Below are 55439 nucleotides of genomic sequence, written 5' to 3'. Positions count from 1 at the left end.
AACTTGCATGGCGTCGTGCCCAGCGAGCCCTGGGTGGGCGGGCCGGCGGGCGGCCGTCAGGGATACCCTCGGCCAATGTCGAATCGGGCGGTAGCAGTTGGAGTAGGTCTCGCGCAGGTGATGGGGCACTGCGGCGGTAGTCCAGCAGCAGCCGTGCACTACCTGGCGGGTGCCATCGCCTCCGCACCTGAGAACCCCGAGCCCTATACGGTCCTTGCCGAGTTGTGGAGGGACAAGCCGTCCGAACTGGCCGAGGTTGTTCAGGGCGCCGACTCCTTGAGGACGCTGCTGGCGCGGTCGTACATCAGCTTCCTTGAAGGTGACATGGACGATGCGGCGCTGGCGATCGGGTCGGTCACGGGTGTGAAACCCGACATCGCTTGGGCCCAAGCCCCCTGGTTCGGCAATGTGCGTTTTCTCGGCGTGGTGAGTGCCGATGCGTTGGCCGAGGCCGCAATGCGAACGATGGACCGTGGCCGTGTTCTGGACACGGAAAGCATGCGGGATGGGTTCCGGCCCTGGTTCCGGGCCATCGACGCGGTTGCTGCCCGCCGGCCGTCGGCGGACGCGTTGGCCAAGATGGCAATCCTGCTGCGGACGTGTGGTCTCACCGATGCGTCATTGGCCCTCTGCGACCGGGCGGACTCCGTGGAGCGGATCATGCTGACGGAAGTCATGCGAGCGGGGACATGGCGCAAGCTGGGTGATCCTGAACGGACGGTGGCGGCGTTCGAGCGCGCTATCGCCCCGGACCCGACCAACTGGTCGCTTCATCTCGACCTGGCCGACGTACACGCCGAGCAGGGCGACTTCACCGCCGCGGTCCGGCTGATCGATCAGGGAATGAAGTACGAGTCGACCGAGCTCACACTGCGCGCTGCCGGAGCCGCCTACCGGGCACGGCTGACCGGCTCGCCCGCCGAGCTGAGCGAACTCATCGAACTGGCGCCGAACCTGCCGAACGACTCCTACCGGGACCTGCAGATCGATCACGCGTGTGCCGGTCCCGCGCTGCCTGCCGAGCTCGTGGCTGCGGCCCGCCGCATCCAGAACGGCTCGAAGATCACTGACGGGACAGGTCTTGGTGACTGATGCCAAATGGCAATTCCAAGTAGACGACGAGTGGCGGAGCGCCTCCACCTGTCTCCGTAACTTCATGGAAGGCCTCATCGAATTCCTGCAAGGGGTTGAGGCGAACCGGCTGAGGCCAGGAGGTCAGACGACCGATACTCGGTAGGGATCGGTGGGGATGATCTGTGCCTCGTCGAAGAGCCGTTCCAGCGCCTCGTGTCCGTGATGTCTGCGGAACTCGATCTCGGCCGCGGTCACCGGCAGGGTCCACAGGATGCGTGCGTGTCCTCCAGGCAGTGGACAGTGTTCGAGGTCGGGGCCGTGGAGGTACGGCAGGCTGATCAGCAGGTGGTCGCAGGTCGAGCCCGGTACCCACGGTTCGCCGATCGGCATGCTGTGTTCCAGGGCGAGTTGATGCCCTCCACAGTGGTAGTAGGCGACCATCGCCATGAGTTCGATGAACCGTTGGTCGCGGACGTGCGCGGTCATGACGAACTCAAGCCCGTGGCCGTGCTCCTGCATCGAGGCCCAGCATCCGGCGGTCACATAGGCCCAGTTGTCGCTGCGGGGGCCGGGCGTTACGACGAGAACTCGTAGATCGGGTGATCGACTGACCCCGGCCGCTCGTGGGGCGTTGCGGAGCTGTGGATCCTGATCGTGTCAGACCCGCAACAGGGCATCCCTAGGCTCCAGTTGGTTGAGGCGTGGAAGTGTGACACTCGACGGAGAGGTGTCACGCTTTCGCGGACGGGTCTCCGTTGGCGGCACCTCAATGCCTCGGTGAGATCCCCCAACTCAGAGCCTTCCGTTCTCAGTTCTGCTCGAAGGGCCACGCTGCGCGGACCTGCGCGAGTTGCATACGGTGGGCGTCGACCCAATCGGCGGGCAGGCGCACCAGGACGCACACCGAGGTGAGAGACACCGTGGTGTCCCTCACCACCACCTCGATCGCGTTGAGGACCTCACCGTGGGAGATGTACGGCCCCTTCGGCGTGATCTGGATCTCCGGGTTTCGACCGTCGTCCATCCAGTGAACGGGCCGGCCCTCGGCGAGCAGTTCGAGCGCCTCTGCCCAATCGTCCAGGTCCTCGGGCAGGAGACACACCTCTGTGAGGTTGCCCTTGGCGAATTCGCTGGCCACCACGATGTCGATGTCAAGGCAGCCGTCCCAAGGGAGCACCTCGGTTGTTCGCCCCGTCACCTGAACGACCACTCTGTTCTCTTCATCGGCAAGGCGGATGAGGTCTACCGGAGCGTGCCTGGTCATGTCGTGTCCCCTGGGTCGTGGGCGACGAGGGCAGTCGGCATCACCAAAGCCACCGGTCGAGGAACGCCGGCCAGGTGAAGGCCTCGTAGCCCTCGAATGCCGCAGGATCGATCTCCTTGAGATCGTCGGCCAGAGCCTTCAGCTCATTGAGTGCGGCGTCTTCGTCCTCGAACGGATCCTCAAGTACCTGGGACTGGCTGAGGTGACGTCCGAAGTGGTGGAGAGACTGGAGCCACCGCTCGACCGAACCGTTGGTGAACCGGGCTTCACCGGTCCAGCCGATGTGGTGGACCTCGCCTGTGACCGGCTGGACACCGAAGGCCTGCCAGAGGTCCAAGCCCGTTACCTGCGAGATCGTGAGCTTGTAGAACCGTCGACCGTCGGAGGCCACCAGCTGCGGAGACGGCTCGCTCTGGTAGGGGACGTGGGTGACGATCTGCTCGGTGATCGGGATACCGACACTGGTCAGCATGTGCTTCGCCTCGATTGGGATGTCCCACTCGGCGACGGTCTGCCGCGTAGCGCGGTGGACATTGCCCGGACCGGCCCAAGCTGCAAGGTCTGCGTGGGTGACCATGACGTCCCTTCCCGGGCGTGCGACTGCGGTGACCCTGCTCGCGGCCCCTGACGGTTTCGCCGGGGTTGCCGGCGGCTACGGACGGTGCCGGGTGGAACAGACCCGGTTCTGGCTCGGTGCGGACGCCGAGCTCACCACGGTCGTAGCCGCGGGGCCGTTCCGGCCACTCGGGATCATCGAGTTCCCGCAACAAGGTCACCAGGTCCACTCTGTGCTCCGTCACGCGCAGATCCTGGCGGCTCGGCAGCACTCGTTCAAGTTCAAAGGTCCCACTCGACTCGGCGGCCATCGAGTCGGAACGACTCCTCCACGCCTGCCCAGTCCTCCACCCATTCGCCGACACAGTTGATCTGCATGCCGGGGTCGTCGGCGACGCGAATCATCACTCCCGCCGATTCCGTGTGCTCCGCAGCGGGGTCGTCGAGAGCGGCCGTTCCGTCGACCCGGATGCAGCGGCCTGTGTCTTTGCCGGAGGCGATGCGTCCTACGACCCCGAAGTGGCGTGTGGCGTCTCTGTGCGTGGCGATGATCTGTGAGCGGTCCTGAACTGCTGTCACTCGTAGTTCGTTCGGTGTGCTGATGAAGGTGAGTTCGACCGGGGAATGGCGGCCGAACAGTTCGATCACACCCTTGGCCTTCTGCGCCCGGGTGTCGATCTCTGTGATCGTCGCCTCAAGCGTTACGAACGGGCCGTCGGTGACGGTGACGGAGGCGCCGACTGCGATGTGCGTCTGTGTGGGGGGCGCGATCTCCACGCAGTTGTTGCCGTCGTCCGGGCCCGAGTGGGACGACTTCCGCCAGTTGCCCATCGGCACCTCACGGCTTCTGGGCCAGTTCGCGGATGAAGTCACGCGATCGTTCGGGTTCGGGTGACGCGCTCCTTCACGGTGTCCGTCTTGAGGGTCTCGATGAAGGCGTGGAAGGTTCTGCCGGGGAAGGTGAGTATGGCCCGGGCCGGAGCCTTGGAGTCGCGTACCAACACGTGTGTGTGCGTGGGGGAGTTCGCGATCTCCACGCACTCGTTGCCGTCTCCCTCGCCCGAGTAGGACGACTTCCGCCAGTTGTCCATGGAGTGCCCTACAGCTCTTTCGCCAGTTTGTGGATGAACTCGCGGGACTGCGCGGGTTCGAGTGATGAGGCCTCCACCATACGGAACCTCGTTCGGTAGGTGCTGAGCTGAGCCTCGGAATCGATGAGCAACGAGCCGTGCGGGGCGTCACGCAGCACCGTGTCCAGTTTGGGCACGGCGCCGCCCAGGTACGTCATCGTGCTTGAGGCTTTGGCGAAGTCGTCCACGTCGAAGGGGATGACACGCAAGGTAATGTGGTCCGCTTCGGAGGACTGTAGAAGTCGGGTGAGTTGGGCCCTCGACACGGCTCGGTTGCTGACCTTGATCCGGAGTGCCGCCTCGTGGATCACCGCTTCGTACGGAATGGCGCTCCTCTGGCGGGCCAGGCGGTGTTGGACGCGCAACTCCAGTTCATCGCTGGTGAGTTCGGGGAGCCGGGACGAGAAGACGGCACGGGCGTAGTCCTCTGTCTGCAGGAGGCCAGGTACGTACAGGATCGTCACGTGGTGTTGAAACCGGGCGTGGTGCTCCAGCTCCGACAGGTCCAGGAACGACGAGGGCAGTAGTCCCCGGTACTCCTCCCACCATCCCCGTGTCCGATCGGTTGCCATCGCGACCAGGGCGTCGATGAACTCCTCGTCCGTGCAGGCGTAGTGAGATGCGAGGCGGCGTACTCGTTCCTCGCTCACGCCTACGATTCCGGATTCGATGTGGCTGATCTGGACGCGGCCCGCCCCGAGCAGCGCTGCGGCGTCGACGGCGGTGAGCCCCGCTGCCTCGCGGAGTCTGCGCAACTCGATGCCCAGGCGCATCTGTCGTGCCGTTGGTTCGCGCCTCAGGACCATCGATTGCTCCTCCTCGTTCGAGGGCAGATTACGCGATCCGCTTGCTTGGGATGACAGGTTATCCCTACCGTTGGTGATGCAACGCACACGCTGCGGAAGTGCACCACCCCGTCATGCCGTGACGGCCGTGGCAGAGCCACCGCGCGAACTCCCCTTTACCTGAACGGAGTTGACCCATGCCCGAAACCGAGCCCGAGATCGAACCCATCGACCCCGTCCCCGCCCCCTGGGAGTACTCCCTCTCCATCCCCAACGACCCCCGAGCCGTCACCGTAAGCCGCCGCACCCTCCGCCTGATCCTCACCGTTCACGGACTCATCGGTCACGTCGACACCGCCGAACTCCTCGCTGCCGAGCTGGTCTCCAACGCCGTACGGCATACGAAAGGGCCCGCCGACCTACGGGTCCGCTGGGAGGCGGGGGTGTTGCGGATCGGGGCGTGGGACGCCGATCCCGAACCCCCGCCCCCGTCACGGCCGTTGGAGCTGACCACGGACTCCGAGGGCGGACGAGGGCTCGCGCTGGTCCGGGCCTGCGCAGACCTCTGGGGCTGGCAGCCCTCGGCCCGCCACGGCACCCGCGGCAAATACGTCTGGTGCGAACTCCTCACCGCGTGACCGGCAACGCCCCCACAAACCGAGGCCCATCCCCCCGGTGCTGCACCGGAAACGTCACCTTCAACCCCTGCTCCTGCCCCGCCACCGACAGCCTCGTCGTGAACTGCAACCCCAGGAACGCCTTCTTCGAACCGCCCGCCGAGACGTACGGACGCGGCAGGTTCAGCATCAACTTGCCTGGTTTTCCACCCCTGTTGCCGTCGAAGAACAGGACTCTCTGGTCGGTCAGGACTATGTACAGCGGGCGTGGAGTGACCGTGGCCATCACCGTGCCCGCGCTCAACACCCCCACCACCGCCGCCGTCAGGGCCTGCCTGCGGACGGACACTGAGCCGATCGCGGCCAGGGAAGTGAACTCGACGCGTTCGCCCTGGAGGAGCAACGGGGCTGCCGCTTCGAGGAGTTGGCGGTTTCGGCGGGCGTTCAGGGACATGACGGGACTCCTGGGGGACGTAAGCGCAGATGTGAGTACAGGTGTGAGTACAGAAAGGTGCGGACGTTATGAGCCCCCGATGAACGGAAGTTGTACGGAAGGTTCGCCGAAGGTCAAGCAAAACCCACGCTCACCCCATGTCCGACCTGCGGATTCCCCGCCAACCGCGATGTCACAGGCCTCGCCTAGGATCCGCCGCATGTCATCCGCCACCGGAGCCGATCCCGGCCCCGACTTCGAACTCGCCTCCGCCTTCCCGGTGGTCACCTGGTTGCGTCAGGCCGCCGCCGCGGCGGACTGGGCCGCGATCCGGCAGTACCACGACAGCCTGCCGCCCGGTACCGACCGGGCCTTCGTCGTGGGCGTGTTGGCCGAGGACGACGGTTTCGAACACGCGCTGAGGCGGCAACTGGCCGCCGTACCGAACGACGTTCTCGCACTCACCGTGCTCGGGACCCGGCTCATCGAGGCAGGGTGGGAGATACGGACCGGCGCGCGGGCCAAGAACGTCAGCCGCGAGCAGTTCAAGGCGTTCCACGAACACCTGCGGGAGGCGGAGCAACTCCTCATCCGGGCAACGGCTTTGGACCCTTCCTACGACGCCGCCTGGGCCGCCCGTCTCAACACCGCCCTCGGGCTGTCGCTCGGGATGAACGAGAGCCGGCGCCGCTACAACCGTCTCGCCCGCTACCACCCCCACCACTTCACCGGCCAGGCCCGTCTCCTCCAGAAGCTGTGCCCCAAGTGGGGCGGAACTTGGGAGGAGGCCCACGGGTTCGCGCGCGAGTGTCTACTGACCGCCCCCGCAGGGGCGTTGAACGGCGGGCTCGTAGCCGAGGCGCACATCGAGCACTGGCTCGACCTGGGCGCCGACGACAAGCGCACCGAATACCTGCGACAGCCCCACGTGCATGCCGAGCTCGTCGAGGCCGCCCAACGCACCGTGTTCCACCCGCAGTTCGCGCGGCCGTACGGCTGGGTCACCGTCCAGGGCTGCTTCGCCGCGCTGTTCTCGATGATCGGCGACACCACGCAGGCCGCCGCGCACTTCCAGGCCCTCGGCAACCTCGCCTCCGACTATCCGTGGGACTACCTGGGCAAGCCCGCCGAGCAGTACGTCCAGCACCGCGACACCGCCCTGAGAGGCCGCAGATGAACCCCCGGGACCCCCAGTACCACCAGGCCTCCCACGACAGTCAGTCCGCCACCACCATGAACGCCATCCACCTCACCGAAGTCGACGGCATACCCACCCTCTTCGCCTACGCCCCCGGCCCCCTCCGCGCCGGACTCGTCTTCCGCGTCGGCACGGCCGACGAGACCCTCGCCAGGGCCGGCGTCACCCACCTCGTCGAACACCTCGCCCTGTACCGCCACGGCCTCGCCGACTACCACTACAACGGCGCGACCAAGGCCGCCTTCACCCACTTCCACGTGAAGGGCGCCGAACACGAGATCGTCGACTACCTCCACGGCGTCTGCGCCTCCCTCGCCGACCTCCCCATGGAGCGCCTGGAGACGGAGAAGGAGATTCTGCGGACGGAGGAGTCCCGCCGTGAGCCCGGCCAACTCCCGTTGTGGCGCTACGGTGCCCAGGGTTACGGCCTGGTCAGCTACCCCGAGTGGGGGGTCAGGAACCTGCGCCCGGAGGACGTACGGCACTGGACGGAGACCTGGTTCACCGGCGGCAACGCCGTGCTGTGGATCGCCGGCGAGCGATTCCCCGCCGGACTCACGCTCAAGCTGCCCCCGGGCGCCCGCCACCCCCTCCCCGCCGTCACCTCCGCACTCCCCACCACACCCGCCCACTTCTCCGACGGCCAGGGCGGAGTCCTCCTCGACGCCGTCGTCACGGACACCTCCGCCGCCCGCCTCTACGCCGGCGTCCTGGAACGCGAACTCTCCCGCGCCCTGCGCCAGGAGGACGGCAACTCCTACACCGCCGCCACCGACTACACCTCCCGCCGCGACGGCCACGCCGTCGTCACCGCGTTCGCGGACTCGCTCCCCGCCAAGCAGGACGCGGTGCTCGGCGGCTTCGTCGACGTCCTCGCCGCGCTCCAGGCCGGCCGTATCGCGCAGGCCGACCTGGAGGCCGTACGCACGCGCGCCGACGCGGGACTGACGGCGGCCGACGCGGCCGTACGACGGCTGCCGGGGACGGCGGAGGACCTGCTCGCCGGACGGCCGCCGCGCGGGCTCGACGAACTGCGGCACGAGCTGTGGTCGGTGACGCCCGGTCACCTGCACGCGGTGGCCCTGGAGGCCGCCGGGACCGCGCTGCTGCAGGTGCCCTCGGGGCACAGTGCGAGCTGGGCGGGGTACGCGGAGGCGCCGGTCCGTTCGACGTACGCCGTCACCGGGCGGCGCTTCGAGGCGGTGGCCAAGGACGGGTCCGCGTTGGTGGTCGGGGAGGACGGGGTCAGCGTGACCGTGCGCGGGCGCGACGGCGGGGACCTCGCGGTGACCGTGCCGTACCGATCCTGCGCCGCCGTGCTCAGCTGGCCCGACGGTGGCCGGCGGCTCATCGGCACCGACGGTCTCGCCGTCTCCGTGGAACCGGGGCTCTACGGAGTCGACGCGCACACGATGGCGGTCCTCGACGCGGCCGTACCGCCGCACGCGCGCGTGCAGTTGCCGCCGCGGCAGAGCGCCCCGCGCGCGGAGGCACCCGCAGCGGCGCCGACCGCCGAGAGCGGCGGTGCTGCCGCGCCCACCCGGCGCACCGGCGGGCAGACCGCCGCGCTGGTCGTCCTCTTCCTGCTGGGAGGGCTGTTCGCCTTCGTCGCGCTCGCGACGACGGTCTTCGGCCGCGACCCGCAAAGCGGCACCGGCGAATGGCTCGGCCTCTCGGGCTTCCTGTGGGCCGTCACCGGACTGATCGTCTGGCCCGCGGTACGGATCCTGCGGCGCACCCGGCGGGCGTGACCCACCGGACGTACGGGATCTACCGCAGGTACGGGTTCCCCTGCTGCGGCGGCACCGGCATGCCCATGTACAGCTGCTGTTTCGGGGGCGGGGTGTCGAACATCCCGAACAGCAGCAGTCCGGCGGCCATGAACATGGTCAGTACGACTGCCAAGCCGAGGAACGGGTCCCCGCTGGAGCTGCCGCCGGACGCCGCCCACGGCAGGGTGACGCACTCGTAGAGCACGAAGGACGCGAACACGCCCCAGTCCGAACCCCGCCCGCGCCGGATCGCCGCGTACAGGAAGGGTACCCACATCAGGAGGCCGCACGACCCCCAGGCGAGGAACACCCAGGCGATCCGTTGTCCCCAGCCGGCTTCCAGCCGTTTTGCCATGTCAACCCCCCAAGGTCGGGCCAAGGTTATGGCACGGGCCGCCGCCCGGGGGACGAACGGCCATCTGAACCGTCCCGCGACCCGTCCCGTGACTCGGCCCACGCCCGCCACGTCCGCGCACTGGTACGGCGTTTGTCCGGTCCGCGTTCCACGGGACGGGAGTTTTTGCCGTGTCGTGAGGGAATCTTGTGGCGATCGAGAGGATCCGTTTTCCGGACCGAAGGACAGCGTCGATTATCGTGCGATTCGCTGGGGTCCCAAGTCCCGCGCGCGCACGGACAGTTCCGTACCAGGGCCGTACGACCGTAGTCCTACGGCGTCGCCGCGCCGGACCCGCGCAGCTTCCGGGGCCCCGAGGGGCCGACTATTTTCCGGCGGACGTCGTACATGTCCGCTTGTCATGAACAGGGGTGGGGTTTTTCGTGTCCGAGCACCGGCAGTCGAAGAAGCGCAGGTACATCGCTTGGGGCGTGGCGGGTGCCGCCGTCGTCGCCGGAGGCGGTATCGCAGCGCAGACCTCGATGGCCGCCACGACGTGGCCCGCGCAGAAGACCTACACGGGCCGCGCCTTCGACACCTGCGCCGCACCCTCCCTCGCCGCGATGAAGGCCTGGCACGGCGGCCTCTACGGCGCCGCCGCCGTCTACATCGGCGGCAAGAACCGCGGCTGCAGCCAGCCCAACCTCACCGCCTCCTGGGTCAAGACCCTCAGCACGGACGGCTGGAAGTTCATCCCGCTCTACGTCGGCTCCCAGCCGTCCTGCGGCTCCGGCGGCTCGGTGAAGATCAGCGCCAGCACCGCGGCGGCCGTCGGCAAGTCCGAGGCGGACGACGCGGTCGCCAAGTCCGCGGCGCTCGGCTTCAAGGCCGGCAGCCCGGTCTACCTGGACATGGAGTCGTACGACACGACGAACACGTCCTGCAACAACGCCGTGCTGACCTATGTGCGCGCCTTCGACAAGGAACTGCACGCCAAGATCTACCGCACCGGCTTCTACGGCTTCACCAGCTCCAGCGCCAAGGCGATCGCGACCGCGACCGACAAGACGGACCTGCCGGGCAACCTCTGGTACGCGCTGTGGGACAAGGTCAACACGACGACCTCGGACTGGCCGTGGGGCTCCACCCAGTTCACCGGGCACAGCCGCGCCCACCAGTACATGGTCAACAGCAAGGAGACCCGGGGCGGTTACACGATCACCGTGGACCGCGACGCGTGGGACGCGCCGGTGGCCATCACCGGCTGAGCAGCAGCACGGAGAACCTGCTGAGCGTCGGGTGCTGAAGGCCTGATGGCCGAAGGGCGAGGGGTGAGGGCGATGAGGATGTTGAGGGTGGCCAGGGCGTCCGCCGCGCCGGTGCTGCGGACGCCGGCCGTGCGCGCCGGGTTTGCCGTGCTGCCGGTCGTCAGCCTGGGCCTGCTCTGTCCCGTCCCGTCCCTCGTCCTCGCCCTGCGCCGCCGCACCCGCGCCGACTGGCTGGCCTTCGCCGGGTTCACCGCGGTCCTCGCGGCCTGGATCACCGAACTCGCGCTGACGCCCGTCGACACGCACGGCGCGCTGTTCGGCGTGGACCTGCTGCTGGTCACGCTGTCCATGGCGGGCGCCTCGGCGCACGCGTGGCGGGCGTGGCCGCGGCGGGCGGGGGACATGGCGGACGGTGCGGTCCTCGGGGATCTTGCGGTCGGCCGGGCGGGTGTCCTGGTGGCCGACCGCGCGGAGGGCCTCGCGATCGACCGCGCGGCAGGTGACCCGGTCGTCGACCTCACAGGCGGCCCGGTCGTCGAACGGGCCGAGGAGTAGCGGTACATGGGCAAGCAGGTCCGGCAGGTCACGCAGGCGCGTCCGGTCCCGGTGGAGAGACAGCGACGGCTCACGCGCGTGGGGCATGCCGTGGTGGCCGGGCTGCGTGGGCTCGGCGGTCGCACCATCGCCATGATCGCGACGGCGCTCGCCGTCGTCCTCGCGGTGATCGTGACCGGGATCGTCCTCTCCCGGCACGACAGCCGCCCGCCGATCCCCGCCACCAGGGCCCGCCACTACACCGACACCGACGCCTGCCTGCTCACCGACCACCAGGGCATCAACGGGAGCGTCGCCGCCAAGGTCTGGCGGGGCATGCAGGACGCGTCGCTCAGGACGCACACGCGCGTGAGCTACTCCTCGGTGACCGGCGAACAGAGCACCGCGAACGCGCGCCCCTTCCTCAACGCCATGCTCCAGAGCTCCTGCGAGGTCGTCCTCGCGGTGGGCGGCGCAGAGGTGAAGGCGGCACAGGAGACGACGGGGCGGTACGCGAAGGTCGGCTTCGTGCTCGTCGGTGCCGCCAACGGGGGCAAGACCGCCACGAACGTGTCCTGGGTACCCACCGGCGACGGGCTCCGCGAGCAAGTCGCTGCGGCCGTGGAACGAGCGGTGGAAGCCCGCGGCTAGCGCACGCGCGCGTGCCGGGTGCGTGCCGGTGCCCGAAGTCCTGGTGAATCGTTGGTCGAATGGGTTGGCCACAGGCGACCCACTGCCTAACATCGATCACCGCAAGACTTTGTGCACCGTCGCACAATCTCCAACGGGAGGCTCCCTTGCACCGCCGCCGTCGCACCGCGCTCGTCCTCACCGCCGTGATCGCCGCCGCGGCCCCCGCCCTGACCGCCTGCGGAAGCGAAGCGCATCCCGGCGCGGCGGCCGTCGTCGGCGGGCAGCGCATCACCGTCGCGCAGTTGCAGAGCCGGGTCAACGAGGTGCGCGTGGCACAGCGGGCGGCCGTCCAGGACCAGGCCCAGTACACGCGGGCCATCGCCACCACCGGCGGCCTCACCCGCGAGACGCTCTACGGCATGGTCTTCGACCAGGTCGTGCACCGCGCCGCACAGGACGCCGACGTCACCGTCACCCGCAAGGACATCCAGGACATGCGGGCCGCCCTCGCCCAGCAGGCGGGCGGCTCCAAGGCCCTGGAGGCGACCTGGCTCGCACAGTACGGCGTCCCGCCGCAGCGCCTCGACGAGAACCTCCGCCTCCAGGTGGAGGGCCGCAAACTCGCCGCGAAACTCGGCACCGACACCAGCCAGCCCGCCTTCTGGAAGGCCCTGTCGGCCGCCTCCAAGGAACTCCACGTCGACCTCAACCCGCGCTACGGCACCTGGGACGTGGAGAAGAGCAGCCGCGTCGACGCGAAGACACCGTGGGTGCGTGAGGTGACGGCGGCGCAGACGCAGGAGTCGGCGTAACGGTACGGCGCCTCCTCCGGAGGGGCTGGCCACTGGCCTGTGGATAACTCTGGGGCTGTCGGCGGCGTGGGTTACGTTCGGTGTGTGAACGCAACCACGCCTGGTCCCGAGAGCACCCCCGCTCCTGGCCGTATCGTCCTGCTCACCACCAGCCACCGTGTCGCCCCCGGCCTGCTGTCCTGGCCCGCCTGGGAGGCGCTGCGCACCGCCGACCGCGTGCTGTGTGCGGACGCCGCGCATCCGCAGCTGCCGTATCTGAGCGAGGCCGGCATAACCGTCGTCGAGGCGTCCCCGACCGCCGAGGAACTGGTCGCCGCCTGCGCCGGCGGCCACACCGTGGTCGTCGTCGCCACCGGCGAGGGTGAACCCGCGCTGACCGACGGCCTGGCCCGCCTCGCCGGCTCCGGCCGCGTCCAGATGCCCGAACTGGAACTCCTCCCCGCCTCCTACGACCTCCCGGGCGCCCGCCTCCTCGACCTCGTCCAGGTCATGGACCGCATCCGCGCCGAGTGCCCGTGGTCCTCCCAGCAGACCCACAAGGGCCTGGCGAAGTACGGCATCGAGGAGGCGTACGAACTCGTCGAGGCGATCGAGGAGGGCGACCGCGACGAACTGCGCGAGGAGTTGGGCGACGTGCTCCTCCAGGTCGTCTTCCACGCCCGCATCGCGGAGGAGGACCCCGACACCCCCTTCTCCATCGACGACGTGGCCGGCGGCATCGTCACCAAGCTGATCCACCGCCACCCGCACGTCTTCGGCGACGAGACCGCGTCAACTCCCGAGGAGGTGAAGGCACATTGGCTGCGCACGAAGGCCGAGGAGAAGCGCCGCACCTCTATTACCGAGGGCGTCCCCATGGGCCAGCCTGGTCTGGCTTTGGCGGCGAAGCTGGCATCGCGGGTGCGGACGGCGGGACTTGAGGTGCCGCTGCCGGAGGCGGAAAACGACCTCGGCTACGAGTTGCTCGCGCTGGCTGTGCGTGCCGAGGCCGAGGGCGTGGATCCGGAGGCTGCGTTGCGGGCGGCGGGGCGGGCTTATCGGGATGCGATCAGAGGAGTTGAGGGGCGGATCTGAGGGGGTGGTCTCAGTACCGTTGGCTCAGGACGGTTTCGGGTGTGGGGGAGCGCGTGGACGACGGGGAGTTGGAACGGCTGGCCGATGAGGCGGTCGACGTGCTGGTGTGGGGTTTGGGAGCGCCCGGCTGGACGGAGTGGGGGGCGGTCCGGGCCGAGTTCGTCGTCTGGTTCGGCCGGCGCGGACTGGACGCGTATGCGCAGGACCTCGCCGCCGTCAACGGGGGGAGGAGCGGAGCGGCCCCCAGCATGGCGCAGATGGCGCTGTGGCGTCGTCAACTGCTTGAGGGAATCCGACGGTCGTCCAATCCCATGGCGACCGACGAACTCCGTGCCCTCATCGATCGGTTCGGCCCGAACGCGCTGGTCCCACCCAAAGACGTAGCGCTTCTCGATGCAGGCCAACCGACTAGCCCGCCCTCACTGTCCGAGCCCACCGACCGAGACCACATCGACTTCCGCGGTGCCACCTTCAACGGGCAGGTCATCGGCGTCCAGCACGTGCGCGGCGCGTATACCGGCCCGCCCCCGGACGACACCCAACACGGCCCGCTGGACTGGCCGTTGGCGAAGGACATCGAGCCGCGTACACACGGGGTGCGGCCGACCCGGAGAGTGAAGGGGCTGCCCGCGCTGCCGCCCTATGTGCGCAGGGACCAGGACGGGATGGTCAACTCGGCGTTGGAGCAGGCGAGTTCGGAGGGCGGGTTGGTGGTCGTCCTCGGGCCGGCGTATGCGGGCAAGTCGCGTACTGCGCTGGCCGCGCTGGCTCAAGTGCTCCCCGACCGCCCGGTGTTCGTGCCTACCCAGCACGAGGGACTGCGGAAGCTGCCCGCACTGTTGCGGGGTCAGGCGGAGCGGTGTGTCGTCTGGCTGGACGACCTCGATGACCATCTGGGACCCGGTGGCCTGGAGCCGCGCCTGATGGCCCAACTGACCGGTCTGGAAGCGGTCGTACTGGCGACGATGCGGGAGGAGGCGTACGAGAAGTATGTCGGGACGTCTCCGAAGGGCCGGTTGCTGAGTCTGGCGCAGCTTGTCGAACTTCCCCGCGCCTGGGGGACGGCCGAACTGGAGCGTGCGGGGGAGACGGAGGACCCCCGGCTTGCTGAGGCGGCCCGCGAGTGCGGCACGGTGGGCGTCGCCACCTACCTCGCCATCGGGCCCCGCCTCTGGAACGACTGGCAGCTCGCCCCGAACCGTGAACGGCATCCCCGCGCCTACGCGTTGGTGCGAGCGGCGGTTGATCTGGCCCGGTGCGGACTGAAGGGACCTTTGCCGCAGGACCTGTTGGAGAAGGTGCACGAGGGGTACGGCGTCGCGGGGCTGGAGCGGGAGTCTCTCGACGACGCCTGGGAGTGGGCCGGGCGGAAGCGGTACGGGGTGCTGCGCACGCTCAGATGCTGTGAAGGGGAGAAGGGGCTGTTCGGAGGCGTGCTGCCGTATTTCGTGCACACGGCGGAACAGGACGAGACGTTTCCGCCCGTCGCCGAATGGGTGTGGGGCTGCGCGCTGGAGGCGGCACAGGCGAACCCGGCGGCGTACGACGTCGACAGCGTCGTTGCCGGGGCACGGGAGGCGTATCTCCGCGAGGCCGAGACGGGGAATGGGTGGGCCATGCACTCTCTGGGCTTGCTCGAAGAGAGCCTCGGAGAAGGGGAGAGGGCCGAGTCTTGGTTCCGGCGGGCGGCGAAGGCGGGGCAGACAGAGTCCGCCAGGCACCTCGGGCGGCTGTTCGTGGAGCGCGGCGAGAGCAGGGAGGCGGAAACCTTCCTGGAGTTGGCCGCCCAGGACGGGGACGGTGACGCGGCGACGCTGCTCGGAAAACTCTTGTTGGAGCGGGCTGAACGGTGGCTGAGGGCCGGGGCCCAGGAGGGGAACCCGGAGGCCGCGCACCGCTTGGGCGATGTGCTCCTTGGAAAGGCGGACGTCGATGCCGTGGGCGAGTACTACGGCGCGGCGGCGAGGGCGGGATACACCGGGGTCGCCCTGAGCATGGGCTTGTGTCATCTCTTGTACAACCAGCGCGAAAAGGCCGAGGTATGGCTGGGGCGCGCGGCGAGGGACGGCGACGAGCGGGCACGTTACCTGCAACGATTCTTGAAGTATGAGCCGGAGTCCTTGGCAGACACCGAGACATACTTCGCGGACAACGCCGAGTGGCTCCTCGACATCGCCCACTACGGCGTCGTACTGGAGAAGCAGGGCCACCTCGACAAGGCCCGTGAACAGTACGAGAAGGCCTACAAGTCCGGCGACTCCTACGGCGCCTATCGCCTCGCCAACCTCCTCGAAAAGCAGGGCAAGCACGACGAGGCGGCGACCTGGTCCCGCAAAGCCGCCGACATGAGTCCCCCCGCCACCCCGGATACCGTCAAGGAGTGACAGACCAGCCGCACCCCCACCCCTCCGCCCCTGTACCCGCCCCCGAACTCTTCACCTGGGAGTTCGCCACCAACCCCTACCCCGCCTACGCCTGGCTCCGTGAGCACGCTCCCGTGCACAAGACACGGCTCCCCAGCGGAGTAGAAGCCTGGTTGGTCACGCGCTACGTCGACGCCAAGCTCGCGCTCGCCGACCCCCGGCTGTCCAAGAACCCCGCGCATCACGACGAACCGGCGCACGCCAAGGGCAAGACCGGTATCCCGGGTGAGCGCAAGGCCGAGTTGATGACGCATCTGCTCAACATCGACCCGCCGGACCACACCCGGCTCCGACGGCTGGTCAGCAAGGCGTTCACACCCCGCCGGGTGGCCGAATTCGCGCCCCGTGTGCAGGAGTTGACGAACGACCTCATCGACCGGTTCGCAGCGGACGGCTCCGCCGACCTCATCCACGACTTCGCCTTCCCGCTCCCCATCTACGCCATCTGCGACCTGCTCGGCGTCCCGCGCGAGGACCAGGACGACTTCCGGGACTGGGCGGGCATGATGATCCGGCACGGGGGCGGACCGAGGGGTGGAGTCGCGCGGTCCGTGAAGAAGATGCGTACCTATCTCGCCGACCTCATCCACCGCAAGCGCGCGGCCCTCTCCGACGCCCCTGCCCCGCGCCCCGGCGAGACCTCCCCGGGCACCCCGGACCCCGCCCCCACCGAAGACCTCATCTCCGCCCTCATCCGCGCCTCCGACCAGGGCGAGCACCTCACCGAGAACGAAGCCGCCGCGATGGCCTTCATCCTGCTCTTCGCCGGGTTCGAGACGACCGTCAACCTCATCGGCAACGGCACGTACGCCCTCCTCACCCACCCCGAGCAGCGCGCCCGCCTGGAGAAGTCCCTGGCCGCCGGCGAACACGGCCTCCTCGAAACCGGCGTCGAGGAACTCCTGCGCTACGACGGCCCGGTGGAGCTGGCGACCTGGCGCTTCGCCACCCGCCCCCTCACTCTCGGCGGGCAGGACATCGCGGCGGGCGACCCCGTACTCGTCGTACTGGCCGCCGCGGACCGCGATCCGGAGCGGTTCGCCGACCCGGACGTCCTCGACCTCGGGCGGCGTGACAATCAACACCTCGGATACGGCCACGGCATTCACTACTGCCTCGGCGCCCCGCTCGCCCGCCTGGAGGGACAGACCGCGATCGCCACGCTCCTCACCCGCCTGCCGGACCTTCAACTGGCCGCGGACCCGGCCGACTTGCGCTGGCGCGGCGGTCTCATCATGCGCGGACTGCGCACCCTCCCCGTGGAGTTCACGCCACGGGCGGGCACACCAACCCCGTAGACACCGCCGTAGACCCGGACCGAACAGGGCATCTCGTTCCGTAAACCCGAAGATGACAGTTCCTCAACTCTGTGATCTTCACGTGATCTACGTGGCATTAACTTGTGACGAGTGATCGACTGCGGCTACGTTCGAATACCAGCGCGACGCCCCGCATCATCCGTCGCGCGCTCCCCCCAGTCGTCACGCGAAAGGCCTCCGCATGCTCTCCGGGAACGGTCGTCACCGTCGCCCCCGTCAGGCTCCGGCAATCCTCGTCGCGGCCGGCGTGACCGGCTCCGCCATCGCCATCCCGCTCCTCGGCGCCGCCGCGGCGAACGCCGCCGACGGCACCACCTGGGACAAGGTGGCCGAGTGCGAGACCGGCGGCTCCTGGAGCCAGAACAGCGGCAACGGCCACTACGGCGGTCTCCAGCTGACCCAGGACGACTGGAGCAAGTACGGCGGTGAGGACTACGCGCCGACCGCCGACCTCGCCAGCCGCTCCCAGCAGATAGCCGTCGCCGAGAAGATCCTCGACGCCAAGGGCACCTCCGAGTGGGTCACCTGCGCGCTGGTCGCCGGCCTCACCACGACCTCGGGTTCGACGAACGTCGACACCGGCCTCGCGAGCGACTCGCCGTCCACCGGCGCCACGGACTCTTCGGGCTCCTCGGGTTCCTCGGACTCCGACGGCTCCTCCGGATCGTTCGGGCTGTCCGACTCCAGCAATACCGATCCGACCCCCTCCGATTCGGCCGGCACCTCCGACGGCGACTCGCAGAACCCCACCCCCTCCGCGACGGACAACCCCGCCAAGTCCGACAAGTCCACCACTCCGTCGACGGACGACAGCTCGGCCACCGTCTCGCCGAAACTCGACGAATCGGACAACTCGAAGCAGGCGGTGGGCAAGTGGAGCCTCGTCGACACCGGCGCGCTCGGTGACTCGGCCGATCAAGGAAGCGACCAGGGTGTCGAGCAGCAGACCACCGGCAAGCACCGCGGAGCGAGCGCCGACGAGAGTTCCGGGAAGGGTGCGGTGCCGCAGACGTACACCGTCCGCGCCGGCGACTCCCTCGCGTCGATCGCCGACTCCCTTGGCTTCGACGGCGGATGGCGCGCGCTCTACGCCGAGAACAAAAAGGTGATAGGCGCCGATCCGTCCACTGTCGTCGCCGGTCAGACCTTGGACGTCAGTGCTGAAACGGGCGGAAAGTAGCAGCAAAACAGCGGCAGTTCCCGTCATGCTTCGCGTTGAATGTCCGGTTTGATCAAAGTGTGGGATGAGTCTCAGAAGCCCTGATCGTCTTTGAAATTCCGGCGATTCCGTGTCTACGGTCAAGGCCGCTCGTCACCACGAGCCCCGGCTGCCGCACACGCCGAGTCCTGCCAGCGGCCTCCGGGAACATTCGTCGCGTCAAGCGCCGTAGGCAGGAGCGGGGGACCCAAGGTAAGTGCCGGGCCCGGGAGTTGAGAGACGACCGGAACCGGCTTGGGGTTAAGCCGCGCACCGAGAGGTGTGCGGCCGGGCAACTCACACGGCCCGAACCCGACAGCTCACCTCGTAGGCGTCGGTGAGGGGATTGGGATTTTCCATGCTGTTTTCCAGCAAGGGCAAGCACCGCCGTCCGTCCAAGGCCACCCGCGTCGCCACGCTCGCCGGCGTGACCGGCGTCGCCATCGCCGCCCCGCTCATGGCGGTCGGCAACGCCTCCGCCGCCACCGCGTCCGAGTGGGACACGGTCGCCAGCTGCGAGTCCGGCGGCAACTGGTCGATCAACACCGGCAACGGCTACTACGGCGGTCTGCAGTTCTCCGCCTCGACGTGGGCCGCGTACGGCGGCACCGCCTACGCCTCCACCGCGAACCAGGCCTCCAAGTCGCAGCAGATAGCCGTGGCCGAGAAGGTTCTCGCCTCCCAGGGCAAGGGTGCCTGGCCCGTCTGCGGCACCGGCCTCTCCGGCGCCAGCTACTCCGGCGGCAGCTCCAGCTCGTCGAGCGGCTCGAACAGCTCCTCCAAGAGCACCACCGAGCGCTCCACGTCCAACACGACCGCCTCGCGCTCCGCCGAGCGCCCGGCCGCCAAGAAGACCGTCACCACCCCGACCGGCAAGAAGGTCAAGAAGGGTGACGGCGAGTACAAGGTCGTCAAGGGCGACAGCCTCAGCGCCATCGCCGAGAAGCACAAGGTGAAGGGCGGCTGGCAGCAGCTGTTCAAGCTGAACAAGGACATCATCGACGACGCCGATGTCATCTACCCGGGTCAGCAGCTGCACCTTAAGTAGCACTCAGCTGAACCACAGCGCCCTCACATCCGTGGACTCCATCATGGAGACCTCGTGAGGGTCACCCCCGTCCCCCACGGGCTCCCCGCTCCGGTGCGTGTTCCCCCGTACGCACCGGGGCGGGGCTTTTTTGTGCCCCGCTTCTGCAAGCCGCGCGCATTTTTGCCGGACTCTTTGTTCCGTTCGGAAACAATTTACTCTCGGTTCTGTCCATCAGGCGGCCGACCGGATGGCCAATCGCCCGGAGCCGGTTAGGCTCGTCTCGCAGAGCCGCTGCGGTGTTGCCGTAGCCGCGTCAGACCCCAAGAAGGAGATGCTCGTGCCGTCCATCGACGTCGTCGTAGCCCGGGAAATCCTGGACTCCCGAGGCAACCCCACGGTCGAGGTCGAGGTCGGCCTCGACGACGGCAGCACGGGTCGTGCCGCCGTTCCGTCCGGCGCCTCCACGGGTGCCTTCGAAGCCATCGAGCTGCGTGACGGCGACCCCAACCGCTACGGCGGCAAGGGTGTCGAGAAGGCCGTCCTCGCCGTCATCGAGCAGATCGGCCCGGAGCTCGTCGGCTACGACGCCACCGAGCAGCGCCTGATCGACCAGGCCATGTTCGACCTGGACGCCACCGACAACAAGGGCTCGCTCGGCGCCAACGCCATCCTCGGCGTCTCCCTCGCCGTCGCGCACGCCGCCTCCGAGGCCTCCGACCTCCCCCTCTTCCGCTACCTGGGCGGCCCGAACGCGCACCTGCTGCCCGTTCCGATGATGAACATCCTGAACGGCGGCTCGCACGCCGACTCGAACGTGGACATCCAGGAGTTCATGATCGCCCCGATCGGCGCGGAGTCCTTCTCCGAGGCGCTGCGCTGGGGCGCCGAGGTCTACCACACCCTCAAGAAGGTGCTGAAGACCAAGGGCCTGTCCACCGGCCTCGGCGACGAGGGCGGCTTCGCCCCGAACCTGGAGTCCAACCGCGCCGCCCTCGACCTCATCCTCGAGGCCATCAAGCAGGCCGGTTACATCCCCGGCGAGCAGATCGCGCTCGCGCTCGACGTCGCCGCGTCCGAGTTCTACAAGGACGGCAAGTACGAGTTCGAGGGCAAGTCCCGCTCGGCCGCCGAGATGACCGAGTACTACGAGGAGCTCGTCTCCGCGTACCCGCTCGTCTCCATCGAGGACCCGCTGTACGAGGACGACTGGGCCGGCTGGAAGGTCATCACCGACCGCCTCGGCGACAAGGTCCAGATCGTCGGCGACGACCTCTTCGTCACCAACCCCGAGCGCCTCGCCCGCGGCATCGAGGAGGGCACCGCCAACGCCCTGCTCGTCAAGGTGAACCAGATCGGCTCGCTGACCGAGACCCTGGACGCCGTCGAGATGGCCCAGCGCAACGGCTTCAAGTGCATGATGTCCCACCGCTCCGGCGAGACCGAGGACGTCACCATCGCCGACCTCGCGGTCGCGGTGAACTGCGGCCAGATCAAGACCGGCGCCCCGGCCCGCTCGGACCGCGTCGCCAAGTACAACCAGCTGCTCCGCATCGAGGAGATCCTCGACGACGCGGCGGAGTACGCGGGCCGCTCCGCTTTCCCGCGCTTCAAGGGCTGACCCTCCCAGGGTTCCACCGGGTCAATCCTTAGCCAGTCGTACGTACGTCCCCGCACCCGGTCCCGTACCGTGTGCGGGGACGTACGCACGTGTGAAGGGGAGGCGGGACATGGCCGTGAAGGACCGGGACCGGTTCTCCACCGCGACCAGGCTCAAGCTGCTCGGCGAGCAGACGGCGGCCCGTGTCTACCGTTCCCAGACCAAACGGCAGGCCCGCCGCTCCCGGCTCACCGGCCGGGCGGCCCTCCTCGCCCTGGTGCTCTGCTCGCTGATCGTGGCGCTGGCGTACCCGATAAGGCAGTACGTCTCCCAGCGCGCCGAGATCTCCGAGCTGGAGCGGCAGCAGGAGCAGGCCCGGCAGCGCGTCGAGCAGCTCCGCGACCTCAAGGCACGCTGGCAGGACGACTCGTACGCCGAGCAGCAGATCCGGCAGCGGCTGCACTACGTGATGCCCGGTGAGACGGGCTACATCGTGATCGACCCGGACGCGGCCAAGCAGTCGCGCGCCGAGCTGGGGGCGGCCGACCGCCCCTGGTACTCGAACGTCTGGGACGGCGTCGACAAGTCCGACGCCTCCGACCAGTGAGAACCACCAGCGAGCACTGACCCATAGAAAGACGTCCTGAAGACAGTCATGGAAACGCCCCCGCCGTCCACTCCGCGCACCGAGCCCACCGACGCGGATGTCGAGGCCTTCAAGCAGCAGCTCGGGCGTCCGCCGCGCGGCCTGCGCGCGATCGCGCACCGCTGCCCGTGCGGACAGCCCGACGTGGTGGAGACGGCCCCCCGCCTCCCCGACGGCACGCCCTTCCCGACGACGTACTACCTGACGTGCCCGAAGGCCGCCTCGGCGATCGGCACGCTCGAGGCGAACGGCGTCATGAAGGAGATGACGGCCCGGCTGCAGACGGACCCCGAACTGGCCGCCGCGTACCGTGCCGCGCACGAGGACTACATCGCGCGCCGCGACGCCATCGAGGTCCTGGAGGGCTTCCCGAGCGCGGGCGGCATGCCGGACCGCGTGAAGTGCCTGCACGTCCTCGTGGGCCACTCCCTGGCCGCGGGCCCGGGCGTCAACCCGCTCGGCGACGAGGCCCTCGCGATGCTGCCGGAGTGGTGGGCGAAGGGCCCGTGCGTACAGCCGCTGGCGGCACCGGACCCGGCCGACGAGGTCTCGGACCCCACCACGATCCGCAGCACCTTTTTCTCCGAAGTCCCGTTGCTCGACGACGGCTTCAGCCGGGTCGCGGCGGTCGACTGCGGTACGAACTCCATCCGGCTGCTCGTCGCGGACGTGAACCCGGCCACGGGTGAACTGCGGGAGCTGGACCGGCGGATGACGATCGTGCGGCTAGGCCAGGGCGTGGACAAGACCGGCAGGCTGGCCCCCGAGGCGCTGGAGCGGACGTTCGCGGCCTGCCGTGAGTACGCGGAGGTGATCCGGGAGAAGGGCGCCGACAAGGTCCGCTTCGTGGCCACGTCGGCCTCCCGGGACGCCTCGAACCGCGAGGACTTCGTCCGGGGCGTCCTGGACATCCTGGGCGTCGAGCCGGAGGTGATCACCGGCGAGGAGGAGGCGGAGCTCTCCTTCACGGGCGCGACCAAGGAACTGACGGGCCGCGACGACCTGGCCCTCGCGAAGCCCTACCTGGTCGTGGACATCGGCGGTGGCTCCACGGAGTTCGTGGTCGGCGACGACCAGGTCCGTGCCGCCCGCTCCGTGGACATCGGCTGCGTCCGTATGACGGAGCGCCACCTCGTCACCGACGGCAAGGTCACGGACCCGCCGACCCCGGAGCAGGTGGCGGCGATGCGCGCCGACATCGAGGAGGCTCTCGACCTCGCCGCGAAGACGGTCCCGCTCCGCGAGGCCCGCACCCTGGTCGGCCTGGCCGGCTCGGTCACCACGGTCTCGGCGATCGCCCAGAACCTCCCCGAGTACGACACGCAGGCCATCCACCACTCCCGCGTCTCCTACGACCGCGTCCGCGAGATCACGGACTCCTTGCTGAAATCCACCCACGCCGAACGCGCCGCGATCCCGTCCATGCACCCGGGCCGCGTCGACGTCATCGGCGCGGGCGCCCTCGTACTCCTCTCGATCATGGAGCGCACGGGCGCTACGGAGGTCGTGGTCAGCGAGCACGACATCTTGGACGGGATCGCGTTCTCTACGGCGGCCGGGTCGCGGTAGGCGGCAATCCTCGACGGGGATCCTCGACGGGATCCTCGACGGGATCGGGACGGGGATCCTCGACGGGATCGGATGGGTCTTCGGCCCGACCGCCTACAGGTTGCGGTACACGTCCCGCCGGGCGCCCACCTTGACGACGAGGATGACGAGTTCGCCATCGTTGATCTGGTAGGCGACCCGGCAGCTTTCGACCCGCAGCCGGTAGAGCCCCGACGGACCGGTGAGCTTCTTGACGTCGGCGTCCTCGCGATACGGGTCGTCACCGAGCGCGGTCAGGGCGGTCAGGATGCGCATGGCGTCGAGTCGGCTGATGGCCCGGAGCTGCCGCTGCGCCGCCGTGGTGAACCGGAACGCGTACTTCACGCGGCGCCTTCACCGTGCTCGGTGAACAGATCCGCCAGCAGCTCGGCCATGGTCACGGTGGGGCCGTTCTCGGCCAGGACCGCTTCGGCCTCTCGGGCCAACATGACGTCGGCCGCCTCTTCCAGGGCTTCGAAGTCCGCGATCGGTACCACGGCAGCCACCGGAGTGCCGTTGCGGGTGATGACCGTCGGGGTGCCTTCCTCGGCCAGGTTGATGCGCTCCGCGAGATGGGCGCGGGCTTCCCGTATGGTCACGGATTCCTCGGTCATGACGTCAGTGTACGCGCATGTGTGTACACATGGTCGAAGTGAACCGGTGATCCGGTGTCGGACGCAGCTGTGGCCGCTCGGGCGGGGTCCGTCCATCCATCGCATGTTACTGTCCAGTAGTCGACGGCTGAGCAGGTCGGACAACGTATGAGCGGGTCCGAGGGGGCCTCGTGAGCCCCTCGGTGACACGCCCGCGGAAAAGTTCGTGAAGTTCTTCACAAGGAATTCGGCCCTGTTGGACGAGGAAAAGGCCCCGGTTGGCCCGTCCGGGGCCCCGGCGGGCTCGGGGGCGTGTCCAGAGGGCCGGTACGGGAGTGATTCGGGGGAGTTTCGGGAGGGTGTCGCGGAGGTGTGGTCCAGGGGGTTCGGCGGGGCAGAGGAGCAGCTCACGCAGCCTTGACAACGGGGCGAACCGCACCGTGGTTCCCCTGGCGCGAGGTGACCTGGATCATGCGAGTCGCGGAGGATAACACAGCCCCTGTGGAAGCTTGTGAAGGGGCGCACGAGCGACCCCCCTGGGGCGGGTGGATACTCGATGCCATGAGCACCACGGAGCGTCCCAGGATCCTCGTAGTAGGCGGTGGGTACGTAGGCCTGTACGCAGCTCGGCGCATTCTCAAGAAGATGCGCTACGGCGAGGCGACCGTCACGGTCGTCGACCCCCGGTCGTACATGACCTACCAGCCCTTCCTCCCCGAAGCCGCCGCCGGCAGCATCTCCCCTCGGCACGTCGTCGTCCCGTTGCGACGCGTGCTGCCGAAGGCGGAGGTCCTCACCGGCCGGGTCACCACCATCGACCAGGACCGCAAGGTCGCCACGATCGCCCCCCTCGTGGGCGAGGCGTACGAGCTGCCTTTCGACTACCTCGTCATCGCGATGGGCGCGGTCTCCCGCACCTTCCCGATCCCCGGCCTCGCCGAACAGGGCATCGGCATGAAGGGCATCGAGGAGTCCATCGGCCTGCGCAACCACGTCCTTGAGCAGCTCGACAAGGCCGACTCCACCACCGACGAGGAGATCCGCCGCAAGGCGCTCACCTTCGTCTTCATCGGCGGCGGTTTCGCCGGTGCGGAGACCATCGGTGAGGTCGAGGACATGGCCCGGGACGCGGCCAAGTACTACAGCAACGTCTCCCGCGAGGACATGCGCTTCGTCCTCGTCGACGCCGCCGACAAGATCCTCCCGGAGGTCGGCCCCAAGCTCGGCCTCTACGGCAAGGAGCACCTGGAGAGCCGCGGGATCGAGATCTACCTCTCGACCTCGATGGACTCCTGCGTCGACGGCCACGTCGTGCTGAAGAACGGCCTCGAGGTCGACTCCAACACGATCGTGTGGACGGCCGGCGTCAAGCCGAACCCCGTTCTCTCCCGCTTCGGCCTGCCGCTCGGCCCGCGCGGTCACGTCGACGCCCAGCCGACCCTCCAGGTCACCGGCACCGACTACATCTGGGCCGCCGGCGACAACGCCCAGGTGCCCGACATCGCCGCCCGCAAGGCCGGCGTCGAGAACGCCTGGTGCCCGCCGAACGCCCAGCACGCGCTGCGCCAGGCGAAGGTCCTCGGCGACAACGTGATCTCCGGTATGCGTGGCTTCCCGCAGAAGGAGTACTCGCACGCCAACAAGGGCGCCGTGGCCGGCCTCGGCCTCCACAAGGGCGTCGCCATGATCGTCATGGGCAAGGTGAAGATCAAGGTCAAGGGCCGTCTCGCCTGGTACATGCACCGTGGCTACCACGGTCTGGCCATGCCGACCTGGAACCGCAAGATCCGCGTCTTCGCCGACTGGACGCTCGCGATGTTCCTCAAGCGCGAGGTCGTCTCGCTCGGCGCCATGGAGAACCCCCGCGAGGAGTTCTACGAGGCCGCCAAGCCGGCCCCGGCCCCGGCCGCCGCCGCGAAGACGGAGGAGAAGGCCAAGGCCTCCTGACCCCCTCCGGTCACCTCCGAAGTACGCCCGAAGGGGCCGTCCGCCATCCGTGGTGCGGGCGGCCCCTTCGGCGTTCCCGGCATTCCCGGCGCCCCGCATCTACATGTCCTCTACATCTGTTTTGCCTACTCGTAATGCTCAAGCAGGACTGCGAGCGGGCCTGGCCGGTGTTTACGTAGTGATGGACAATTCCGGGATCCGCGTCACGGAGGTGTGCGCCATGGCTGATGCCGCGCTGCGGCTCAAATCCCTCTTCGAGCAGCTGCTGGGTACCCCCGTCCCGGTGCGCATCCGCGCCTGGGACGGTTCCGAGGCGGGGCCGCCCGATGCGCCGGCCCTGGTCGTACGCAATCGCCGCGCCCTGCGCCGACTCCTGTGGAAGCCAGGGGAACTCGGAATGGCGCGTGCCTGGGTCGCCGGAGACCTGGACATCGAGGGCGACCTGTACGCGGCCCTGGACGCGATGTCCACGCTGGTGTGGGAGCGCGGTGCCGACGCCCGGGGACTCGCCCAGGCCCTGCGCGACCCCGAGGTGCGCTCCGCCGCCCGCGGCCTGGTGAAGCTCGCCGGACTCCCGCTGCCGCCCGCCCCGCCCCCGGAGGAGGTCCGCCGCAGCCGCGCCCACCTCCACACCAAACGCACCGACAAGCGGGCCATCAGTCACCACTACGACGTCGGCAACGACTTCTACGAGATCGTCCTCGGCCCCTCGATGGTCTACTCGTGCGCCTACTGGGAGTCCCCTGACGGCACCCTGGAGGACGCCCAGCGCGACAAGCTCGAACTCATCTGCCGCAAGCTGGAGTTGACGTCCGGTCAGCGGTTGCTGGACGTCGGCTGCGGCTGGGGTTCGATGGCGATCCACGCGGCCCGCGAGTACGGCGTGAGCGTCGTCGGCGTGACCCTCTCGCAGGAACAGGCGGCCTACGCCCGTAAGCGTGTCGCCGAGGAGGGGCTCACCGACAAGGTCGAGATCCGCGTCCAGGACTACCGCGACGTCACCGACGGGCCCTACGACGCCATCTCCTCCGTCGGCATGGCCGAACACGTGGGCTCCGCACGGTACTTGGAGTACGCGAGGGTTCTCTACGCACTGCTCGGACCGGGCGGGCGGCTGCTCAACCACCAGATCGCCCGCCGCCCGTGGCAGGACGAATCGGCGTACGACATCGACGAGTTCATCGACGCGTACGTCTTCCCCGACGGCGAACTCGCCCCGGTCGGCACCACCGTGACCCAGCTGGAGAGCGCCGGGTTCGAGGTGCGGGACGTCGAGGCGATCCGCGAGCACTACGGGCTCACCCTGCGCCGCTGGGTCGCCAACCTGGAGGCCGAGTGGCGGCGCGCGGTCGGGCTCGTCGGCGCCGGACGGGCCCGGGTGTGGCGGCTCTACATGGCGGCCTCCGCGCTCGGCTTCGAGCGCAACCGCATAGGAGTCAACCAGGTGCTGGCCGTCAAGACCCCCGAACCGGGCGGCTCCGGAATGCCGTTGCGCGCCCGCACCTGGAACTGAGCAAACGGCAAGGGGCCCTGTTCCGCATCGGAACAGGGCCCCAAGTCGTCTACGGCTACTCGGACTTGATGGCCGACAGCATGTTCAGCTTCGCCGCCCGCCGGGCCGGCCACAGGGCCGCCAGGACGCCGACCGTGCCCGCCAGGAGCAGGAAGAGCGCCATCCGTGCCCAGGGGACGACCAGTTCGTAGGTCGCCATCTTCGAGCCGATCAACTCACCGGCCGCCCAACCGAAGAAGACGCCCAGGCCGATGCCGAGCACCCCGCCGAAGAGCGAGATGACCAGGGACTCCAGGCGGACCATCCGCTTGATGCCCTTGCGGTCCAGGCCGATCGCGCGCAGCATCCCGATCTCCTGCGAGCGCTCGAAGACCGACATGGCAAGGGTGTTGATGACCCCGAGGACCGCGACGATCACCGCCATGGCGAGCAGGCCGTAGACCATGTTGAGGATCAGGGTGAAGACCTGCGCGATGCTGTTCGAGAGGTCCTTCTTGTCCTGGACCTTGACCGCCGGGTTGGAGCCGAGGGCCTTCTCCAGCTTGTCCTTCGTCGAACTCGACGCGCCGTCCGCCGTCTTGACCAGGATCTGCATGTCGGCCGGGTCGGTCTGGTGCGGGGCGAGCGTCGCGTTGTCGAGCATGATGCCGCGGATCAGCGCGTTGCCCTCGTAGACCGCGGAGACGGTCAGCTGCTGCGCCTTGCCGTCCTCGTAGTGCGTGGTGAAGGTCGAACCGGCCTTCCAGCCATGGGACTTGGCCGTGTCGTCGTCCACGACGACCTCGGTGCCGGCGACCTTGAAGGTGCCGCTGTCGACCTTGAGATCGGTGAGCTTGCCGATCGCGGAGCCGTTGACCCCGGTGAGGAACTCGGTCTCGCCGTCGATGCGCGAAGGGGCGTTGCGCAGCGGACTGGTGGCGGTGACGCCGGAGGTGGTGGTGAGGGTCTTGTCGACGTCGGCGGAGAGTTCGTTGCCGTTGGCCATCGAGACGATGTAGTCGGCGCTGATCGCGGACGAGGCCATCCTGTCGATCGCCTGCTGGAGGCTGCCCGCCATCACCGTCATGCCGGTGATGAGGGTGAGGCCGATCATCAGCGCGGAGGCGGTGGCGGCCGTACGGCGCGGGTTGCGCACCGAGTTCTGGCGGGCCAGCTTGCCCGAGATCCCGAAGATCCGCAGGACCGGAGCCGCGGCCGCGATCAGCGGGCGGGACAGCAGCGGGGTCAGGATGAACACGCCGATGATGAGGAGTACGGCGCCGATCCCCATGGGGGCCTGGCCGTCCGAGCCGTTCATCGTCGTGGCCGCGATGACGACCGCGACGCCCGCGCCGGAGAACAGCGCGCCGAGCGTGTTGCGCAGCACCAGCGACTTGGTGGTGGCCGTCGCGTGCACGCTGCTCATCGCGGCGACCGGCGGGATCTTCGCGGCCCGGCGGCCGGGCAGCCAGGCGGCGAGCATGGTGATGAGGATGCCGACCGCGAGGGCGCTCAGGACCGTGCCCGAGGTGATGATGAGCGGCCCGTCCGGGACGGTCGCGCCGATCGTGCCCATCAGCGCGCGCAGCCCGGCGCCGATGCCGATACCGGCGACCAGACCCGCCACCGCGGCGACCGCGCCGACCACGAACGCCTCAAGCAGCACCGACCGCGTCACCTGGCGGCGGGAGGCGCCGACCGCGCGCAGCAGCGCCAGTTCCTTGGTGCGCTGGGCGACCAGCATGGTGAAGGTGTTGGCGATGATGAACGTGCCGACGAAGAGCGCGATGCCCGCGAAGACCAGCAGTCCCGACTTCAGGCCGCTCATCGAGGAGGCGATCGTCTTGGCCTGGTCGTCGGCGAGCCTCTGGGCGGTGGTGGTCTCCGTCTGACCCTTGGGCAGGGCCTGGTCCAGCGCGGACTTCAGCGCCGCCTGACTCGTCCCGGCCGCCGCCTTCACATCGATCTCGTCGTACGTCCCCGCCTTGCCGAACAGCTTCTGCGCGGTGGCCGTGTCGAAGAGGGCGAGGCTGCCGCCGGCGGCGACGTTGCCGTCGTCGGTGGTGAAGATGCCGGTGATCTTCGGGGACAGCACCGGCCCGTCGACCGACAGCCGTACGGTGTCGCCGACCTTGTACCCGGCGCGCTTCGCGGTCTCGGAGTCGATCGCGACCTCGCCCGAACCGTGCGGTGCGGTACCGGACTTGAGGGGATAGCGGGCGTCCTTGTCCCCCGAGTAGTTGCCGCCCTCGGACTGGAAGCCGCCGCCGATGAGCTTGCCCTTCTTGTCGGCGATGGCGGTGAAGCCGTTGACGACTCCGGTCGCGGACGCGGCGCCCGGCACCTTCGCGCTGGTGTCCAGCATGGCCTGGGTCAGCTCGGGCGTCTTGCCGACCGTGTCGCCCTTGCTGTCCTGGGACTTGGGCCGCACGGCGACGTCGACCTGGTCGAAGCCCTTGGCCGAGCTGTTCTGGAAGGCGTTCGAGATGGTGTTGGTGAAGACCAGGGTCCCCGACACGAACGCGACGCCGAGCATCACGGCGAGCACGGTCATGAGGAGCCGGGTCTTGTGCGCGAGTACGTTGCGCAAGGCGGTTCGGAACATGGGTCTACTCAGTCCAGGGGTACGAGGGGTGGGCCGGGCGGCGAAGTCGGTTACTGGTGCTGCGAGTTGAGAGACCGTCAAAAGACCTAACTGGTCCGGCCCTTGGCGTCGAACCGCTTCATGCGGTCGAGCACCGACTCCGCCGTCGGCTCGAAGACCTCGTCGACGATGCGGCCGTCCGCGAGGAAGACCACGCGGTCCGCGTAGGCCGCGGCCACCGGGTCGTGGGTCACCATGACGACCGTCTGCCCCAGCTCCCGTACGGAGTTGCGCAGAAAGCCCAGCACCTCGGCGCCGGAGCGCGAGTCGAGGTTTCCGGTCGGCTCGTCACCGAAGATGATGTCGGGGCGGGAGGCCAACGCCCTTGCCACGGCGACGCGTTGCTGCTGGCCGCCGGAGAGCTGGGAGGGCCGGTGCTTGAGCCGGTCGGAGAGACCGATCATCCGGATCACCGAGTCCAGCCACTCCTTGTCGGGCTTGCGGCCCGCGATGTCCATGGGGAGCGTGATGTTCTCCAGGGCCGTCAGCGTGGGCAGCAGGTTGAACGCCTGGAAGATGAAACCGATCTTGTCCCGGCGCAACTTCGTGAGCTGCTTGTCCTTCAGGGAGCCCAGCTCCGTGTCGCCGATCCGGACGGAACCGGACGAGAACGAGTCCAGGCCGGCCACGCAGTGCATGAGGGTGGACTTGCCGGACCCCGAGGGGCCCATGATCGCCGTGAACTCGGCCTGCCGGAAGGAGATCGAGACCTGGTCGAGGGCGACCACCTGGGTCTCGCCCTGTCCGTAGATCTTGGAAAGATCCGTGGCGCGCGCGGCCACTGAGGTGGTCCGGTCGGCGATGGGGGTGGTGGTCACGGAGGGCACTCCTGTCGGGACGACGGTGTTGCTGGGGACGTGTCCCATCCTTCCGGCCGTATCCCGCCGTGTAGTCACCCGCTGTTCCGGTTCCGGAGGCAGCCTTCAGTCGGACTGCACGCGGCGCTGTCATACCTGGGGATGAGAGTCACCCCCGAGCCGGCCCCTGAGTCAGTACCAGGTCAAGAACCGGTGGAGCACCCTCGTTCGGGCGGTGAAATTCCGTCATTCCGCATACAGGCCCCCACAGCGCACGCAAGGCTATTGGCAAGTGCTGATGGCTCTTTCCACGGTCTGATGAACCCTCAGACATCAATAAAATAAGACAACATCGGTACGCCCGCCCGCTGTTGGGGAGACGCGCCCCGATAGGCTCGGGACCTCGATGCGGAGCCCACGGCCTGCCCGGATGGTGGAATGCAGACACGGCGAGCTTAAACCTCGCTGCCCCTTCGCGGGCGTGCCGGTTCAAGTCCGGCTCCGGGCACTATCGTGGTCACTGACTGTGACCTGCGGGAACTTCCTGTTATCGCCGTCGCTCGTTCGTGGCGCGAGAACACGGCGAGAACACGGGCACCTACGTTGCGGTCATGGTGTCAGTGCGTCCACGCGAAGCAAGGCCGGCGAAGTCGCTGTCCGGCTGGTGAAGTGGCGTACGGGCATTGGCGGGGCTGCCTCGCAGCAGACGGAGCGGTTCGACCCCGACGAGGCGCACCGCACTACGACGCCCCCGGCAATCTGGACGTGGCCTGCGGCACCGGCCGTCACACCGCCCACCTGCACGGACTCGGCCACCGGGTCACCGGCGTCGACGCCTCCCCGGACATGCTCGCCCGGCCCCGCGAGCGCCTCCCGGACGTCGACTTCCGCGAGGCCGACCTGCACCGGCTCCCGCTTCCCGGCGACGCGGTCGACACCGTCGTATGCGCGCTCGCCCTGACCCATGTCCCCGAACTGTCCCCGGTATCAAGGGAGTTCGCGCGCGTCCTGCGCCCCGGCGGACACCTCGTCATCTCGGACGCCCATCTGCTGTCGTCCTGTCTCCGGCCGACCCTGCCCCGCCGCCCCGGCCCGGACGGCCGCGCGCCCCTCCTCGCCGGGTACCACCGTCCACTCAGCGACTACCTCAGCGCGGCCCTCCCGCTGGGCTTGCAGGTCCACGGCTGCGTGGAGCCCTGGCGTCCCCGCGGCTTCCTCGCCCCTGCCGCCCCGGACCCGCTCCCGACGCACCCGTCCTGGGACCTGCACCACTGGTGCCCGGAGGCGTCGGTCGCGGCCCTGGAGGACTCCCCGCTCGTGGTCGTCTGGCACTTCCGGCTCGCCGCCACCTGAAACGGCTCGCCCTCGGACCGTTGACAGTCCGGCCCGGCCGGTCGGAGACTGAGGCGGAGCAGATAGGTGAAGGAAATTTCACCTCACGAACAAAACTCGAACGAACACACTGAACGGCCCGCACTCGAAGGGACCCCCCGATGCGTACCACCGTCGGCATCATCGGAGCCGGCCCCGCCGGACTCCTCCTCGCCCGGCTGCTGCACAACGCCGGTATCGACTCGGTCGTCCTGGAGAGCCGGGACCGCGAGTACGTCGAGCACCGGCAGCGGGCCGGGATCCTGGAGCAGGGGACCGTCGACGTACTGCGCGAGGCCGGGGCCGGGGAGCGGATGGACCGCGAGGGACTCCGGCACGACGGCATCGAGCTGCGGTTCGACAGGCGGCGGCACCGGGTGGACTTCCCGGCCCTCACCGGCGGCCGCAGCGTGATGGTCTACGCGCAGACCGAGGTGTGCAAGGACCTGATCGCCCTTCAACTCGCGGACGGCGGGCCGCTGTTGTTCGAGGCGGAGGCGCTCGCGGTGGAGGGCGCGGACACCGACAGCCCGCGCGTCCGCTTCCGGCAGCACGGCCGCGAGGACGTCCTCGACTGCGACTACGTCGTCGGCTGCGACGGCTTCTGGGGCGTCGCCCGCAACGCGATCCCCGCCGAACTCACCCGCGTCTTCGAACGGACGTACCCGTACGCCTGGCTCGGCATCCTCGCCGACGTCGCGCCCTCGCACGACGAACTCGTCTACGCCCGCCACGACCGCGGCTTCGCCCTCCTCTCCATGCGCTCCCCCTCCGTCTCCCGTCTCTACCTCCAGGTGGAGACGGACACGGACCCCGAGAGCTGGAGCGACGACGCGATCTGGGACGAGCTGGAGCGCCGGTTCGAGACCGAGGACGGCTGGACGCTCGACCGCGGGCCCATCACCCAGAAGTCGGTCACGCCCATGCGCTCGTACGTCCACGAGCCCATGCGGTACGGCCGGCTCTTCCTCGCCGGCGACGCCGCGCACATCGTGCCGCCCACCGGGGCCAAGGGCCTCAACCTCGCCGTCGGCGACGTCGTCACCTTTGCGCGGGCACTGACGTACAAGAGGAAGACGGGGAGCGAGGAGCGGCTCGACGCGTACTCCGCGACCTGTCTGCGGCGGGTGTGGCAGGCCGAGCGGTTCTCCTACGACATGACGAGCCTCCTGCACCCCGCGCCCGACGCCACGCCCTTCGAGGGGCGGCTCCAGCTGGCCCGGCTGGAACGGATCGCGTCCTCGCGGGCGGCCGAGACGGACCTCGCGGAGGCGTACACCGGGTTCCCCCTGGATGAACCGGATGAACAGGGATAAGGGCCTTCTAAGACGGGCGTCACGGGTTGGTACCAGTGTTCACAGGGGGTGCGGTCCACCGCGTACCTTGGCAGGACGAGGGGAAGATCCTCCCCAAGAGGTAGGGTCAAACTTTTGCCTACCTATTACTCTTGAGGCCAAGGCCGCGCGAGGCGGCCATGGAGGAGTGAAATGAGGAGCAGAAACCCGGTCTTCTCGCGACGGGGGTTCAGCCGCGACAACGGCTACGCGGGCTTCAACACCGCGCCGCAGGCCGGGGGCCCCGCCGTAGGAACGCAGGGCAACCCCTACGCCGGGGGCAACCCGTACGCGCAGAACCCGTACGCCCAGCAGGACCTTCAGCAGGGCGCGCCGCCCCAGGCCCCGGCCACCACCGGCCGGATGACCATGGACGACGTCGTCCAGCGCACCGGCACCACCCTCGGCACGCTGATCGTCACGGCCGCGCTCGCCTGGGTACTGCTCCCGGTCGACGACGCCAACATCGGCCGTTCCTACGGCATCGGGATCGGCGCCGCGCTGATCGCGATGGTGCTGGGCTTCGTCCAGTCCTTCAAGCGCAAGCCCGTCCCGGCGCTGATCCTGTCGTACGCCGCGCTGGAAGGCGTCTTCCTCGGCGTCGTCTCCAGCGTCGTCGACAACCGCATCGCGAGCGGCGCGGCCATGCAGGCCGTGATCGGCACGATGGCGGTCTTCGCCGGCGTGCTCATCGCGTACCGCGCGGGCTGGATCCGCGTGAACCGCCGCTTCTACGGCTTCGTGATGGCCGCCGCGCTCGGCTTCGTGCTGCTGATGGCGGTCAACCTGCTGTTCGCGGTGTTCGGCGGCGGTGACGGCCTCGGCTTCCGCAGCGGCCCGCTCGGCATCTTCTTCGGCGTCGTCGGCATCATCCTCGGCGCCTGCTTCCTCGCCCTGGACTTCAAGCAGGTCGAGGACGGCATCGCGTACGGCGCCCCGAAGGAAGAGGCGTGGCTCGCGGCCTTCGGACTCACGCTGACGCTGGTGTGGATCTACATGGAGTTCCTGCGGATCATCGCGATCCTCAACAGCAACGACTAGCCGACAGCAGGCTGATCCGCGAAAGGGCCCCGGGTTCGTCCCCGGGGCCCTTCGTCATGTCCGTAAGTCTGTGATGGGTCGGTCTGTGGTGCGCGCCTAGAGCAGTTTGCGCGCGGCCCTCCTCAGGTCGTACTCGTGAATGATCGCCTTGGCGTGGCCGTATGCGAGGTCGTGCTCGGCGCGGAGCCAGCTGACCTTCTCCTCGAAACGGAAGAGGGCGGGGCCTTCGTCGACGGTGCGCAGCCAGTCGGATACTTCACGACCGGTGCAATGGGGGATGCGGGCGAGCAGGTTGCGGTGGGTCTCCTGGGAGAACACTTGGGACATCGGCGCCTCCGGACGCATGGGGTGTAAGCCGGTCCTTCAAGTCACCGTGCCTGAGCGTTCGCCCGTTGGCAACAGTCCCGGTGCGGCGCGTAGTCTCGCGGCGTGGTGGATACGACGCGGTTGACTCGAGCGGTGGATCACTTCGCGGACCGGCTGCGGGCTGCGCCGCAGAGCCGTCTGCAACGGGGCGCTGCCGCTGAGGCGCTGGGGCTGGCCAGGGAGTTCGCCCTGTGGGCGCAGCGGGTTGAGGACCCCTCGGGGGTGCCTCGGGAGATGCCGGACGCGGGGATGTTCGCGGCCGCCGATCAAATCACCGTGGCTGTGCATGACTTGGCGGTCGTGTTGGTGAATGACGCCGAGGTCGACGAGGCGCTCGGGTTGGTTGCGGAGGCGCAGAAGAGGGCGGGGGTCTGAGGTACGTCGGCTGGTGCGGGTGCGTTGTGGCTGGTCGCGCCCACGCGGCGGAGCCGCAAATTGACACAGCCCCGCGCCTCTGAAGACTAAAAACGCGGGCGCGCCGTGTCTTTCAGGGGCGCGGGGAACTGCGCGACCAGCCCCCACCGACCCGCACCCGGCAACGAATCAGAGTGACGCTATAACCCTGTCCGCCAGGATGTACACGTTCTCCTCACCGCACGCGAACGTCAGTGTGTACGCGCCGGAGACACCCGAGCCGCCCAGGAGGAACGGGGTCTCGCCGGCGCGGAGGGCCGCGGCGAGGCGTTCGGCGGTTTCGCGGTGGCCGGGGGTCATGCAGAGGGTGGTTCCGTCGACGAAGACGTAGACGTCGAGCGTGCCGAGCGGGCCGGGACGGACGTCGGCCAGTTCTACGGCGGACTCGGCGAGCTCCTCCAGCGTGGCCACCGTGCGTTCGTGGTCGTTCGCCACCGGTGACTGGGCCGGGACGAAGTCCGGGTGGGACGGGTGGCGGCGGCGGGCCGCGGCCAGTTCGGGGGAGTCTCCCCCAGAGGGGGCACCCCCGGCGAATTCCTCGGGCTCCGTGAACGGCTCGGTCACCGGCTCCAGCGGTTCGAGGCCCACGAAGTCGCTCTGGCGGGGCATGAACAGCTCGCTGTCGGGCAGACCCAGCAGGGTCGGCACCTCGGTGTCGCGGGCTTCCTGGGCGGCCCAGAAGGCCCGCGCCTCGGCCAGCTCCCGCTCCCGTTCCTCGGCCAGTGCCTCGGCCACGGCGGCGCGTATCTCGTCCGCGTCGGCATGGCTGCGGGCGGCGGGCACGAGCGCCCGTACGGCGGCGGCCCGGCCCTCGGCCAGTTCGATGTGCAGGTCCGCCACCTGTCGACGGAGCACCAAGAGGGTGCGCAGGACGGCAACGCCCACGGCGCCTGTGGCGGCCGTGGTGAGCAGCAAAGCGATCGGCATGGCGCTCACTGACGTACTCCCGGTTCAAAGTCGGCCCCCGACTTCCTACATCAGCTTGAAGGGCGGACTAACCAGCTGTCAGTGCGTAACGTCACGAAACGGGCAGGACTTTGGGCCTGATGTTTGGTGGTGAAACGGTCCTGACCTGGGAAAATCCCTCTTCGAAGGGAGATAGGTCACATCCTGGGGGAGATTGGATCACAAATCGGCCCAGAACCCAGGTGGTTGCTGGGTTCCGGGCCTGATGGTGACGCAAGGTTCCCGTACGGCTACGGGGAGTTGGTCAGCTGAGGCGCTCGATGACCATCGCCATGCCCTGGCCGCCGCCGACGCACATCGTCTCCAGGCCGAACTGCTTGTCGTGGAACTGGAGGGAGTTGATCAGTGTGCCGGTGATGCGCGCGCCGGTCATGCCGAAGGGGTGGCCGACGGCGATCGCGCCGCCGTTCACGTTCAGCTTCTCCAGCGGGATGTTCAGGTCGCGGTAGGACGGGATCACCTGGGCGGCGAACGCCTCGTTGATCTCGAACAGGTCGATGTCGTCGACGGTGAGACCGGCGCGGCCCAGCGCCTGCTTCGACGCCTCGACCGGGCCGAGGCCCATGATCTCGGGGGAGAGGCCGGAGACACCGGTAGACACGATCCGCGCCAGCGGGGTCAGGCCCAGCTCGCGGGCCTTGGTGTCGCTCATGATGACGACCGCGGCGGCGCCGTCGTTCAGCGGGCAGCAGTTGCCGGCGGTGACCAGGCCGTCCGGGCGGAACACCGGCTTGAGGCCGGAGACGCCCTCCAGGGTGACGCCGGCGCGCGGGCCGTCGTCCTTGCTGACGACCGTGCCGTCCGGCAGCGTGACCGGGGTGATCTCGCGCTCCCAGAAGCCGTTCTTGATGGCTTCCTCGGCGAGGTTCTGCGAACGGACACCGAACTCGTCCATGTCCTGGCGGGTGACGCCCTTGATCCGGGCCAGGTTCTCCGCGGTCTGCCCCATCGCGATGTACGGGTCGGGGAGCAGGCCGTCCTCACGCGGGTCGTGCCAGGTGGAACCCTCGGACGCGGCGGTGGCGGCGGTGCGGGCCTGCGCCTCGTCGAAGAGGGGGTTCGTGGTGCCCGGGAGGCCGTCCGAGCTGCCCTTGGCGTAACGGGAGACCATCTCGACACCGGCCGAGATGAAGACGTCGCCCTCGCCGGCCTTGATGGCGTGCAGGGCCATACGGCTGGTCTGCAGCGACGAGGAACAGTAACGGGTGATCGTGCAGCCCGGCAGGTGGTCCATGCCCATCTGTACGGCGACGATCCGGCCGAGGTTGTAACCCTGCTCGCCGCCGGGGAGGCCGCAGCCGAGCATCAGGTCCTCGATGAGCGCGGGGTCCAGCTCGGGGATCTTCGCCAGGGCGGCCTGGATGATCGTGGCGGTCAGGTCGTCGGGGCGCAGGTCCTTGAGGGAGCCCTTGACGGCGCGGCCGATGGGGGAGCGGGCGGTCGAGACGATGACGGCTTCGGGCATCACGGCTCCATTGGCGTTCGTACGGTGTGATGTGCAGGGCTCCTTGGGAAGTTACCCGTACGTATGGCCTCGGTCACGGGAAGCGCGGTGTGACCCTGACCGCAATTGTCTAAGCGCTTGCTTGGGCCTCCGGCGGTAGAGCGGGCCAGTGGTGCGGCTGGGCCGGGCCGGACGTCCCAAGGGGCTCCGCCCCCTGGACCCCCGACCTGTGCCCTGCCCACCCACCACCCGACTCGGTGGGTCGAGAAGTGCGCCAACCCCCAGCCCGTCCGGCGGACGACTGGCGCGGGCCGGCAGGGGCGGGCGTCCCTGGAGGCTGCGCCCGGGCGTGTGCCGAAGAGGTGCCGGATGGGCTGGAGGGAGCCGCCTCCTCAAACGCCGGTCGGGCTGGAGGGAGCCGCCTCCGGTTCCGGTACCCGCCGCCGCTTCCGCCGCTTCAGCAACGCCCAAGGTCCCCGAGGCCCCGTCGGCATGGCCGCCGTGACCTCCGTGCCCGGCTCCGATGCCGCCTCCGCGGCGGCCCGTGCCACCGGCAGGAAGCCCTCGCGGCGGGACACGTCCGGGCGGTCCTCCTCGGCCGGCCAGAGGCCCAGCGCCGCGCAGACGGTCGGGAGGACCGCCATCGCGGCGGTCGCGTACCCCTCCGCCGAGGGGTGGAAGTTGTCCGGGCCGAACAGCTCGCGGGGGTTCGCCGCGAACTCGGGGCCGAGCAGGTCGCCCAGCGACACCGTGCGCCCGCCCTGTTCGACCGTGCCGATCGTCTGGGCGGCGGCCAGCTGCCGGGAGGCCCGGCGGGCCAGCCAGCGCAGCGGCTGCTGGACCTGCTCCACGGTCCCGAGGTCGGGACAGGTGCCGACGACCACCTCGGCACCGGCCGTACGCAGCCGCCGTACCGTCGCCGAGAGGTGCCGGACCGATCTGGTGGGGTGCATGCGGTGGGTGACGTCGTTCGCGCCGATCATGATCACGCAGACGTCGGGCACGCGGGAGGTGTCCGCGAGGGCGAGCGCGACCTGGCGGTCCAGGTCGTCGGACTGGGCGCCCGGGAGGGCCACGTTGCGCAGCTCGACCGGGCGTTCCGCGACCGCGGCGAGGCCGGAGGCCAGCAGTGCGCCCGGGGTCTGGGCCGCCCGGTGGACGCCCTGCCCGGCGGCCGTGGAGTCGCCGAGCATGGTCAGCCGCAGCGGGGGTTCACCCGGGGTGTCGTAGACATGGCCGTAGCGGCCGTCGGCGCTGGGCACATGGTTGCCGCCCGGCGCATGGCCGTTGCCCACATGCCGTTTCACGAAGCGCACCTCGGCCAGCACCAGGCCGACGGCCGCCGCGCCCACCAGCCCGACCCCGCCACCGCCGTACGCCGCACCGGCCGCGATCCGCCGGGCCACCCGCGCCCTCGACATCCTCGTCATACGTCGCCGCCACCTCCTCGTAGCCGTCAACCACTCCTTGCCCCGAACAGCACGTCGCCCAATCTCAACAGGCGGTGAACGCGCTTTTCGGGCCTTAGGCTGGCGGAACCAACTACGACCACTTCTTTTGCAGCAACCGGAGACAACGGTGCAATTCCACGACTCGATGATCAGCCTCGTCGGCAACACCCCGCTGGTGAGGCTCAACAGCGTGACCGCGGGCATCCAGGCGACCGTTCTGGCCAAGGTGGAGTACTTCAACCCCGGCGGGAGCGTGAAGGACCGTATCGCCCTGCGCATGATCGAGGCGGCGGAGCAGAGCGGCGCGCTCAAGCCCGGCGGGACCATCGTCGAGCCGACCAGCGGCAACACCGGCGTCGGCCTGGCCATCGTGGCCCAGCAGAAGGGGTACCACTGCATCTTCGTGTGCCCCGACAAGGTGTCCACCGACAAGATCAACGTGCTGCGCGCGTACGGCGCCGAGGTGGTCGTGTGCCCGACCGCCGTGGACCCCGAGCACCCGGACTCGTACTACAACGTCTCCGACCGCCTGGTCCGCGAGACGCCGGGCGCCTGGAAGCCCGACCAGTACTCCAACCCGAACAACCCGCTCTCCCACTACCACTCGACCGGCCCCGAGCTCTGGGAGCAGACGGAGGGGCGGATCACCCACTTCGTGGCGGGTGTGGGGACGGGCGGGACGATCTCCGGCACCGGGCGTTACCTGAAGGACGCCAGCGAGGGGAAGGTCCAGGTCGTCGGCGCCGACCCGGAGGGGTCCGTCTACTCCGGCGGGTCCGGGCGGCCGTATCTCGTCGAGGGCGTCGGTGAGGACTTCTGGCCGACCGCCTACGACCGGACCGTCGCGGACGAGATCGTCGCCGTGTCCGACAAGGATTCGTTCCAGATGACCCGGCGGCTGGCCAAGGAGGAGGGGCTGCTCGTCGGCGGCTCCTGCGGGATGGCGGTCGTCGCCGCGCTGCGGGTCGCCGAGCGGCTCGGGCCGGACGACGTGGTCGTGGTCCTGCTTCCCGACAGCGGGCGCGGGTACCTCAGCAAGATCTTCAACGACGAGTGGATGGCCGACTACGGCTTCCTGGAGGACGAGGGCCCCAGCGCCCGCGTCGCCGACGTCCTGAACGACAAGGTGCACGGCGCCATCCCGTCCCTCGTGCACATGCACCCGGACGAGACGGTCGGCGAGGCCATCGAGGTGCTGCGCGAGTACGGCGTCTCGCAGATGCCGATCGTGAAGCCGGGCGCCGGTCACCCGGACGTCATGGCGGCGGAGGTCGTCGGCTCGGTCGTCGAACGGGAGCTGCTGGACGCCCTGTTCACCCAGCGCGCCTCCCTGACCGACCCGCTGGAGAAGCACATGTCGGCGCCGCTGCCGCAGGTCGGTTCCGGTGAGCCGGTGGGTGACCTGATGACCGTGCTGGGCGCGGCCGACGCGGCGATCGTCCTGGTCGAGGGCAAGCCGACCGGGGTCATCAGCCGGCAGGACCTGCTGTCCTTCCTCGCCAAGGGCGGGAAGCAGTAGCAAAACGTCCGGTGAACGGGCCGTGACGGCGGCGACTTTGCGGTTGCCTACCGAATCGGTGGACTTCGTTGAAGTGGTACGAGCGCGTCACGTCCACGCAGCACCCGCTTAACACGGGTACGGCAGATTAGTGGTTGTCGGCAGGGCGGGAGCGGCTCCCCGCCTCGCCGGCACAAAAACGGCGTCACGGACCTCCGGAGCGGCTCCCGGACCTCCACCGACGCCTAGGACGCGCACGCCCGGCCCTGACCCGGCACGCGTCCCTCGCGGGGACCGCCGTCGTCCCGCCCTCCCGGCAACGGGGGGTGCGGCGGTCCCCGCGCATAGCTTTCTTACGCGGGTAGGTCGTCTACGACGCCGAAGTTGCCCAACTTCCCAGCAGCGCAAGCCTCTCCGCCGTCTCCGAACCCGGCTCCGGCGTGTAGACCACGAGCGTCTGCGCCAACTCCCCCGGTACCGCGAGTGTTTCGTACGGCAGGGTCAGCAGGCCCGCGACCGGGTGCTGAATGCGCTTCACACCGAAGGCGCACTCCTTGACCTCGTGGTCGGCCCACAGACGGCGGAAGTCCTCGCTGCGGAGGGAGAGTTCACCGACGAGGGCGTTCAGCTTCGGGTCGTCGCCGTCGCGGCCGGAGGTCACCCGCAGATTCGCGACGGCCTGTGCGGCGACCGCCGTCCAGTCGGGATAGAGGTCGCGCGAGGCCGGGTCGAGGAACACATGGCGCGGGATGTTGCGGACGGCCACCGGCATCCGGCTGAAGCCGGTCAGCGCGTCGGCGAGGGTGTTCCAGGCGAGCACGTCCATCCGGGGGCCCAGCACGAAGGCGGGCATACGGTCCATGCCGTCCAGCAGCACCTGAACACCGGGGCGGACACGGGGAGTCGGCGTCCGGTCCTGCTTCCCCCGGTGCGGGCGGGCCACCGTACGCAGGTAGGCGTGTTCCGTCTCGTCCAGGCGCAGGACGCGGGCGATCGCGTCGAGGACCGCGTCCGAGACGCTGGTCCCGCGGCCCTGTTCGAGCCGAATGTAGTAGTCGACGCTCACCCCGGCCAGCTGCGCGACCTCCTCGCGGCGCAGCCCGGGGACCCGCCGGCGTCCGTACGAGGCCAGCCCCACCTCCTCGGGCTGGATGCGAGCGCGGCGTGAGCGCAGGAAGTCTCCGATGTCCCCGTCCATGGGTCCGATGGTAGGCCGGTCGCGGTTTTCGAACCTGGTACTGGCAGACCCAGGAAAAACGCATCCCTGGGTAGGGCTCGCGGGGCGGCGCACGGTGGTGGACGTCGCCGGGGAAGTGCCCCGGCGGACCACCTTCCGAGGAGCACCTCATGTCGTACGAGAATCTGGCCGGCCGTACCGCCGTCGTCACCGGGGCCGCCAGCGGGATCGGTCAGGCCATCGCCGTGCAGCTGGCCGCGAACGGGGCGCGGGTGGCGCTGCTGGCCCGGCGCGGGGAGCGGCTGGAGGCGCTCGCCGGGAAGATCCGGGCCGACGGGGGACAGGCCCTCGCCGTCGTCGCCGATGTCACCGACGACGCGGCCGTGGAGGCGGCCGCCGAGCGGGTCCACGAGACGTTCGGGCCGGTCGACCTGGTCGTCAACGCCGCGGGCGTCATGCTGCCGCACGCCGTCGACGACGGGCGGATCGACGAGTGGCGGCGGATGCTCGACACCAACGTGACCGGGGTGCTGCGGGTCATCCGCGCCTTCACCGGGGACCTCGTGGCCGCGGCGGCGGAGGGCCGTAGCGCGGACCTGGTGAACATCTCGTCCGTCGGCGCGCACATCACGTTCCCCGCCTACGCCGTCTACGGAGCGACCAAGGCCGCCGTCACCTATCTCTCCCAGTCGCTGCGCACCGAGCTCGGACCGCGTGACGTACGGGTCACCAACATCGAACCGGGCCTGACCGAAACCGAGTTGGGGACCCACCTCGGCAGCGAGGAGATGACCCGCCAACTGGACGAGATGTTCAGCGCGTTGGGCGGGCTGTCCGCCGAGGAGGTCGCCGATGTCGTGGCCTACGCGGCGAGCCGGGCCCGGCACGTCAACCTGCGGCAGATCATGGTGCTGCCCACCCGCCAGGCGTGAGTGGGCAGTTCAGCCCTCCCACTCGCTGTCCTGCGAGGGCTTCCCGCGCCGCCCGCCGAAGAGTCCCGGGTTGGTGCGGGCGGCCTGGACGGCGTTGACGCCGACGATGCCGGCCCAGGCCACCAGGAGGCCGGGGAGGTGGGCGATGCCGCCGCCGATCGCGGAGAGCGGGATCGCCAGGACCATCGAGACGATGCCGAAGCCGAAGCGCTCGCCCCAGGAGTCGGTCGGCTTCGGTCCGCCGCGCGAGCCGCGGGCGACCACCATCTGCTGCTCGGCCATCTGCCGGCGCACCCGGCGCTCCACCGCGCCGTCGATGCGCTGGTCGACCTTCTCCAGGAACGAGTCGACCAGCGCCGACTCGTACTCGTCGCCCAGCTCCCTGCGCGCCTGCAGGGTGGCGTTGAGTTCCTTCTTGAGTTCGGCGTCGTGCGAGTCGATTCCCGTCATGCGGTTCAGATTAGGGAGCGGTCGCGCCCGCTGCACTGGGGATAGCCCCCCTGTTGGGATTCGGGTTCACCGGGAGTACCCCGAGCGACTCCAGCACCTTGCGGTGACCGTGCTCCACACCCGTGATCCGGACCTCGATACCCCGTTCGCGCAGCTCGCCCACCGCCTCCTTCAGCGCCGGCGCGCCCGTCGCGTCGACCGCCGTCAGCCCTGACAGCCGTAGGTCCACGGCCGTCACATCGCGCACATCCGCCAGGCTGCGGTCGCGTGGGGGAGGGGGGTTACGGCAGCAGGGACACGAGGCCCGTGTCCAGGTCGAAGCGGGCCGCGACGACCTGTGCGGAGGTGAAGGCGGGGTCGGCGCGGATCGCGTCCCTGACCCAGGCCGTGTGGGCGGTCATCGTGTGCTCGGCCCAGTCGCCGGGCAGCGCCCGGGTGCGGCGCGCGGCCGGGGCGATCTCGTCCACCAGGAGCGCGAGATGGCCGGGGACCGGGGCGCCGGTCGCCAGGTGGGCGAGGGTCGCCGCCACCGCCCCGCAGCGCTCGTGGCCGAGCACCAGCACCAGGGGGATGCGCAGTTCCTCGACGCCGTACTGGATGGACGCGAGCACCGCCTCGTCCAGGACCTCGCCGGCCGTCCTTGTGCACAGCAGGTCGCCGAGGCCCTGGTCGAAGACCAGCTCGGGCGGCACCCGGGAGTCGATGCAGCCGACGATCACCGCGAACGGGTGCTGTGCGGTGGCCAGTTGGTGGCGCAGCGGGCGGCTCTCGTCGGGGTGGCGGGAGTGCCCGGTGGCGTAACGGCGGTTGCCGTCGAGGAGTTCGGCGAGGGCCGCGGGTGCGGTGGTCGGGTGGGGACGGATACCGACGGCGGCGGTGGCGGTCGTGGGGGTGGTGGCCAGCGCGCCGACGGCGGTGGCCGTCAGAAAGGCCCTGCGGTTCGAGGCCATGCGGTTCCTCAGGTGGTGAGCGTGAACTCACCCTACGCATGCGATCGATTACCAAGAGTGCCGATTTAACGACACTTGACTGATCCCTCGTCAGATCATCGACGCGCCGTTACTTCGTGATGCCGTGCTGCTTCGCGTACGTGTTCGCCACGTCCTCCGGGTCCTTCTTGTCCTTGTCCACCTGGCGGTTCAGCTCGGTGAGCTGGGCCGTGGTGAGCAGGTTGCCGAGGCTCGCGAGGGCCTTGCGGACCGTGGGGTCGGCCACCCGGTCGGCGATGAGCGGGACGATGTGCTGACTGGGGATCAGGGTCTTGGGGTCGGTCAGCACGACCCAGTCGTTGGCCTTGATGTCGGTGTCGGTGGTGAACAGGTTCGCCACGTCCACATCGCCCTTCTTCAGCGCGCCCTTCACCAACGGCCCGTCGGAATCAAGGGACTTGAACTCCTTGAACTCGATGCCGTAGACGTCCTTCAGCCCTACGACGCCCACCTGACGGGTCTTCACCTCGGCGGAGGCGCCCAGAGTGAGCTTGCCGTTGTGCTTCGCCAGGTCGGCCAGCGTGGCGAGGCCGTACTTCCTGGCGGTCTCGCGGGTGACGACGAAGCAGTCCGCGTCCTCGGCGATGCCGTAGGGCAGCACCTGGAGGCCGGAGGGGAGGGCGAGGGTGAGGGCGTTCTGCATCTCGCCCGCCTCCGCGACCTTGGACTTGGGCTGGAGGTAGGTGAGCAGGGAGCCCTGGTACTCGGGGAGGAGGTCGATGTCGCCGCTCTTGAGGGCGGGGAAGACGATCTCGCGGGTGCCGAGGTTGGGGCGGACCTTGACCTTCACTCCGGCCGCTTCGAGGGCGGCTGCGTAGAGGTAGCCGAGGACCTGGTTCTCGGTGAAGTTGGCGGTGCCGATGGTGACGCCGTTCTTGCTGGAGGCGCTGCCACCGCCGGCGGAGCCCCCGCCGTCGAGGGAGGTGACACCGCTGGAGCAGGCGGACAGGACGGGGACGGCGACTGCCGTTCCGGCGAGGGCGCCGAGGAGGGTGCGACGGTTCATTTCAGGTTCCTTCAGGTTCGGCGCGCCCCAAAGGGGGGCGGGACTGTATCGATGTGCGGCTACCGCCGCGCGAGCGCGATCAGCCACGACGAAGCCGCAGACGACAGACGGCACAGTCAGCGAAGCGCCGCCGTGCGGTGGCGGAAGAGGAAGCGCTGGAGGGCGGAGAGCCCGAGGTCGAGGACGATGGCGACGACGGCGACCAGCACCGCACCGCCGAGCACCTGCACGAGATCGCGCTGGGCGAGTCCGTCGAAGACGTAGCGGCCCAGGCCGCCGAACGAGACGTAGGCGGCGATCGTGGCCGTGGCCACCACCTGGATGAGCGCGAGCCGCAGGCCGGTCATGATCAGGGGGAGCGCGAGGGGCAACTCGACCTGGAAGAGGACCTGGTGGCCGCGCATGCCCTGCCCGCGTGCCGCGTCCTTCACGTCCGGGTCGACGGCGGTCATGCCGGCGTAGGTGTTCGTGACGATGGACGGGACCGCGAGGGCGACAAGGGCGATGTACACCGGCCACATCGACAGGCCGCTGGCCAGGAAGACCAGGACGACCAGGCCGACGGTCGGCAGCGCGCGGCCGAAGGACGCGAGGTTGATCGCGAGGAACGCGCCCTTGCCGGTGTGCCCGATCAGCAGGCCCAGCGGGAGGCCGATCACGGCCGCGATGAGGGTCGCCAGCAGCGAGTACTGGAGATGCTCGGCGAGGCGGTGCGCGATGCCGTCCGTGCCGGCCCACTGGGAGCCGCTGGTCAGCCACTTGGCGAGGTTCTTGAAGAGTTCGTACATCAGGCTCGCCGCCTCTTCCACGGGGTCAGTACGTACTGGAGGCCGACGAGGGCCGCGTCCGCGACCACCGCGAGCAGCAGGGTGAGGACCACGCCCACGATCACCGGGGTCGGGAAGTCGCGCTGGAAGCCGTCGGTGAAGAGCTGGCCGAGACCGCCGTCGCCGATGTAGGTCGCCACGGAGACGAGGGAGATCGACATGACCGTGGCGATGCGGACGCCCGCCATGATCACCGGGAGCGCGAGGGGGAGTTCGACGGTGAGGAGCGTGCGCAGGGGGCGCGTGCCCATCGCCTTCGCGGCCTCCTTCGTCTTCGCGGGGACCGAGTCGAGGCCTTCAACCGTGTTCCGCAGCAGCACGACCAGCGTGTAGACCGTCAGGCCGATCACCGTGGTGGTGCGGGTGAGGCCGCTGATCGGGAGCAGGAGCACGAAGATCGCGATCGACGGGATCGTGAAGAGCACGTTCGAGAGGCCGAGCAGGAAGCCCCGGAGCGGGCGGACGCGGTGGGCCACGACCGCCAGCGGGAGCGAGATCAGCAGGCCGAGGAAGACGGCGGTCATCGCGGCCTGGAGGTGCGAGAACGTGAGGCTGGTCAGGTCGTCGGTGTGGTCGCCTATCCACGACCAGTCGACGCTCATGCCGCGACCCGTGCGTCGGCGTGCGCCTGGCCCGCGTGGGTGTGGATGTCGTCGCGGGACGAGACACCGGTGAGGACGCCGTCGGCGTCGACGCGGGCGATCAGGCCGTTCGGAGAGGCCACGGACTCGTTGAGGGCCGCGAGCAGGGAGTCGTGGTCGTGGAGCGGTCGTACGGGGATCTCGGCGCCCTGCGCCGCCCAGTGGAGGGGCTTGCGCGCCTCGTCCAGGACCAGGGTCCAGGCGGTGCCCTCGGGGGCCGGGCCCTGCGGGACCTCGGCGAGGGTCTTCAGCGAGAGCAGCTTGAGGCCGCGCTCGGCGCCCAGGAAGTCGGCCACGAAGTCGTCGGCCGGGCGGGCGAGGAGTTCGGCGGGGGCCGCGCACTGGACGAGGTGGCCGCCGGTGCGGAAGATCGCGATGCGGTCGCCGAGCCGTACGGCCTCGTCGATGTCGTGCGTGACGAAGACGATGGTCTTGTTCAACTCCTTCTGGAGCCTGAGCAGTTCGTCCTGGAGCTGGGTGCGTACGACCGGGTCGACCGCGCCGAACGGCTCGTCCATCAGCAGCACCGGCGGGTCGGCGGCGAGCGCGCGGGCCACGCCGACGCGCTGCTGCTGGCCGCCGGAGAGCTGGTGCGGGTACCGCTTGCCGGCGTCGGCGGCGAGGCCGACGGTCTCCAGCAGTTCGGCGGCGCGGGCGCGCGCCTTCTTCCGGCCGTGGCCCAGCAGGAGCGGCACGGTGGCGATGTTGTCGAGGACCGTGCGGTGCGGGAAGAGCCCCGACTGCTGGATGACGTATCCGATGGAGCGGCGCAGTTCGGCGGCGTCCTGCTGGGTGACGTCCTTGCCGCCGACCTTGATGACGCCCGAGGTCGGGTCGATCATCCGGTTGATCATCCGAAGGGTGGTCGTCTTGCCGCAACCGGAGGAACCGACCAGTACGGTGACCCCGCCTTCCGGCATCTCCAGGGAGAGGTCGTGAACTGCTGTCGTGCCGTTGGGGAAGCGCTTGTGGACCGCGTCGAACTGGATCATGAGTTGTCCCTTGCCCGGCTGTATAACGTCATGCAGAGTTCTCGGTGTCTGAATAGTTTGTCAATGTCTCCGCGTTAATCCGAGGTAACGGATGACCGGCAGGCAAGATCGAGTGTCCTGATTGAGGGGAGTTTGGGGCCTTATGTCGTCTCGGATCGTGGACGCCGCCGATGCGATGGTGTCCGGGAGCCCCGACCTCGTCGTCCTCGACGGCGTCGGCTTCGGGGTCGCCGATGTCGTCCGGCTCGCCGACGGGGACGCCCGGCCGGTCCCCGGCACCGACGCGATGAAGCGCGCGACCGAGTCCTGGGACGCGGCCCGCCAGATCGCCGCGACGGGCCGTGTCTACGGCCGCTCGACGGGCGTCGGCGCCAACCGGAACGAGGATGTGCCCACGGAAGCGGCTGCCGAGCACGGGCTGCGCCTGCTCCGCAGCCATGCCGGCGCGATCGGCGACGAGCTTCCGGCGCGGGAGGTGCGGGCGATGCTCGCGGTCCGCGCCAACCAGCTGCTCGCGGGCGGCGCGGGACTGCGGCCGACGGTCGTGACCGCGCTGTGCGAGGCGCTGGAGAGCGGGGTGCATCCGGTCGTCAACGAGTTCGGCTCGGTGGGGACGGGGGACATCGCCGCGCTGGCCCAGGTGGGTCTTGCGTTGGCGGGGGAGCGGCCGTGGCGAGGTGCCGAGAACGGTCTTGCCGGCGTCCCCGAGCCCCAACCCCTCGACAACAACGACGCGTTGGCGCTCATCAGCAGCAATGCCCTCACCCTCGGGCAGTCCGCGCTCGCGCTGCACGAGCTGCGCGGGCTCATCGGTGCCACGCAGGTCGTCGGGGCGCTGTCACTGCTCGCGGTGGACGGTTCGCACGAGCCGTTCGCCGCGCCCGTGCACGCGGCCCGGCCGCACCGGGGATCCACCGAAGTCGCCCGCCGGATGCGGGAGTTGATCGGTGCCGCCGACCGGCCCACCCCTCCCCTCGGGCGGATCCAGGACCCGTACGGCTTCCGGTGTCTGCCGCAGATCCACGGGCCCGCGCACGACGCGGCGGACGCGCTGGAGGAGGTCCTCGCGATCGAGATCAACGCGGCCGCCGAGAACCCCTTCATCTCCGCCGAGGACATGACCGCCTACCACCACGGCGGCTTCTATCAGGCCCAACTCGCCCTCGCCCTGGACCACTTCAGACTCGCGCTCACCCAGGTCGCCCGGCTGTCGACGTCACGGCTCTCCTCCCTCAACGAGCCCGGTTTCACCCGCCTCAAGCCCTTCCTCGCCGACAGCGAACCCGCCTCCTCCGGCGTGATGATCCTGGAGTACGCCGCCGCCGCTGCCCTCGGTGACCTGCGCGCGTTCTCGGCTCCCGCCTCGCTCGGGCACGCTGTACTCTCCCGGGGCGTCGAGGAACAGGCCAGCTTCGCCTCGCTCGCAGCCCGTCAGACACTGCGCGCCTGCCGCGCGTACCGTCTCGTCGTCGGCTGCGAACTCGTCGCCGCCGTAAGGGCGTTGCGCCAGCGCGACCTGCGGCCCGAGCCGGAACTCCCGGTCGGCCGCGCGCTGGAGCTCGCCGAGTCGGTGCTGGACGACGACCCGGCGGACCGGCCGCTCACGGACGACGTGACGGCGGCGGCCGGACTGCTGGACCGGTTCACCGAGATCTGGAGGGGGAACACGTGATGACCGTGGATGGGAGGCTGGACGAGACGGTGGACGGGAGCCTGGAGGGAACCTTGGACAGGAGTACGGGTGTGACCGACAGCCCGGCCGCACGGCTGCAGACGCTCTTCGAGGGGCACCGGCTGACGCCGACCCAGCGGCGCATCGCGCACAGCATGGTGCGGCGCGCCGCCGAGGTGCCGTTCCTGTCCAGCGTGGAACTCGCCGAACTCGCCGGGGTCAGCCAGCCCTCCGTGACCCGCTTCGCGGTCGCCCTCGGCTTCGACGGCTACCCGGCGCTGCGCAAGCACCTCCGCGAGGTCGCGCCCGCCGAGTCGGCCCCGGACACGGCGTCGTACAACGAGTACCAGCAGGCCGTAGAGGCAGAGATCGAGAACCTCAAGCACCTCGCCGAGATACTGGCCGACCCCCGCCCGGTCGCCAAGGCGGGCCGGCTGCTCGCCGCTTCGCGCCCGCTGCCGGTGCTCGGGCTGCGCGCGGCGGCCTCGCAGGCGTACGGCTTCGCGTACTTCGCCGCCAAGGTCCATCCGGACGTACGGCTGCTCAACGAGGGCGGCACCATGATCCAGGACCGGATCGACGCGGCCGTCCGGGCCGGGGCCAGTGCCCTGCTGTGCTTCGCGCTGCCCCGGCATCCGCGCGAGGTCGTGGACACGCTGGCGTACGCGCGGGAGGCGGGCCTGACCGTCGTCACCGTCGCGGACTCGGCGTTCGCGCCGGTCGCCAAGGTGTCCGACCTGCTGATCCCGGCCGCCGTCGGCACCGGCCTCGCCTTCGACACGGCGTGCGCGCCGATGCTGCTGGGCCGGGTGCTGCTCGAGGCGATGTGCGACGACCTGCCGGACGCGCAGGCCCGGCTGGAGGAGTTCGACGCGCGGGCGGCGGCGCGGGGGCTGTTCGTGGAGTGACGGGGCGTCAAGTGCCCTGTGGGCGCGTGTGGTTCCGTGTCGGGGCCGCCCGGGTCGTGGTTGCCGGGCGGCCCCTTCGCGTCAGGTGACGCGGCGCAGGATCTTCTGTGTCACCGGTAGCGGCGCCCAGCACAGGGACGCCCAGTGCGTGACCGGGGCGACCGGGATCGAGACGGTGAAGGTCACGATCGTCGCGTCCACCCAGGCCAGGGTCTCCGCGATCACCTCGCGCGGGGCGTCCGGGCGCAGCAGCCCGGACCTGCGCAGGTCCGCGCGCCTCACGGCGCTGCAGGCCATCCACGACAACGCGAAGTGGGTCGGCGACCCCGTCCAGGTCTGCGGCTGGCTCATGCTCGAATACGGGCTGCGGGGTTCCGAGACCGCCGAGCAGTGGGCCCGCTGGGCCGCCGGGGAGCTCACCGAGCGCCTCGACACCCCCTCCTGACCCGGGGCAAGGCCCCCTCCTGACCCGGGGCAAGGGCGAAAAAGCCCGTTCTCAGACTCGTCTCACGTTCGCTCACTAGTCTCGCGGCCCGACGGAACTGTGCCGGGACGACCAGGAGGCAGGACGTGGCACGCGGAGATCGCAGAGTCCAGGGGCTGGCCCGAGTGGCCGTCGTCGTACGGGCCGGAGCCGCCCCGCTGTGGTGGTTCGGGGTGCTCGCGGCGGGTGTCGGAGTGCTGCTGCCCGGCATCACCGGGCGCCGGATCGGGGTGATGGCGGGCGCCGCCCTGTTCATCATCACCGCGGCCGTCGTGTCGTACGCGCGCCGCAGGCGCTACGCCGTCCTCGCCCGTGGCGCCGCCCGGGCCGGCAAGCACGATGTGCTCCAGGACCGCGCGGTGTCCGTACGCAACTGGCGTCGCGCGCACCGCTGGTGGATCGTGCTCGCCTTCGCGCTCGCGCTGGGCAGCGGGTTCGCCGTTCCGGCGGCGGGCGGGATGCTGCTCGCCGGGGCCGGCACGGGCCTGCGGCTGAAGGCCGCCTGGCTGGGGCGCCGGGAACGGGCCGACGACGTCCTGCTGTGGATCCGCGTGGACTGGCTGGACAAGCGGGGCGGCGCCCCCGCCGGGAAATCCGTCAAGGGCTACCGCTCCACCGGCATCGCCGCGGGCGACGCCACCCCGGGCGGGGCGCGCCGCCGCGGCGACGTGTACGCGTAGCCGGGCTCCGGTTTCTACACCTCCAGGTCCGCCTCGATCTTCTTCAGCTGGTGGCGGGCCATCGCCAGGTTGCTGCGGCTGGCGTCCAGCACCAGGTAGATGAACAGGCCGTTCCCGCCGCGGCCCTTGAGCAGCCGGATCAGGTGGTACTGGCTCGACAGGGTGATCAGGATGTCCTCGATCTCGCCCTTCAGGCCGAGGTGCTCCATGGTGCGCATCTTGGCGCGCACCACGTCGGTGTTGCCGGCCGCGGCGACGCCGAGGTCGAAGGTCTTGCTGCCGCCCATCGTGCCGAGCGCCATACCGCTGGTGTAGTCGACGAGCGCGACGCCGGTCGCGCCCTCGATGGAGGTCAGCGCCTCTTTGAGCGAGGTTTCGGTGTTGGCCATGACAGTGCTCCCTTGGGTCCGTTCAACTTTCCGTGGTGGTGCGCGCGTTGGTCGTTGCGGTGGTGCGTGGTGCGCGCGCCGTTCTCGTTCGTGCGGTGGTGGTCTTGGCGGGCGCCGGGTCGGCCCGCTCGGCGGCCTCGGCCGTCGCCGCCGCCTCGGCGTCGACCAGTTCTCCGATCCGGGCCCCCGTGCGGCGGCCCTCCAGCAGCAGTCGGCCGATGTTGACGCGGTCCTGGGCGAGCACGGTCAGCACGGCGCCCCGGCCCGCCGCGTAGGTCGCGACATAGCCGTAGACCCCGCGTACCAGCAGCTCGCGGAAGTCGCCCTGCCCGGTCGCGTCCGCCATTCGCATGGCCACGCCCAGCGCCGTCACGGTGAGCGCCGCGACCCGCTCCGGCTCGATGCCCGGGGTGTCCTGCGCCAGCACGAGACCGTCGACGCCCGCCGCCAGCGCCCCCGTCAGCTGCGGCACCCGGGCTCTCAACCGGCGCAGCTCGTCCAGGACTTCGGCCTCGGAGGCCATCGGCTCTCTCCTCTCGGCGCGTGGTCGCTGCCACTCAAAGGGCCTCCAGCGCATCCCTGAGCCTCTTCAGCAATGTGATGTCGGGGTCGGTGACGTCGGGCGGTGGCAGGACGGCGGGCGGTGCGGGCGGCCGGGGCGAGACGAGGCCCGCCGACACCAGCCGCCGGACGTCCAGCAGCGTGGGGTACGCCCGCCGGCCCAGCAGCCGCGCGATCTCCGGCGCCGTCCGGACCCCGTCAACCCGCGCCAGTACGGCGGCCTGCCGGGGTGTGATCGGCGGGGGCGCGACGGGGTCGGCCCGCACCAGCGGCGCGCCGTCCGTCGACGCGTCCGGCCAGACGCGGTGCAGCAGCTCGCGGCGGCGCAGGGTCTCGCGCTCCAGTGCGGCCACCGGAACCGGCCGCACCGAGCCCAGCGGATGCGTGACCCCGTACCGGAAACGCCCCGGGGTGCTGCTCGGCGCGAGCACGAAGTACGCCGCGTCGTACAGCGCCCCGAGCTGGCACAACTCCAGCGCGCCCGCACTCAGCAGGCCGCCCTCCAGCAGCAGCCGGGTGGTGGCGTGCCGGTCGTCGGTCGCGTTGGCGGCGGCCTCCCAGGCCTCGGCGCGCAGGGTGCCGTGGGCGGTGAGGAGCAGGTCGAGACCGGGGGCGGACGGGCTCTCGGCGTGCACAACATGGCCCGCGACGAGATGAAGACTGCCGCGTTCGCGGACGAGGACACCGGTGGCCTTCTCCGCCGCGAGCCTGGTCAGCATCGGTGAGACCCCGCCCCAGGCCCGGTCGACGGCGGCGGCCTTGTCCCGCACCGGCAGCCGGGGCGGCGGGGTGGTCGGCGTGGTCCTGAGTGCGGTCATCCCAGCACCAGCCGTCCCGCCATCTCGCCGAGCCGGATCCGGGCCAGCGCGAGATTGCCCTCCGTGCGGGCCAGCCACAGATGCAGGAACACACTGCTGTCGAACGACGTCCGCACGAACCGCAGCACGTGATAGCTGTCCCGGTTGCTGACGATCAGATCCTCCAGCGGGGGATCGTCGGCCTCCTCCCCGTCCTCCGCGTCGGACGCGAACGCCCGGTGCTCGGCCGCCAGCCGCGCCAGCTCCGCGGCCTCGGCCGCACTGGCCTCCTGGTCACCCCCTGGCGACTCTCCTACGACGCCCAGGGCCAGCCCGCTGGTCCAGTCGACCAGCGCGGCGCCCCGGGCACCGGGCAGTCGCATGGCCTCCAGTAAGCACTCGTCGATTCCGGGCACCGTGGCTCCCCTCCCGCCTGCGGTTCGGCTGAGTGACGACGAAGCTACGCACCGTGTGGCCGAGGGGTGAGGGATCTGGCATTTTCCAGTGGGACATGCCTGGAGTGACTAAGGTGGGTCAACTGACCCCGTTTTCACACCAGTTGCGTGAGCCAGTTGAACCGTGCGCCCACCGGCGCGCGTCAACGGCGCCCGGGTGCGGGCAGGGTGGTGAGCGCGGCGGCGTGCGCCCCTCCGGATTCGGCCACGATCTCCGCCGTCGTCTGCGGCCTCCGCACGGTCGCGAACGCCACACCCCCGGAACCGTCCGGGGCGAAGCCGTAAATGCCGGGCCTGGCAAGGGAGTTGTAGGCGTAGTGGGCCGCGAAGTAGTACGCCCCGGTGTCCAGCGCCGCCGCGTGATCCCCCTGCTCCAGCAACGGCAGCGACTGCCCCTCCGCCAGCAGATCACCCGCGAAGCAGGCCGGACCGGCGACGTCCTGCACCACCGCGGGCCCCGACTTGGGCCGCCCCTTCCCGTCGTAGGCGGCGATCCGCAGCGGCCACGACTGCGGCGCGTACACCGTCCGCGTCGCCACCTGCACCCCCGCGTGCGTGACCGCGATCGGCCGCCCGCCGGCGCTCTTCGCGTACTCGACCCGGGCCACCACCGTCCCCTGCTTGGCCAGCATCGACCGCCCGAACTCGGTCACCAGCCCGTACCGCCCGTCGAACAGCCCCGGCACCGTCTCCCTCAGCAGCCGCGCGTACTCCGCGTACGTCGGACTCGTCGCGTCCGAGCCGAAGTCGACCCCCAGCCCGCCGCCGATGTCGAGGGTGTCGATCTGCGGCCGCCCGAGCCGCGCGTTGATCTCCTCCGCCAGCGCGTACGTCTCCGCGACGCCCCGCGCCAGCAGCTCCAGCGGGATGCCCTGCGACCCGGTGTGCGCGTGCAGCCGGGTCAGCCACGGCCGCTCGGCGAACGCCCGCACCACCCACTCCCGCGCCCCCTCGTCCCGCAGCGCCACCCCGAACTTCGAGGTCGCCGTGGCGGTGGACAGCGCGGCGATCGACCCGGCGCCGATCTGCGGATTGACCCGGATCCCGAGCGGCGAACGACTCGTCGCCGACCGCATCAGCCCGTCGATGCGCTCCAACTCCTGCGGATTGTCGACGTTCACCGCGATCCCCAGCGCCAGCGCCTCCCGCAACTCCGCCGGCGTCTTCGCGGGCGCGTCGAGCACGGTCCGCTCCGGCCGCACACCGGCCGCCCGCGCCAGTGCCAGCTCGCCCGGGCTCGCCACTTCCGCGCCGATGCCCTCATCGCGCAGCAGCCGCAGCACCGGCACCAGCGGGCTCGCCTTGACGGCGAACGCGTGCAGCACCGGTGTCCCCGGCGCCGTCACCTCGTCGAACGCCGCCCGCAGCGCCGCCGCCGACTCACGGATCCCGGTCACGTCCAGCAGCGCGACGATGGGGGAGTCCGGCCCCAGCAGCCGCTGTTCGACGGCGGCCCGCACCGCCCGGTCCCGGCGCGCGGTCCGCTCGGCGCCGTCCGTGTGACCCTGGTGTACGTCGTTCACCGTGTCCCCCGTCGTGTCGTTGCCCGTGGTCGTTACATCCAGCCAAACATCCGGAGCCTGCCCACAACGACGCCTCGATGTATTGACTAGTTCTATTCAGAACGCCAGGATGTGAATAACCGCAGTAAAGATGCGCGCACAGATCCGCTGAGAGCAGTCCGCTAGGAGGCAGACCATGTCAGGACCCCGCCCCGTACGAGCACCCCGCGGTACGGAACTGAGCGCCCTGGGATGGCAGCAGGAAGCCGCCCTGCGGATGCTGCAGAACAACCTGGACCCCGAGGTCGCCGAGCACCCCGACAAGCTCGTCGTCTA

56 protein-coding genes, 1 tRNA gene, 2 pseudogenes and 1 riboswitch are annotated in these 55439 nt (G+C 69.7%); of the genes and pseudogenes, 30 read left to right on the top strand and 29 right to left on the bottom strand.

Going from position 1 to position 55439, the window contains the following annotated elements; genetic code table 11:
* Positions 1-153 precede the first annotated feature (153 nt).
* Positions 154-1092, top strand: a complete 939-nt coding sequence (locus ACFXC1_RS40430) for a tetratricopeptide repeat protein (RefSeq protein WP_381252456.1) — start codon at positions 154-156, stop codon at positions 1090-1092.
* Positions 1093-1215: 123 nt separating this feature from the next.
* On the opposite strand, the pseudogene ACFXC1_RS40425 reads toward ACFXC1_RS40430, so the two are convergent.
* From ACFXC1_RS40425 to ACFXC1_RS40400, 6 genes and pseudogenes are all read right to left on the bottom strand, one after another.
* Positions 1216-1659: pseudogene (locus ACFXC1_RS40425) on the bottom strand (suppressor of fused domain protein); the annotation flags it as partial.
* 223 nt (positions 1660-1882) lie between these two features.
* On the bottom strand, positions 1883-2338 hold the full coding sequence (locus ACFXC1_RS40420) for a DUF5959 family protein (RefSeq protein WP_381252454.1): 456 nt from the start codon (positions 2336-2338) through the stop codon (positions 1883-1885).
* 40 nt (positions 2339-2378) lie between these two features.
* Positions 2379-2915 carry an SUKH-4 family immunity protein gene (locus ACFXC1_RS40415; protein WP_381252452.1) on the bottom strand — a complete coding sequence of 179 codons (537 nt, stop codon included), beginning with the start codon at positions 2913-2915 and terminating at the stop codon, positions 2379-2381.
* A 581-nt stretch (positions 2916-3496) separates the two neighbouring features.
* Positions 3497-3724: pseudogene (locus ACFXC1_RS40410) on the bottom strand (DUF397 domain-containing protein); the annotation flags it as partial.
* Between the two features lie 38 nt (positions 3725-3762).
* Positions 3763-3984: a DUF397 domain-containing protein gene (locus tag ACFXC1_RS40405; RefSeq protein WP_381252450.1), complete on the bottom strand. Its 222-nt coding sequence runs from the start codon at positions 3982-3984 to the stop codon at positions 3763-3765.
* Positions 3985-3992: 8 nt separating this feature from the next.
* Entirely contained in the window at positions 3993-4829 is an 837-nt protein-coding gene (locus ACFXC1_RS40400; protein ID WP_381252448.1) for a helix-turn-helix domain-containing protein, read from the bottom strand.
* Positions 4830-5005: 176 nt separating this feature from the next.
* Between ACFXC1_RS40400 and ACFXC1_RS40395 the strand changes: the two genes are divergently transcribed.
* Positions 5006-5446, top strand: coding sequence for an ATP-binding protein (locus ACFXC1_RS40395; RefSeq protein ID WP_381252446.1), 441 nt, complete (start codon positions 5006-5008; stop codon positions 5444-5446).
* On the opposite strand, the gene ACFXC1_RS40390 is transcribed toward ACFXC1_RS40395, so the two are convergent.
* Entirely contained in the window at positions 5436-5879 is a 444-nt protein-coding gene (locus tag ACFXC1_RS40390) for a hypothetical protein (protein WP_019066668.1), read from the bottom strand. The genes ACFXC1_RS40395 and ACFXC1_RS40390 overlap by 11 nt on opposite strands.
* Positions 5880-6078: 199 nt before the next feature.
* On the opposite strand from ACFXC1_RS40390, the gene ACFXC1_RS40385 reads away from it, so the two are divergent.
* Complete coding sequence (locus ACFXC1_RS40385; protein ID WP_381252444.1) at positions 6079-7035, top strand: tetratricopeptide repeat protein; 957 nt, start codon at positions 6079-6081, stop codon at positions 7033-7035.
* Complete coding sequence (locus ACFXC1_RS40380; protein WP_381252442.1) at positions 7032-8807, top strand: peptidase M16 family protein; 1776 nt, start codon at positions 7032-7034, stop codon at positions 8805-8807. Before ACFXC1_RS40385 ends, ACFXC1_RS40380 begins: the two co-directional genes overlap by 4 nt.
* 19 nt (positions 8808-8826) lie before the next feature.
* Here the strand turns inward: ACFXC1_RS40380 and ACFXC1_RS40375 are convergent, their stop codons facing one another.
* On the bottom strand, positions 8827-9183 hold the full coding sequence (locus ACFXC1_RS40375) for a hypothetical protein (RefSeq protein ID WP_043259279.1): 357 nt from the start codon (positions 9181-9183) through the stop codon (positions 8827-8829).
* A gap of 422 nt (positions 9184-9605) precedes the next feature.
* Between ACFXC1_RS40375 and ACFXC1_RS40370 the strand changes: the two genes are divergently transcribed.
* The 12 genes from ACFXC1_RS40370 (at position 9606) to ACFXC1_RS40315 (ending at position 23265) form a co-directional block, all read left to right on the top strand.
* Complete coding sequence (locus ACFXC1_RS40370; protein ID WP_381252440.1) at positions 9606-10430, top strand: glycoside hydrolase domain-containing protein; 825 nt, start codon at positions 9606-9608, stop codon at positions 10428-10430.
* A 78-nt stretch (positions 10431-10508) separates the two neighbouring features.
* Positions 10509-10985 carry a hypothetical protein gene (locus ACFXC1_RS40365; protein WP_381252612.1) on the top strand — a complete coding sequence of 159 codons (477 nt, stop codon included), beginning with the start codon at positions 10509-10511 and terminating at the stop codon, positions 10983-10985.
* 6 nt (positions 10986-10991) lie between these two features.
* Complete coding sequence (locus ACFXC1_RS40360; RefSeq protein WP_381252438.1) at positions 10992-11615, top strand: type 1 periplasmic-binding domain-containing protein; 624 nt, start codon at positions 10992-10994, stop codon at positions 11613-11615.
* A 146-nt stretch (positions 11616-11761) separates the two neighbouring features.
* Positions 11762-12409, top strand: coding sequence for a SurA N-terminal domain-containing protein (locus ACFXC1_RS40355; RefSeq protein ID WP_381252436.1), 648 nt, complete (start codon positions 11762-11764; stop codon positions 12407-12409).
* Positions 12410-12493: 84 nt separating this feature from the next.
* Entirely contained in the window at positions 12494-13483 is a 990-nt protein-coding gene (locus ACFXC1_RS40350; protein WP_381252434.1) for a nucleoside triphosphate pyrophosphohydrolase, read from the top strand.
* Positions 13484-13524: 41 nt separating this feature from the next.
* Positions 13525-15867 (top strand): hypothetical protein, encoded by a 2343-nt coding sequence (locus tag ACFXC1_RS40345; protein WP_381252432.1) that lies wholly within the window; start codon positions 13525-13527, stop codon positions 15865-15867.
* Positions 15864-17204 carry a cytochrome P450 family protein gene (locus ACFXC1_RS40340; protein WP_381252430.1) on the top strand — a complete coding sequence of 447 codons (1341 nt, stop codon included), beginning with the start codon at positions 15864-15866 and terminating at the stop codon, positions 17202-17204. The genes ACFXC1_RS40345 and ACFXC1_RS40340 overlap by 4 nt, the downstream gene beginning before the upstream one ends.
* A 202-nt stretch (positions 17205-17406) precedes the next feature.
* Complete coding sequence (locus tag ACFXC1_RS40335; protein WP_381252428.1) at positions 17407-18405, top strand: transglycosylase family protein; 999 nt, start codon at positions 17407-17409, stop codon at positions 18403-18405.
* A 193-nt stretch (positions 18406-18598) separates the two neighbouring features.
* Positions 18599-18772: riboswitch (cyclic di-AMP (ydaO/yuaA leader) on the top strand.
* A 9-nt stretch (positions 18773-18781) separates the two neighbouring features.
* Positions 18782-19471: a transglycosylase family protein gene (locus ACFXC1_RS40330; RefSeq protein ID WP_381252426.1), complete on the top strand. Its 690-nt coding sequence runs from the start codon at positions 18782-18784 to the stop codon at positions 19469-19471.
* A gap of 313 nt (positions 19472-19784) precedes the next feature.
* Positions 19785-21071, top strand: coding sequence for a phosphopyruvate hydratase (gene eno / locus ACFXC1_RS40325; protein WP_381252424.1), 1287 nt, complete (start codon positions 19785-19787; stop codon positions 21069-21071).
* Between the two features lie 109 nt (positions 21072-21180).
* Positions 21181-21657 (top strand): FtsB family cell division protein, encoded by a 477-nt coding sequence (locus ACFXC1_RS40320; RefSeq protein WP_381252422.1) that lies wholly within the window; start codon positions 21181-21183, stop codon positions 21655-21657.
* Between the two features lie 48 nt (positions 21658-21705).
* On the top strand, positions 21706-23265 hold the full coding sequence (locus ACFXC1_RS40315) for a DUF501 domain-containing protein (protein WP_381252420.1): 1560 nt from the start codon (positions 21706-21708) through the stop codon (positions 23263-23265).
* Between the two features lie 93 nt (positions 23266-23358).
* Here ACFXC1_RS40315 and ACFXC1_RS40310 read toward each other — a convergent pair whose 3' ends face one another.
* Together ACFXC1_RS40310 and ACFXC1_RS40305 are read right to left on the bottom strand one after the other, a co-directional pair.
* Positions 23359-23628: a type II toxin-antitoxin system RelE family toxin gene (locus ACFXC1_RS40310; RefSeq protein WP_381252418.1), complete on the bottom strand. Its 270-nt coding sequence runs from the start codon at positions 23626-23628 to the stop codon at positions 23359-23361.
* A complete protein-coding gene (locus ACFXC1_RS40305) occupies positions 23625-23897 on the bottom strand; it encodes a type II toxin-antitoxin system Phd/YefM family antitoxin (RefSeq protein WP_381252416.1) in 273 nt (90 codons plus the stop codon). Before ACFXC1_RS40305 ends, ACFXC1_RS40310 begins: the two co-directional genes overlap by 4 nt.
* A 540-nt stretch (positions 23898-24437) precedes the next feature.
* On the opposite strand from ACFXC1_RS40305, the gene ACFXC1_RS40300 reads away from it, so the two are divergent.
* Both ACFXC1_RS40300 and ACFXC1_RS40295 read left to right on the top strand, forming a co-directional pair.
* Positions 24438-25823, top strand: coding sequence for an NAD(P)/FAD-dependent oxidoreductase (locus ACFXC1_RS40300; protein ID WP_381252414.1), 1386 nt, complete (start codon positions 24438-24440; stop codon positions 25821-25823).
* Between the two features lie 220 nt (positions 25824-26043).
* Positions 26044-27336 (top strand): class I SAM-dependent methyltransferase, encoded by a 1293-nt coding sequence (locus ACFXC1_RS40295; RefSeq protein WP_381252412.1) that lies wholly within the window; start codon positions 26044-26046, stop codon positions 27334-27336.
* Between the two features lie 55 nt (positions 27337-27391).
* On the opposite strand, the gene ACFXC1_RS40290 is transcribed toward ACFXC1_RS40295, so the two are convergent.
* Positions 27392-29920, bottom strand: a complete 2529-nt coding sequence (locus tag ACFXC1_RS40290; RefSeq protein ID WP_381252410.1) for an ABC transporter permease — start codon at positions 29918-29920, stop codon at positions 27392-27394.
* A gap of 86 nt (positions 29921-30006) precedes the next feature.
* Positions 30007-30777 (bottom strand): ABC transporter ATP-binding protein, encoded by a 771-nt coding sequence (locus ACFXC1_RS40285; protein WP_381252408.1) that lies wholly within the window; start codon positions 30775-30777, stop codon positions 30007-30009.
* A gap of 403 nt (positions 30778-31180) precedes the next feature.
* On the opposite strand from ACFXC1_RS40285, the gene ACFXC1_RS40280 reads away from it, so the two are divergent.
* From ACFXC1_RS40280 to ACFXC1_RS40265, 4 genes are all read left to right on the top strand, one after another.
* A tRNA-Leu gene (locus tag ACFXC1_RS40280) sits at positions 31181-31264 on the top strand.
* A 257-nt stretch (positions 31265-31521) separates the two neighbouring features.
* A complete protein-coding gene (locus ACFXC1_RS40275) occupies positions 31522-32109 on the top strand; it encodes a class I SAM-dependent methyltransferase (protein WP_381252406.1) in 588 nt (195 codons plus the stop codon).
* 140 nt (positions 32110-32249) lie between these two features.
* Complete coding sequence (locus ACFXC1_RS40270) at positions 32250-33443, top strand: 4-hydroxybenzoate 3-monooxygenase (RefSeq protein WP_381252404.1); 1194 nt, start codon at positions 32250-32252, stop codon at positions 33441-33443.
* Between the two features lie 171 nt (positions 33444-33614).
* The gene (locus ACFXC1_RS40265; protein WP_381252402.1) at positions 33615-34502 is read left to right on the top strand and encodes a Bax inhibitor-1/YccA family protein; all 888 of its coding nucleotides are present in this window, start codon (positions 33615-33617) and stop codon (positions 34500-34502) included.
* A gap of 96 nt (positions 34503-34598) precedes the next feature.
* Here the strand turns inward: ACFXC1_RS40265 and ACFXC1_RS40260 are convergent, their stop codons facing one another.
* Positions 34599-34829, bottom strand: a complete 231-nt coding sequence (locus ACFXC1_RS40260; protein ID WP_026178224.1) for a DUF4287 domain-containing protein — start codon at positions 34827-34829, stop codon at positions 34599-34601.
* Between the two features lie 102 nt (positions 34830-34931).
* On the opposite strand from ACFXC1_RS40260, the gene ACFXC1_RS40255 reads away from it, so the two are divergent.
* Positions 34932-35243, top strand: coding sequence for a hypothetical protein (locus ACFXC1_RS40255; protein WP_381252400.1), 312 nt, complete (start codon positions 34932-34934; stop codon positions 35241-35243).
* Between the two features lie 168 nt (positions 35244-35411).
* Here the strand turns inward: ACFXC1_RS40255 and ACFXC1_RS40250 are convergent, their stop codons facing one another.
* The 3 genes from ACFXC1_RS40250 to ACFXC1_RS40240 form a co-directional block, all read right to left on the bottom strand.
* Complete coding sequence (locus ACFXC1_RS40250; RefSeq protein ID WP_381252398.1) at positions 35412-36209, bottom strand: hypothetical protein; 798 nt, start codon at positions 36207-36209, stop codon at positions 35412-35414.
* A 283-nt stretch (positions 36210-36492) separates the two neighbouring features.
* Positions 36493-37713, bottom strand: a complete 1221-nt coding sequence (locus tag ACFXC1_RS40245) for an acetyl-CoA C-acetyltransferase (RefSeq protein ID WP_201050105.1) — start codon at positions 37711-37713, stop codon at positions 36493-36495.
* Between the two features lie 371 nt (positions 37714-38084).
* Positions 38085-39122 carry an SGNH/GDSL hydrolase family protein gene (locus ACFXC1_RS40240; protein ID WP_381252396.1) on the bottom strand — a complete coding sequence of 346 codons (1038 nt, stop codon included), beginning with the start codon at positions 39120-39122 and terminating at the stop codon, positions 38085-38087.
* Positions 39123-39270: 148 nt separating this feature from the next.
* Between ACFXC1_RS40240 and ACFXC1_RS40235 the strand changes: the two genes are divergently transcribed.
* Positions 39271-40662, top strand: coding sequence for a cystathionine beta-synthase (locus tag ACFXC1_RS40235; RefSeq protein ID WP_381252394.1), 1392 nt, complete (start codon positions 39271-39273; stop codon positions 40660-40662).
* A gap of 349 nt (positions 40663-41011) precedes the next feature.
* On the opposite strand, the gene ACFXC1_RS40230 is transcribed toward ACFXC1_RS40235, so the two are convergent.
* Positions 41012-41839, bottom strand: a complete 828-nt coding sequence (locus tag ACFXC1_RS40230) for a helix-turn-helix transcriptional regulator (RefSeq protein WP_381252392.1) — start codon at positions 41837-41839, stop codon at positions 41012-41014.
* A 149-nt stretch (positions 41840-41988) separates the two neighbouring features.
* On the opposite strand from ACFXC1_RS40230, the gene ACFXC1_RS40225 reads away from it, so the two are divergent.
* Complete coding sequence (locus ACFXC1_RS40225) at positions 41989-42750, top strand: SDR family oxidoreductase (RefSeq protein WP_381252390.1); 762 nt, start codon at positions 41989-41991, stop codon at positions 42748-42750.
* A gap of 9 nt (positions 42751-42759) precedes the next feature.
* Here the strand turns inward: ACFXC1_RS40225 and ACFXC1_RS40220 are convergent, their stop codons facing one another.
* The 7 genes from ACFXC1_RS40220 to ACFXC1_RS40190 all read right to left on the bottom strand — a co-directional run bounded on the left by ACFXC1_RS40220 (position 42760) and on the right by ACFXC1_RS40190 (position 47655).
* Complete coding sequence (locus tag ACFXC1_RS40220; protein ID WP_381252388.1) at positions 42760-43200, bottom strand: hypothetical protein; 441 nt, start codon at positions 43198-43200, stop codon at positions 42760-42762.
* Between the two features lie 10 nt (positions 43201-43210).
* The gene (locus ACFXC1_RS40215) at positions 43211-43447 is read right to left on the bottom strand and encodes a sodium-independent anion transporter (RefSeq protein WP_381252386.1); all 237 of its coding nucleotides are present in this window, start codon (positions 43445-43447) and stop codon (positions 43211-43213) included.
* Between the two features lie 34 nt (positions 43448-43481).
* A complete protein-coding gene (locus ACFXC1_RS40210; protein WP_381252384.1) occupies positions 43482-44150 on the bottom strand; it encodes a carbonic anhydrase in 669 nt (222 codons plus the stop codon).
* A 109-nt stretch (positions 44151-44259) separates the two neighbouring features.
* Positions 44260-45195: an ABC transporter substrate-binding protein gene (locus ACFXC1_RS40205; RefSeq protein WP_381252382.1), complete on the bottom strand. Its 936-nt coding sequence runs from the start codon at positions 45193-45195 to the stop codon at positions 44260-44262.
* Positions 45196-45311: 116 nt separating this feature from the next.
* Positions 45312-45983, bottom strand: coding sequence for an ABC transporter permease (locus tag ACFXC1_RS40200; protein WP_381252609.1), 672 nt, complete (start codon positions 45981-45983; stop codon positions 45312-45314).
* The gene (locus ACFXC1_RS40195; protein ID WP_381252380.1) at positions 45983-46624 is read right to left on the bottom strand and encodes an ABC transporter permease; all 642 of its coding nucleotides are present in this window, start codon (positions 46622-46624) and stop codon (positions 45983-45985) included. The genes ACFXC1_RS40200 and ACFXC1_RS40195 overlap by 1 nt, the downstream gene beginning before the upstream one ends.
* Positions 46621-47655, bottom strand: coding sequence for an ABC transporter ATP-binding protein (locus ACFXC1_RS40190; RefSeq protein ID WP_381252378.1), 1035 nt, complete (start codon positions 47653-47655; stop codon positions 46621-46623). The genes ACFXC1_RS40195 and ACFXC1_RS40190 overlap by 4 nt, the downstream gene beginning before the upstream one ends.
* A gap of 142 nt (positions 47656-47797) precedes the next feature.
* On the opposite strand from ACFXC1_RS40190, the gene ACFXC1_RS40185 reads away from it, so the two are divergent.
* From ACFXC1_RS40185 to ACFXC1_RS40170, 4 genes are all read left to right on the top strand, one after another.
* Positions 47798-49327 (top strand): aromatic amino acid ammonia-lyase, encoded by a 1530-nt coding sequence (locus ACFXC1_RS40185; protein WP_381252376.1) that lies wholly within the window; start codon positions 47798-47800, stop codon positions 49325-49327.
* On the top strand, positions 49327-50235 hold the full coding sequence (locus tag ACFXC1_RS40180; protein WP_381252374.1) for a MurR/RpiR family transcriptional regulator: 909 nt from the start codon (positions 49327-49329) through the stop codon (positions 50233-50235). Before ACFXC1_RS40185 ends, ACFXC1_RS40180 begins: the two co-directional genes overlap by 1 nt.
* 148 nt (positions 50236-50383) lie before the next feature.
* Positions 50384-50680 (top strand): hypothetical protein, encoded by a 297-nt coding sequence (locus tag ACFXC1_RS40175; RefSeq protein WP_381252372.1) that lies wholly within the window; start codon positions 50384-50386, stop codon positions 50678-50680.
* 125 nt (positions 50681-50805) lie between these two features.
* Entirely contained in the window at positions 50806-51399 is a 594-nt protein-coding gene (locus ACFXC1_RS40170; RefSeq protein WP_381252370.1) for a hypothetical protein, read from the top strand.
* Positions 51400-51413: 14 nt separating this feature from the next.
* Here the strand turns inward: ACFXC1_RS40170 and ACFXC1_RS40165 are convergent, their stop codons facing one another.
* The 5 genes from ACFXC1_RS40165 to ACFXC1_RS40145 all read right to left on the bottom strand — a co-directional run bounded on the left by ACFXC1_RS40165 (position 51414) and on the right by ACFXC1_RS40145 (position 55124).
* The gene (locus ACFXC1_RS40165) at positions 51414-51788 is read right to left on the bottom strand and encodes a hypothetical protein (RefSeq protein WP_381252368.1); all 375 of its coding nucleotides are present in this window, start codon (positions 51786-51788) and stop codon (positions 51414-51416) included.
* A gap of 22 nt (positions 51789-51810) precedes the next feature.
* Positions 51811-52311, bottom strand: a complete 501-nt coding sequence (locus ACFXC1_RS40160) for a roadblock/LC7 domain-containing protein (protein WP_381252366.1) — start codon at positions 52309-52311, stop codon at positions 51811-51813.
* 34 nt (positions 52312-52345) lie between these two features.
* Positions 52346-53167 carry a transcriptional regulator gene (locus tag ACFXC1_RS40155; protein ID WP_381252364.1) on the bottom strand — a complete coding sequence of 274 codons (822 nt, stop codon included), beginning with the start codon at positions 53165-53167 and terminating at the stop codon, positions 52346-52348.
* On the bottom strand, positions 53164-53562 hold the full coding sequence (locus ACFXC1_RS40150) for a hypothetical protein (RefSeq protein ID WP_262056222.1): 399 nt from the start codon (positions 53560-53562) through the stop codon (positions 53164-53166). Before ACFXC1_RS40150 ends, ACFXC1_RS40155 begins: the two co-directional genes overlap by 4 nt.
* Positions 53563-53744: 182 nt before the next feature.
* Positions 53745-55124 (bottom strand): type III PLP-dependent enzyme domain-containing protein, encoded by a 1380-nt coding sequence (locus ACFXC1_RS40145; RefSeq protein ID WP_381252362.1) that lies wholly within the window; start codon positions 55122-55124, stop codon positions 53745-53747.
* 175 nt (positions 55125-55299) lie between these two features.
* Here ACFXC1_RS40145 and ACFXC1_RS40140 point away from each other — a divergent pair.
* Positions 55300-55439: hypothetical protein (locus ACFXC1_RS40140; protein WP_381252606.1), on the top strand; the 140-nt coding region annotated here is incomplete at its 3' end.

It is taken from the genome of Streptomyces hokutonensis (assembly GCF_042751305.1).
In the GTDB taxonomy this organism is placed as follows: Bacteria; Actinomycetota; Actinomycetes; order Streptomycetales; family Streptomycetaceae; genus Streptomyces; species Streptomyces hokutonensis_A.
The sequence above is the reverse complement of the archived record's forward strand: the minus strand, read 5'-3'. Positions and strand labels throughout refer to the sequence as shown.

Coding starts and splice junctions, on each gene's coding strand:
- ACFXC1_RS40225 (WP_381252390.1), top strand. CDS start 41,989: ATGTCGTACGAGAATCTGGCCGGCCGTACCGCCGTCGTCACCGGGGCC.
- ACFXC1_RS40250 (WP_381252398.1), bottom strand. CDS start 36,209: ATGCCGATCGCTTTGCTGCTCACCACGGCCGCCACAGGCGCCGTGGGC.
- ACFXC1_RS40290 (WP_381252410.1), bottom strand. CDS start 29,920: ATGTTCCGAACCGCCTTGCGCAACGTACTCGCGCACAAGACCCGGCTC.
- ACFXC1_RS40270 (WP_381252404.1), top strand. CDS start 32,250: ATGCGTACCACCGTCGGCATCATCGGAGCCGGCCCCGCCGGACTCCTC.
- ACFXC1_RS40190 (WP_381252378.1), bottom strand. CDS start 47,655: ATGATCCAGTTCGACGCGGTCCACAAGCGCTTCCCCAACGGCACGACA.
- ACFXC1_RS40400 (WP_381252448.1), bottom strand. CDS start 4,829: ATGGTCCTGAGGCGCGAACCAACGGCACGACAGATGCGCCTGGGCATC.
- ACFXC1_RS40415 (WP_381252452.1), bottom strand. CDS start 2,915: ATGGTCACCCACGCAGACCTTGCAGCTTGGGCCGGTCCGGGCAATGTC.
- ACFXC1_RS40260 (WP_026178224.1), bottom strand. CDS start 34,829: ATGTCCCAAGTGTTCTCCCAGGAGACCCACCGCAACCTGCTCGCCCGC.
- ACFXC1_RS40265 (WP_381252402.1), top strand. CDS start 33,615: ATGAGGAGCAGAAACCCGGTCTTCTCGCGACGGGGGTTCAGCCGCGAC.
- ACFXC1_RS40230 (WP_381252392.1), bottom strand. CDS start 41,839: ATGGACGGGGACATCGGAGACTTCCTGCGCTCACGCCGCGCTCGCATC.
- ACFXC1_RS40320 (WP_381252422.1), top strand. CDS start 21,181: ATGGCCGTGAAGGACCGGGACCGGTTCTCCACCGCGACCAGGCTCAAG.
- ACFXC1_RS40195 (WP_381252380.1), bottom strand. CDS start 46,624: ATGAGCGTCGACTGGTCGTGGATAGGCGACCACACCGACGACCTGACC.
- ACFXC1_RS40165 (WP_381252368.1), bottom strand. CDS start 51,788: ATGGCCAACACCGAAACCTCGCTCAAAGAGGCGCTGACCTCCATCGAG.
- ACFXC1_RS40210 (WP_381252384.1), bottom strand. CDS start 44,150: ATGGCCTCGAACCGCAGGGCCTTTCTGACGGCCACCGCCGTCGGCGCG.
- ACFXC1_RS40360 (WP_381252438.1), top strand. CDS start 10,992: ATGGGCAAGCAGGTCCGGCAGGTCACGCAGGCGCGTCCGGTCCCGGTG.
- ACFXC1_RS40390 (WP_019066668.1), bottom strand. CDS start 5,879: ATGTCCCTGAACGCCCGCCGAAACCGCCAACTCCTCGAAGCGGCAGCC.
- ACFXC1_RS40240 (WP_381252396.1), bottom strand. CDS start 39,122: ATGACGAGGATGTCGAGGGCGCGGGTGGCCCGGCGGATCGCGGCCGGT.
- ACFXC1_RS40305 (WP_381252416.1), bottom strand. CDS start 23,897: ATGACCGAGGAATCCGTGACCATACGGGAAGCCCGCGCCCATCTCGCG.
- ACFXC1_RS40420 (WP_381252454.1), bottom strand. CDS start 2,338: ATGACCAGGCACGCTCCGGTAGACCTCATCCGCCTTGCCGATGAAGAG.
- ACFXC1_RS40300 (WP_381252414.1), top strand. CDS start 24,438: ATGAGCACCACGGAGCGTCCCAGGATCCTCGTAGTAGGCGGTGGGTAC.
- ACFXC1_RS40160 (WP_381252366.1), bottom strand. CDS start 52,311: ATGGCCTCCGAGGCCGAAGTCCTGGACGAGCTGCGCCGGTTGAGAGCC.
- ACFXC1_RS40335 (WP_381252428.1), top strand. CDS start 17,407: ATGCTCTCCGGGAACGGTCGTCACCGTCGCCCCCGTCAGGCTCCGGCA.
- ACFXC1_RS40330 (WP_381252426.1), top strand. CDS start 18,782: ATGCTGTTTTCCAGCAAGGGCAAGCACCGCCGTCCGTCCAAGGCCACC.
- ACFXC1_RS40245 (WP_201050105.1), bottom strand. CDS start 37,713: ATGCCCGAAGCCGTCATCGTCTCGACCGCCCGCTCCCCCATCGGCCGC.
- ACFXC1_RS40220 (WP_381252388.1), bottom strand. CDS start 43,200: ATGACGGGAATCGACTCGCACGACGCCGAACTCAAGAAGGAACTCAAC.
- ACFXC1_RS40295 (WP_381252412.1), top strand. CDS start 26,044: ATGGCTGATGCCGCGCTGCGGCTCAAATCCCTCTTCGAGCAGCTGCTG.
- ACFXC1_RS40205 (WP_381252382.1), bottom strand. CDS start 45,195: ATGAACCGTCGCACCCTCCTCGGCGCCCTCGCCGGAACGGCAGTCGCC.
- eno (WP_381252424.1), top strand. CDS start 19,785: ATGCTCGTGCCGTCCATCGACGTCGTCGTAGCCCGGGAAATCCTGGAC.
- ACFXC1_RS40380 (WP_381252442.1), top strand. CDS start 7,032: ATGAACCCCCGGGACCCCCAGTACCACCAGGCCTCCCACGACAGTCAG.
- ACFXC1_RS40405 (WP_381252450.1), bottom strand. CDS start 3,984: ATGGACAACTGGCGGAAGTCGTCCTACTCGGGCGAGGGAGACGGCAAC.
- ACFXC1_RS40200 (WP_381252609.1), bottom strand. CDS start 45,983: ATGTACGAACTCTTCAAGAACCTCGCCAAGTGGCTGACCAGCGGCTCC.
- ACFXC1_RS40375 (WP_043259279.1), bottom strand. CDS start 9,183: ATGGCAAAACGGCTGGAAGCCGGCTGGGGACAACGGATCGCCTGGGTG.
- ACFXC1_RS40185 (WP_381252376.1), top strand. CDS start 47,798: ATGTCGTCTCGGATCGTGGACGCCGCCGATGCGATGGTGTCCGGGAGC.
- ACFXC1_RS40180 (WP_381252374.1), top strand. CDS start 49,327: ATGACCGTGGATGGGAGGCTGGACGAGACGGTGGACGGGAGCCTGGAG.
- ACFXC1_RS40385 (WP_381252444.1), top strand. CDS start 6,079: ATGTCATCCGCCACCGGAGCCGATCCCGGCCCCGACTTCGAACTCGCC.
- ACFXC1_RS40315 (WP_381252420.1), top strand. CDS start 21,706: ATGGAAACGCCCCCGCCGTCCACTCCGCGCACCGAGCCCACCGACGCG.
- ACFXC1_RS40365 (WP_381252612.1), top strand. CDS start 10,509: ATGTTGAGGGTGGCCAGGGCGTCCGCCGCGCCGGTGCTGCGGACGCCG.
- ACFXC1_RS40155 (WP_381252364.1), bottom strand. CDS start 53,167: ATGACCGCACTCAGGACCACGCCGACCACCCCGCCGCCCCGGCTGCCG.
- ACFXC1_RS40395 (WP_381252446.1), top strand. CDS start 5,006: ATGCCCGAAACCGAGCCCGAGATCGAACCCATCGACCCCGTCCCCGCC.